The sequence below is a fragment of the Variovorax sp. CCNWLW225 genome (genome assembly GCF_037204045.1).
GTDB lineage: Bacteria > Pseudomonadota > Gammaproteobacteria > Burkholderiales > Burkholderiaceae_C > Variovorax.
In genome coordinates this window covers 893,390-948,625 of sequence record NZ_JBBCBV010000001.1, presented here as the reverse complement: position 1 = coordinate 948,625, position 55,236 = coordinate 893,390, and the positions used below count along the sequence as shown (strand labels likewise).

The window sequence follows — 55,236 nt, the reverse complement described above, 5'->3', positions numbered from 1 at the left end:
TGACCGAAGCCAAGTCGGAGCCCGAACCCGGTTCGCTGTAGCCCTGGCTCCACCAGACTTCGCCGCTTGCGATGCCCGGGAGAAAACGCTTCTGCTGCTCGGCGTTGCCGAAAGCCATGATCACAGGTGCGACCATCACCGGGCCGAACGGCACGATGCGCGGCGCGCCGGCCAGGGCGGTTTCTTCCTCGAACAGGTGGCGCTGGATGGCGGTCCAGCCCGGGCCGCCGAATTCCTTCGGCCAGCCGTAGCCCAGCCAGCCCTTCTTGCCGAGGATCTTGGCCCAGCCTTGCAGATCGTCGCGCGTCAGCTCGAGCGCGTTGTGCACCTTGTGCGAAATCTCCTTGGGGAGGTTCTCTTTGACCCATGCGCGAATTTCTTCGCGGAACTTCTGTTCTTCGGGCGTGAAGCTCAAATCCATGCGTGCCTCGCTGTGTTGATCGGTCCGCCGCCATCGCGCCGATGGCGGTGTGTCTCCGGAACTTCGAGTTTTAGCACGGTCGTGCTGTGAATCGGTGTCCGCGCGGCGACAAGTTCAGGGCCGCCGGAGCAGAGCACAGATAATCCCGCGTCCCATGAAGAACATCGTGATCCTTATTTCCGGCGGCGGCTCCAACATGGCGGCCATCGTGCGCGCCGCCGAGCGCGACCGCTGGGCCGAGCGCTTTGGCGCCCGCATTGCCGCGGTGGTCAGCAACAAGCCCGAAGCGGGCGGGCTTGCGATTGCCGCCACGCACGGCATCGCAACTGCCGTGGTTCCGCACAAGGAATTTCCGACGCGCGAAGCTTTCGACGAGGCATTGGCCAAGGTGGTCGATGCGCACGCGCCGGCGCTCGTGGTCTTGGCGGGCTTCATGCGCATCCTGACACCCGGCTTTGTCGGCCGCTACGCCGGGCGCCTGATAAACATCCATCCGTCGCTGCTGCCGGCGTTTCCGGGCCTGCACACTCACCAGCGGGCCATCGACGCGGGCTGCAAGGTGGCCGGCGTTACCGTGCACCAGGTAACGACCGAACTCGATCACGGGCCTATCCTGGCGCAAGCAGTAGTGCCCGTGCTGCCGGACGACACGGCCGCCACCCTGGCCGGCCGCGTGCTGGCGCAGGAACATCAGTTGTATCCACGCGCCATTGCTGGATGGCTTGCAGATACATCAGGTCACATTCGTTAAAGTTGTTTATATTCGCGGGTTTTCGGGAGAAGACAAATTGAAAACCCAATCACTACTGTTCATCGTTGCCGGCGCCGTCTTGATGACGGCTTGTGCCACGCAAGGCTCGACCCCCGCGGCAACTCCCGCTGCAGCTGCTCCGGCACCCGAGCCGGTGTTCCAGTGCAATGCGGATGGCGCGCGCTTCGCCGTCGGCCAGCCGCTGTCGCCCCAGCTCGAAGCCGCAGCCCGCGTTCGCGCCGGTGCAGGCACGGTGCGGGCCCTGAAGCCCGGTGAGGTGGTCACGATGGAACTCAACGGCGGACGCCTCAACCTCGACGTGGACGCCCGCGGCCGCGTGACGGACGTTCGCTGCGGCTGACCGCCTTCGATGACTTTGATGCGATCGAATACGTAGTGCTCTAGACAGGGGTAAAGCGCAGTTGGCGAACACCGTCGATCTCCACGGTTTCGCTGAACATCGCGGCGGGCCGAACCCACAACCCTCTGGCGCCGTAAAGGGCCCGGTACAGCGTCATCGGCTCCAGCGTTTCGCTGTGGCGCACGGTGCCCAGCACTTCGTATTCGCCGCCCTTGTAGTGGCGATAACGGCCGGGCGGCGTCTCTATCAGGGGTGGCAGGTCGTTGTCGTTCACGGTCTTGCTTCTTTCAAACTGTAGGGTCGGTTGAGGGAAAGTCGGATGGATCGCGCTGATTTTGTTCACCTTGTCCGCCTGAGCGAGCATGCCAGCGCGGACGACAGTGCGCGCTACCGGCGCAGCGTCGCGGCATTTGCCGCACTCGGTTACCTGTGGGTGCTGGCCTGCCTGGCGCTCTCCGTCGGCATCATCGCCTGGGTCGCGCTGTCGGCCGGACAGGGGCGCTTCAGTTTCGGGCGCGGCTGGCTGGCTCTGTTTGCGTTGGGCCTGCTTTGGGCCACACTGCGCGCGCTCTGGGTGCGGTTCGACGAACCCGAGGGGCGGGAGCTTTCGCGCTCAGATGCGCCTGCGCTGTTCGAAGCGCTCGACCGCATACGCAAGAAGATCAAGGGCCCGCCGGTCCACCGCGTCTACCTGGACGACGAATTCAACGCCAGCATCCGGCAAGTGCCGCGTTTCGGGCTGTTTGGCGGCGCGGTCAATTCCCTGAGCATTGGGCTGCCGCTGCTGATGATGCTGGACCGGCGGCGGCTGCTGTCGGTGCTTGCCCACGAGTACGGGCACCTGCGCGGCAACCACGGCAAGCTGAGCGCCTGGATCTACCGCACCCGGCTTTCGTGGCTCAAGCTCGACGCCAGCCTGCAGCGCGACGAAGGCGTGATGGCACTGGTGTCGCAGAGCTTCTTCCGCTGGTACTTTCCGCGCTTCGCGGCCCGCACGTTTGCGCTCGCGCGGCAAGACGAGTACGAAGCCGACCGCATTTCGGGCCGGCTCCTGGGCACGACCGTTGCCGCGGCCGCGCTGACGGAAATTGCCATCAAGGCGAACTGGTATGCCGATGAGTTCTGGGCTTCGCACTGGGCCCGTGCCGAAAGGGAGCCGCAGCCGCCGGGGCCTTTCAAGGCGCTGAAGGAGCTTGCCGCAACGCCGCCCAGCGACGAATTTGCGCGCCGGGCATTGCGCGACGCCATGCGGCGCGTCAGCGATCTCGAAGACACCCATCCGGTCTTGCGCGACCGGCTCGAAGCGCTCGGCCAGAAGGCCGTGGTGCCGCCCTGGTCGGTCGAGCCCGCGCTGGGCATGCTGGCAGACAGTACCAAGTGGATTGCGCATTTCGACAACCAGTGGCGCCGCAACCATGCCAGCGACTGGAAGCAGCACCATGCGCACCGGTCTCGCATCCGGGAACGCGTCGAGCTTCTCGCGGCGCGGGGCGAGCGCAATACGCCTGACGAACTCGTCGAATGGGCCGATTCCGAGCGGCGGCTCGATCCGGCGGCGCCCGTGCGCGTTCGATACGAACGTGCGCTCCAGGCCTCGCCCGAGCATGCCGGCGCCTTGCGCGGACTATCCCAGATGCTCCCCGTGCGCGATCGCGCAGCGCGTCTTGCCGTGCTCGAGCGCTTGCACGGATCCAGTGCCGCCAGCCGATGGTGGGCTGCAAAAAGCGCCGTGGCCGCACTCGAGAACCCCGATGCCGGCGCTCACGACGAAGAAGCACTCAAGCTGTGGCGCGGCCGCCTCAAGGAGGCGGAAGAAGCCGAGGCTCGGGCCTGGGAGGAGATCACCGAAACGCCCTTCTTCAGCCAGATCGCACGGCATGACCTGAGCGACTATGAACTGGGCGAGTTACAGGCCGACCTGGCGCGGTGCCTTCCCATTTCGCGCGCCTGGCTGGTGCGCAAGACGCTGCGCGAGTTTCCGTGGCGCCGGGCCTACATCGTGTTCGTCGACCTGCCGGGCATGGACGACGAAGACCGCTGGCGGCTTTGCCGCCACCTCGAGCACACCTTGAGCCTGCCGGGGGCGGCGCTAGTTCTGTGGGCCGGCCATTCACCTACGCTGGCCGACATTGAGCGACAGGCTTTCGGGCCGATCTGGACGCGCCGGGCGTAGAGAGCCCTCCGGCTGAGACAATCGGGGTATGCACCCCAAAGCCCTGTTGGAGGCCACCGCCGATCTGGTCGGCCTTGTCCTGAAATTCGATCATCCGGCCGACCAGGTCGTTTCGCGATTTTTTCGCGACCACCGCGAGTTCGGCCCCCGCGAGCGCGCCACGCTTGCCGAGACGGTCTACACCGTGTTGCGCAAGAAGCTCCTGTTCGACCACCTGTCGCCCTCGGGCAGCGGCTCCAAGGAGCGCCGCATGGCGATCCTCGGCTTTCATGGCCCGCGCGACTTTCTGAAGAGCGCGCTCAACGACACCGAAAAGCGCTGGCTCGACAACTGCGATGCCGTCAAGCCCGAAGACCTGCTGGAACGCCATCGCCACAATCTCCCCGAGTGGCTGGTCGCGCCGCTCAAGGCGCAATTGGGCGACGGTTTCTGGCCGCTGGTCGAGAGCCTGCAGCAGCCCGCGCCGCTCGATCTCCGGGTCAATGCCCTTACCGACAAGCGCGCCGAAGTCAAGGCGGAGCTTGCCAAGGCTGCTATCAAATCTGAAGTAACGCCGTTCTCGCCGTGGGGTCTGCGCATCGACGGCAAGCCGGCGCTGACCAAGCTGGACGCGTTCGCCCGAGGTGCCGTCGAGGTGCAGGACGAAGGCTCCCAGCTGCTGGCGCTGCTGCTGGACGCGAAGCGCGGCGAAATGGTGGTCGACTTCTGTGCCGGCGCCGGCGGCAAGACGCTGGCGATCGGCGCGACCATGCGCAACACCGGCCGGCTCTATGCCTTCGACACGTCGGCGCACCGGCTCGATGCGCTCAAGCCGCGGCTGGCGCGCAGCAAGCTCTCGAATGTTCACCCGGCGGCCATTGCGCACGAGCGCGACGACCGCATCAAGCGCCTGGCCGGCAAGATCGACCGGGTGCTGGTCGACGCTCCGTGCTCGGGCCTGGGAACGCTGCGCCGCAATCCCGACCTGAAATGGCGCCAGTCGGCCAAGTCGGTCGAGGAACTGACGGTCAAGCAGGCGGCCATCCTGCAGAGCGCGGCACGCCTCCTGAAATCGGGCGGGCGTCTCATTTATGCCACCTGCAGCGTGCTGCCGGAGGAAAACGAGGCCATTGCCGAGGCTTTCAGCGCCGCCAACCCCGATTTCGTGCCCCAGGACGCCGCGGAGCTGCTGCAGGGCCTGAAAGTAGAGGGTTTCGAGGCCCTTTGCGCCGGCGGCGAGGACGGACGGCGCTACCTGCGGCTATGGCCCCACCGCCACGCCACGGACGGTTTCTTTGCGGCGGTGTGGAACCGCAAATAGGCTCGGCACTCCAAAGTAGGGTAAATCTGCGCTATTAAGGAAGGGTAAAAGGCCTCATTTTGGCCTTGCCACCTTAAAATCGTGGGTTAACTGAAGGCTGCACCTTCGTGTGGCCATGGAGTACTTAATTCAATGTTGATTCCTGACTCTGCCGTTTTGAGCGCGGCCCTCCAGTGGCTCGGACACGGCTTGTGGGACCTGACATGGTGGCAGATCGTGTTGTACACGCTCGTCACCACGCATATCACGATCGCCGCGGTCACCATCTTCCTGCACCGTACGCAGACGCACCGGGCAATGGACCTGGGGCCGATCCCCTCGCATTTCTTCCGTTTCTGGCTCTGGCTGGGCACCGGCATGGTCACCAAGGAATGGGTTGCCATTCACCGCAAGCACCACGCCAAGTGCGAATCCGAGGAAGACCCGCATAGCCCGCAGGTCAAGGGCATCGACGAAGTTCTCTGGCGCGGCGCCGAGCTGTATCGCGCCGAGTCGAAGAACAAGGAAACGATGGACCGCTACGGTCACGGCACGCCCGACGACTGGATCGAACGCAACCTGTACACCCGCTACAGCTGGCAAGGCGTGGGCCTCATGCTGGTCATCAACCTGGCACTCTTCGGCGCGCTGGGCCTGACCGTCTGGGCTGTGCAGATGCTGTGGATCCCGATCACGGCCGCCGGCATCATCAACGGCATTGGCCACTACTGGGGCTACCGCAACTTCGAGGCGCCCGACGCCAGCCGCAATGTCTCGCCCTGGGGCCTGATCATTGGCGGTGAAGAGCTGCACAACAACCACCACACGTATCCCACGTCGGCCAAGTTCTCGGTCAAGAAGTACGAATTCGACATCGGCTGGGTCTACATCCAGATGATGCAGGCGATCGGCTGGGCCAAGGTCAAGAAGGTGCCGCCGAAGATGCAGATGGGCGACATCCAGCCCGTGGCCAACGAAAAGACGCTCGAAGCCGTCATTGCCAACCGCTACGAAGTCATGGCTGGCTACGCCCGCGAAATGCGCCGCGTGACCAAGGCCGAGCTGATTGCGCTCAAGACCAAGGGCGGCGACATCTCGGTGCTCAAGGCGGCCAAGAACTGGCTGCATCGCGACGACGACAAGGTGCCGGCCTCGGCCCGCACGCACCTGGTGCAGGCGCGCGCTGCCCACCCGGTGATCGACAAGATGGTCACGATGCGCGAAGAGCTGCGCCAGCTCTGGCTCAACACCTCGCAATCTCGCGAGCAACTGGCCGCCGACCTGGCTGCCTGGTGCCATCGTGCCGAAGCCAGCGGTATTGCCGGCCTGCGCGAGTTCTCGACGCGTCTGCGCGCAGCACGGGCCTGATCGATCAGAAGAGGCGGGGAACCGCGCTCCTCATAAAAAAGCCGGCTTCGAGCCGGCTTTTTTTGCGCCCGTTTTCTGCGCCCAAGGGAGCGAGAGAGAAAGAAGCGGGCAACAAAAAACCCCGCTGGGCAAGCCCGGCGGGGTTTCTTGTTGGTGGAACCAGCGCTGAATTACTTCAGCTTGATTTCCTTGTATTCGACGTGCTTGCGCGCCTTGGGGTCGAACTTCATGATCGACATCTTTTCAGGCATCGTCTTCTTGTTCTTGCTGGTCGTGTAGAAGTGGCCGGTACCCGCGGTGGATTCCAGCTTGATCTTTTCGCGTCCGCCTTTGCTCGTTGCCATGATTCAGCTCCTTAAGCTTGGCCGCGTGCACGCAGGTCTGCGAGCACGGCGTCGATGCCGTTCTTGTCGATCAGGCGCAGCGCGGCGCTCGAAACACGCAGGCGAACCCAGCGGTTTTCAGTTTCGACCCAGAAACGGCGGTATTGCAGGTTCGGCAGGAACCGGCGCTTGGTTTTGTTGTTGGCGTGGGAAACATTGTTTCCGACCATCGGGCCTTTGCCCGTTACGTCGCATACGCGTGCCATGAGGACACTCTTTCTTGAACAGCTGGCACCGGCGCAACCGTGGAGATTGCAGGTGTTTTGCAGCTTGACCTCGCCAGAAACGGGTGGCGGTACCCCGGCTCGCCGGAACGCTGATGGCCACCACAAGGGCGGCCTCATTTCGGCAAAGCCTCGGATTATAGCCCTTTTGGCGCAGCCCGGGTTTAGAGTGTGCCGTCCTGCTCCAGGAAGCGCTGGGCGTCCAGCGCGGCCATGCAGCCGGTGCCGGCGCTGGTGATGGCCTGGCGGTACACGTTGTCCTGCACGTCGCCTGCGGCAAAAACGCCGGGAATGCTGGTCATCGTGGCAAAACCCTGCAGGCCCGAGCGGGTCAGGATGTAGTTGTCCTTCATTTCCAGCTGTCCCTGGAAAATGTCGGTGTTGGGGTGGTGCCCGATGGCGATGAAGCAGCCCTTGAGGTCGATCTGTTCGGTTTCGCCGGTCTGCGTGTTCTTGATCCGGATGCCTGTCACACCGGTGTCGTCGCCCAGCACCTGGTCGAGTTCGTTGTGCAGCTTCAGCACGATCTTGCCCTCGGCCACCTTCTCCTTGACCTTGTCGATCAGGATGGGCTCTGCGCGGAATTTGTCGCGGCGATGAACCAGCGTGACCTTGTTTGCGATGTTGGCGAGATACAGCGCTTCTTCGACGGCCGTATTGCCGCCCCCGATTACGCACACTTCCTGCTCGCGGTAGAAAAATCCGTCGCAGGTTGCGCAGGCCGAAACGCCGCGGCCCATGAATTTCTGTTCCGAATCGAGACCCAGGTACTTGGCGGAAGCGCCTGTGGCAATGATCAAAGAATCACAGGTGTAAGTGCCGCTGTCGCCCGTCAATGTAAAAGGACGCTTGCTTAGATCAACTTTGTTAATGTGATCGAAAACAATTTGTGTCTTGAAACGCTCCGCGTGTTCAAGAAAACGCTGCATCAGCTCGGGGCCTTGCACGCCGTGCACGTCGGCCGGCCAATTGTCGACTTCGGTGGTCGTCATCAATTGTCCGCCTTGGGCAATGCCGGTAATCAGCAAAGGCTGGAGGTTCGCGCGGGCTGCATAAACAGCGGCGGTATAGCCGGCGGGGCCGGAGCCCAGAATCAAAACCTTGGCGTGTTGGGGTGCGGACATGAGTAGAAAACCTAGGATTTGCGCTGCTTCAGCGTGTACATTTTCAGGGTGGTAGCGATATATGTGGAGTATCACCGCTCGGTTCAACACCGGGTGCACGGTGTTTTCAATGCGCGCGATTGTAGTAATCCATCGGCTTGCCGGCGGACGGGCTCCCCACGCGCCGTATCAGGGATTGATAAATGTCGATGCTGTCCAATCTTGAATTGCTGCGGCGCGTTCCGCTGTTTGCCTCGCTCACGTCTTCTCAGTCGTCGAGCATTGCGGATGCGATCGTCAAGAAGCGTCTCAAGCGAGCGGAAATCATTGTGGAGCAGGGCAAGAAGTCCGATGCGCTCTACATCATTCTGACTGGCCGCGCGCGCGTCACCAGCGCCGACAGCCGCGGTCGCGAGGTGATTCTTGCCACGCTGCACCCCGGCGACTACATCGGCGAAATGAGCCTGATCGACGACGAGCCGCATTCGGCCACGGTGCGCACCGAAATCCAGTGCGACGTGCTCATGCTCGGCCGTGACGCGTTTGCGCGCTGCCTGCCCGAAAACTCCTCCATGGCCTACAACATCATGCGCGGGCTGGTGCAGCGCCTGCGCCATGCCGACCGCAAGATCGAGTCGCTCGCGCTCATGGATGTGTATGGCCGCGTGGCACGCTCGCTGCTCGAATTCGCCATCGACGACGGCGCGGGCAATCTCAAGGTGCGCGACAAGATCTCCCGCCAGGACCTTGCGAAAATGGTCGGCGCCTCGCGTGAGATGGTGAGCCGCGTGATGAAGGATCTGGAAGAGCGCGGATTCGTGCAGACGCAGGACGACGGCTCCATGCTCGTCAAGGAACGGCTCCTGTCGCTGACTTGAGCCGTTACCGGCGCTCCTGGGGGCCAAGTCCTTTTGTTGTAGTGTTCAGGCCTCCAGCCGCCGCTTCCGAGCGCTGGGTGCTGTGTTTTTCATGACCTATTCGCTCAATACGCTTCAATCTTCTTCGGCCGCCGAGGGGCAACCCGTGCGCGTTCGCGCCATGCGCTTCGCCCACGAGATCACGCTGATCGCGGGATTTGCCGCGTTGCTGTTCTGGCTGCTTGCCATGCTGAGCTTCACGCCTTCGGACGCGGCCTGGTCGACCTCCGGCACCGGAGGAGAAATCAAGAATTGGGCGGGCCGCATCGGCGCATGGCTGGCGGACGGCAGCTATTTCCTGGCTGGCTACTCGGTCTGGTGGTGCCTGGCCGCGGGGCTCCGGGCCTGGCTGTCTTCCCTGGCCAACTGGCTTCGCGGAGGCGAGGCCGCGCCTGCCGAGCAGCCGGTGCGCGGCCGGTTCAATCGCAGCCGGCTGGCGTTCTGGTTCGGCCTGGTGTTGCTGCTCTGCGCGAGCACCACGCTCGAGTGGTCGCGCCTGTACCGGCTCGAATCGTATTTGCCGGGCTCTGGCGGCGGCGCGCTCGGCTACTTGGTCGGGCCCGCCAGCGTGCGCTGGCTCGGCTTTACGGGTTCGGCGCTGGTGGCCATTGCGGCCGGCGTGATCGGCTCGGCGCTGGTGTTCCGCTTCTCATGGAGCCTGATTGCCGAGCGCATCGGCGCGCGCGCCTACTCGCTGTTCGAATCGCGCCGCGAAAAACGCGAACTGGCGGCCGACATTGCCATGGGCAAGCAGGCCGCCCGGGAACGCGCGGAAGCCGAGGAGCCCGTGTTCTCGCGTGAATCGGGCGGCGTTGTCGAGCCGATGGGCGCCGATGAAGACGAAGAACTGCGCATCGAGCCGCGCCCCAAGCGGCGGGTGCCCTCTCCGCCGGTGCAGATCGAACCTGCGATGACCGAAGTGCCCAGGAGCGACCGCGTCGTCAAGGAGCGCCAGAAGCCGCTCTTCAAGGAACTGCCCGACAGCAAGCTGCCGCAGGTCGACCTGCTCGACGCCGCCCAGGCGCGCCAGGAAACGGTTTCTCCCGACACGCTCGAGATGACCTCGCGCATGATCGAGAAGAAGCTCAAGGACTTCGGCGTCGAGGTGCGTGTGGTGCTGGCCTCGCCGGGCCCCGTGATCACGCGCTACGAAATCGAGCCTGCGACCGGTGTGAAGGGCTCGCAGATCGTCGGCCTTGCCAAGGACCTTGCGCGCTCGCTCTCGCTGGTGTCGATTCGCGTGGTCGAAACCATTCCGGGCAAGAACTACATGGCGCTCGAGTTGCCGAACGCCAAGCGCCAGTCGATCAAGCTCAGCGAAATCCTGGGCTCGCAGGTCTACAACGAGGGCAAGTCGTTCCTGACCATGGGCCTGGGCAAGGACATCATCGGCAACCCCGTGGTGGCCGATCTTGCAAAGATGCCGCACGTGCTGGTGGCCGGTACCACCGGTTCGGGCAAGTCGGTGGGTATCAACGCCATGATCCTGTCGCTGCTCTACAAGGCCGAGGCGCGCGACGTTCGCCTGCTCATGATCGACCCGAAGATGCTCGAAATGTCGGTCTACGAAGGCATTCCGCACCTGCTGGCGCCCGTGGTCACCGACATGCGCCAGGCCGCGCACGGCCTGAACTGGTGCGTGGCCGAGATGGAGCGCCGCTACAAGCTCATGAGCAAGCTGGGGGTGCGCAACCTGGCCGGCTACAACGCCAAGATCGACGAAGCCAAGGCGCGCGAGGAGTTCATCTACAACCCGTTCAGCCTCACGCCCGACGATCCCGAGCCGCTCAAGCGCGAGCCGCACATCGTCGTCGTGATCGACGAGCTGGCCGACCTGATGATGGTGGTCGGCAAGAAGATCGAAGAGCTCATTGCCCGGCTCGCGCAAAAGGCGCGCGCCGCCGGCATCCACCTCATTCTTGCCACGCAGCGGCCCAGCGTCGACGTGATCACCGGCCTCATCAAGGCGAACATTCCGACCCGCATCGCGTTCCAGGTGTCGAGCAAGATCGACAGCCGCACCATCCTCGACCAGATGGGCGCCGAAGCGCTGCTCGGCATGGGCGACATGCTCTACATGCCCAGCGGCACCGGCCTGCCGATTCGCGTGCATGGCGCTTTCGTGAGCGACGAAGAAGTGCACCGCGTGGTGGCCTACCTCAAGAGCCAAGGCGAGCCCGACTACATCGAAGGCGTGCTCGAAGGCGGCACGGTCGACGGCGACGGCGACATGCTGGGCGAGGGCGGCGACGCCGAGAAAGACCCGATGTACGACCAGGCCGTGGAGGTGGTGCTCAAGAACCGCAAGGCCAGCATTTCGCTGGTGCAGCGTCACCTGAAGATCGGCTACAACCGCGCGGCACGGCTGGTCGAAGACATGGAAAAGGCGGGCCTGGTCAGCGCCATGAGCGGCAGTGGGCAACGCGAAATCCTGGTGCCCGCACGCGCGGAATAACCGGCAAACACCTGCGAGCCCAGGCGTCCCGCGCCGACAGGCACGTTGCAAAAGCTGCAATAACGTTGCAAAACTTCATCAAGCCCCGCACATGCCGCAACGCGCGGCGGGGTAAGGTCGCTTCAACGCCACTGCTTTTCCGAGGAATCCAAATTGAAATTTCGTCATTGGCTGTTGATCGGCCTTCTCTCATCCGCGAACGCCTGGGCCGGTGGCCTGGAGAGCCTCGAAGCCTTCGTGAAGACGGTCAAGTCGGGCCGCGCCGAGTTCACCCAGACCGTTACCGCGCCGCCGCGCGAAGGGCAGCCGGGCCGTACCAAGACATCGAACGGCACTTTCGAATTCCAGCGCCCCGGTAAATTCAAGTTCGACTATCAGAAGCCGTTCGCGCAGGTCATCGTGGCCGACGGCAAGACGCTCTGGCTGTACGACGCCGACCTGAACCAAGTGACGCAGCGTGCCCAGTCGCAGGCACTGGGCTCCACACCCGCCGCGCTGATTGCCGCGGCCCCGGACGTGCGCGCGCTGCAGGCCGATTTCACGCTCGAGGCCGCGCCCGAGCGCGATGGCCTGCAGTGGGTCAAGGCCACGCCCAAGAACAAGGACGGCCAGCTGCAGAATGTGCTGGTCGGCTTCCAGGGCGACTCGCTGGCGGCGCTTGAAATTCTCGACAGCTTTGGACAGCGCTCGGTGCTCAAGTTCAGCAAGGTCGAAGTGAACCCGGCGCTCAACGCCAATGTGTTCGAATTCAAGGCGCCGGCCGGTGCCGACGTCATCAAGCAATAGAAGATCAGACAGGCAGGTTTGGCCACCAGTTCGCATCAACCCCTTGCCGAGCGCCTGCGTCCGAAGACGCTGGGCGAGGTGATCGGCCAGCAGCATCTGCTGGGGCCGGGCATGCCGCTGCGCATTGCCTTCGAGTCGGGCCAGCCGCATTCCTGCATTCTCTGGGGGCCACCAGGCACCGGCAAGACGACCATTGCGCGCCTGATGGCAGATGCCTTCGATGCGCAGTTCCTGAGCATCAGCGCCGTGCTCGGCGGCGTGAAAGACATCCGCGAGGCGGTCGAGCGCGCCACCGCGGCGCGCGACGGCCTCGAACAGCAGCGGACCATCGTCTTCGTCGACGAGGTGCACCGGTTCAACAAGAGCCAGCAGGACGCGTTCCTGCCGCATGTGGAGTCGGGGCTTTTCACCTTCATTGGCGCCACCACCGAAAACCCGTCGTTCGAGGTCAACTCGGCCTTGCTTTCGCGGGCAGCGGTATATGTGCTGCAACCGCTCACCGAGGCCGATCTCAAGCAGATTGTGGCCAAGGCGCAGGCCATCCAGGCCGTTCCCGCCATCGAAGGCGCAGCCATCGACCGGCTCGTCGCCTATGCCGACGGCGACGCGCGGCGCCTGCTCAACACGCTCGAGACGCTGGCCGTTGCGGCCAAGGCCGAGAAGCTCGACAACATCACCGACGAATGGCTGCTGCGCGTGCTCGGCGAGCGCATGCGGCGCTACGACAAGGGCGGTGAGCAGTTCTACGACACCATCAGCGCGCTGCACAAGTCGGTGCGCGGCAGCGACCCCGACGCCTCGCTCTACTGGTTCGTGCGCATGCTCGACGGCGGTGCCGACCCGCGCTACATGGCCCGGCGGCTGGTGCGCATGGCCAGCGAAGACATCGGGCTGGCCGATCCGCGCGCGCTGCGGCTGGCGCTCGACGCGGCCGAGGTCTACGAGCGGCTCGGCACGCCGGAGGGCGAGCTTGCGCTGGCAGAGTGCGTGATCTACCTGGCCATGGCGCCCAAGTCGAACGCCGTCTACACCGCCTACAACGCCGTGCGCGCGCTCATCAAGAAGGACAGCACGCGTCCGGTGCCCATGCACCTGCGCAACGCGCCCACCAAGCTCATGAAGGAGCTCGACTACGGCAAGGGCTACCGCTACGCGCACGACGAGGAGGGCGGTTTTGCCGCCGGCGAGCGCTACCTGCCCGACGGCCTCGAGGGCCAGGTTTTCTACCAGCCCGTGGAGCGCGGCCTCGAGATCCGCATAGCAGAAAAATTGCGCGAGCTTCGCCGCCTCAACGGCCAGCACGATGAGTAACGTGCCGCATGCACGCTTGCGCGCGTGCGATGCATGGCTTCACTTACATATAGCATGACTTGAGCGGGTAAACCCCGGTGAGCGCGCACCAAATCGGCGCTGGCGCGTGCTTACAATCCCGCGCACAAATCAGCCGGCGACACATGTTGGCTGGTTTTTTGCTTATCAAGCCAAGGTGCCAAACCGGTGCCACGGTGGGTGAATGGCACCCTGCAACGGTGCAATAAATAGGAACGCGTTATGGAAATATTGCTGCAGCAGATCATCAACGGTCTGGTCCTCGGCAGCATGTATGCCTTGATAGCCTTGGGCTACACAATGGTGTACGGCATCATCAATCTGATCAACTTTGCGCACGGCGAAGTGCTGATGGTGGGGGCGCTTACAAGCTGGACCATCATCGGGCTCATGCAGGAATCGATGCCCGGCACGCCCGGCTGGTTGATCCTCATCATCTCGCTGGTCATTGCCTGCGTGGTGGCCGCCACGCTCAACTTCGTGATCGAGAAGGTTGCCTACCGGCCCCTTCGCAACAGCCCCAAGCTCGCGCCGCTCATCACTGCCATCGGCATGTCGATCCTGCTGCAGACGCTGGCAATGATCATCTGGAAGCCCACCAACAAGGCGTATCCCAACCTGCTGTCGACCACGCCCATCGAGGTGGGCGGCGCGGTGATTTCGCCCACGCAGGTCATGATCCTGAGCGTCACGGCGTTCTCGCTCGTGGTGCTGATGTGGCTGGTCAACTACACCAAGCTCGGCCGCGCCATGCGCGCCACCGCCGAGAACCCGCGCGTTGCGGCGCTCATGGGCATCCGGCCCGACATGGTCATTTCGGCCACATTCATCATCGGCGCCGTGCTCGCGGCCATTGCGGGCGTCATGTACGCCTCGAACTACGGCATTGCGCAGCACGCCATGGGCTTCCTGCCCGGCCTCAAGGCCTTTACCGCGGCAGTGTTCGGCGGCATCGGCAACCTGGCCGGCGCGGTGGTCGGCGGCATCCTGCTCGGGTTGATCGAAGCCATCGGCTCCGGCTACATCGGTGCCATCACCGGCGGCGTGCTCGGCAGCAACTACAGCGACATCTTCGCTTTCATCGTGTTGATCGTCATGCTCACGCTGCGGCCTTCGGGCCTGCTCGGCGAGCGCGTGGCGGATCGGGCCTGAGGAGCAGCACACCATGAAGAACAGCAAGAACCTCGCTCTCTACATCCTCGGCGTCGTCGCGGTGCTCGCACTGCCGATCTTCCTGCAAAGCCAGGGCAATGCCTGGGTGCGCATCGCCGACATCGCGTTGCTCTACGTGATGCTGGCGCTCGGCTTGAACATCGTCGTCGGCTACGCCGGCCTGCTCGACCTGGGCTATGTCGCCTTCTTTGCGGTGGGCGCGTACCTCTTCGCGCTCATGGGCTCGTCGCACCTTTCGGACACCTTCCCGTGGTTCAAGGCCATGTTCCCGAACGGGCTGCACACCTCGCTGCTCATCGTGATACCGCTGGCATTGGTGGTGGCGGGGGTGCTGGGCGTGATGCTCGGGGCGCCCACGCTCAAGCTGCGCGGTGACTACCTGGCCATCGTGACGCTCGGCTTCGGCGAAATCATCCGGGTGTTCCTGAACAACCTCGACCAGCCGATCAACATCACCAACGGACCCAAGGGCATCACCGCCATCGACTCCATCAAGTTCTGGGGCCTCGACCTCGGCAAGGCATGGAAGTTCGACGGCTTCACGATCTCGTCGGTCACGCTCTACTACTACCTGTTCCTTGCGCTGGTGATCGCCACGATCATCATTTCGCACCGGCTGCAGATCTCCCGCATCGGCCGCGCCTGGATGGCCATCCGCGAAGACGAGATCGCCGCCAAGGCGATGGGCATCAACACCCGCAACATGAAGCTGCTGGCCTTCGGCATGGGCGCGAGCTTCGGCGGCGTGTCGGGAGCCATGTTCGCGGCCTTCCAGGGCTTCGTGTCGCCCGAATCGTTCAGCCTCATGGAGTCGGTGATGATCGTCGCCATGGTGGTGCTGGGCGGCATCGGCCACCTGCCGGGCGTGATTCTCGGCGCCGTGCTGCTGGCCGCCTTGCCCGAAGTGCTGCGCTACGTGGCCGGCCCGCTGCAGGCCATGACCGACGGCCGCCTCGATGCGTCCATCCTGCGCCAGCTCTTCATTGCCCTGGCCATGATCGTCATCATGCTGATGCGTCCGCGCGGCCTCTGGCCTTCGCCCGAGCATGGCAAGACCTTGCAGCGCAAGGGCGTGGCCCCGGACGCCCCCGTGGCCCCAGGCTCGCTCCAGACCCATGCGCCCGGCATCGAGACACCCGCCGACGAGCTGCCGGGTGCGGCTTCGCGTCCCATGTCGATCAATCCGTGAGCCGAAGGAAACAATCAACATGACGACAGACACCATCCTCGACGTTCGCGGAATTTCCAAGCGCTTCGGCGGCCTGCAGGCACTTTCCGACGTCGGCATCACCATCAAGCGCGGCCAGGTCTATGGGCTCATCGGCCCCAACGGCGCCGGCAAGACCACGTTCTTCAATGTGATCACCGGGCTCTACACGCCCGACAGCGGCAGCTTCGAACTGGCCGGCAAGCCCTACCAGCCCACGGCCGTGCATGAAGTGGCCAAGGCGGGCATTGCGCGCACCTTCCAGAACATTCGCCTGTTCTCCGAAATGACGGCGCTCGAGAACGTCATGGTCGGCCGCCACATCCGCACCCATTCGGGCGTGTTCGGCGCCATGCTGCGCACGCGTTCGTTCAAGGCTGAGGAAAAGGCCATTGCCGACCGCGCACAGGAGCTGCTCGACTACGTGGGCATCGGCAAGTTTGCCGACTACAAGGCGCGCACGCTCTCGTACGGCGACCAGCGCCGGCTCGAAATTGCGCGCGCACTGGCCACCGACCCGCAGCTCATCGCGCTCGACGAGCCCGCCGCCGGCATGAACTCGACCGAGAAGGTGCTGCTGCGCGAACTGATCGACCGCATCCGCAAGGACGACCGCACCATCCTGATCATCGAACACGACGTCAAGCTCATCATGGGCCTGTGCGACCGCGTCACCGTGCTCGACTACGGCAAGCAGATTGCCGAAGGCACGCCCTACGACGTGCAGAAGAACGAGAAGGTGATCGAGGCTTACCTCGGCACCGGAGGACACTGAAATGACGACGATGACGAGCGCAGAAGAAACAACCACCGCCACCCCGCCGAAGACCGCTGCCAATGCTCCCGGCAAGACGCTGCTCAAGGTCAGCGGCCTGAAGGTCGGCTACGGCGGCATCCAGGCCGTGAAGGGCGTCGACTTCGAGGTTCATGAAGGCGAACTGGTGTCGCTCATCGGCTCCAACGGGGCCGGCAAGACCACCACCATGAAGGCGATCACCGGCACGCTGCCAGCGGGCGCCGGCAGCATCGAATTCCTGGGCCGCAACATCAAGGGCCGCGGGGCGTGGGATCTGGTCAGCGAGGGCCTCGTGATGGTGCCCGAAGGCCGCGGCGTGTTCACGCGCATGACGATCACCGAAAACCTGCAGATCGGGGCCTACATCCGCAAGGACAAGGCCGAGATCGCCAGCGACATGGAGCGCGTGTTCGTGACCTTCCCGCGCCTGCGCGAGCGCAAGGACCAGCTCGCGGGCACCATGTCGGGCGGCGAACAGCAGATGCTGGCCATGGGCCGCGCGCTCATGGCGCGCCCCAAGGTGCTGCTGCTCGACGAGCCCACCATGGGCCTGTCGCCCATCATGTGCGACAAGATCTTCGAGGTGGTGCAGACCGTGGCCGCGCAGGGCGTGACCATTCTGCTGGTGGAGCAGAACGCCAACCGCGCACTGCAGCTGGCCGACCGCGGCTACGTGATGGAGTCGGGGCTCATCACCATGACCGGCGACGCGAAAGAACTGCTGCGCGACCCGCGCGTGCGGGCCGCTTACCTGGGCGAATAGCCCGCAAGGGCCGCGAGGGTCAATCGACCCTTGCGCCGGTGGCCTTCACCACGGCTTCGTACTTGGAGAGCTCGCTCTTCATGAACGCGCCGAACTGCTCCGGCGAGCTGGCCACCGGTTCGGCCAGCAGGGTGGCAAAACGGGTCTTCGTTTCCGGTGCATTCAGCGCCGCCACAAAGGCCTGATTGAGCTTTGCAAGCACGTCGTGCGGCGTGCCGGCGGGCGCCACCAGCCCCCACCAGGTGTCGATCGAAAAGCCCTTGAGCGTGTCGGCCACGGGCGGCACGTCTGGCATGGCGCTGCTGCGCTGCAAGGTGGTGACGGCAATGGCCTTGAGCTTGCCCGAGCGGATGTTCGGTGCCGCCGTGGCAAGGTTGTCGAAGTTGAAGTCGACCTGGCCCGACAGCAGGGCCAGCTGCGCCGGATTGCCGCCGTTGTACGGAATGTGCAGCGCAAAGATGCCAGCCTGCTTCTTGAACAGCTCGCCCGCCAGGTGCCCGGCGCTGCCGTTGCCGCCGCTGCCGTAGTTGAGCTTGGCCGGGTTGGCCTTGGCGTAGCGGATCAGGTCGGCCACGGTGTTGATCTTCAGGCGCTGCGCTGTTTCAGCGTTCATCACCAGCACATTGGGTACGCGCACCATCTGCGTGATGGGCGCGAAGTCGCTGGCCGCGTTGAACGGAATCTTGCTGTAGAGCCACGGATTGACCGCATGCGTGGCCGTGGCCGCAATCCCGATCGTGAGCCCGTCAGGCGCGGCCTTGGCCACCGCGTCGGCGCCGATGTTGCCGCCCGCGCCCGGCTTGTTGTCGATGATGACCGTGCCCAGGCTGTCCTTCACGCGCTCGGCCAGGATTCGGGCGGTCACGTCGATGGGGCCGCCGGCGGCGTACGGCACCACAAGGCGAATGGGACGCTGCTGCTGCGCCGCGGCATGGCCGGTGGCAAGCAGTGCGGCGGCGCTTGCGAGCAGGGTGATGAGGAAGTGTCTCGTTTTCATTTTTCTGTGTTGTCGAAGGGAGGCAGGCTGATCAGGGCAGCGCCTTGTCGGCCTCGGTGGTGAACGCGTCGGCAAAGAACTCTTCTTCGGGCAGGCCGGCCAGCGCCACGTAGTCGCGCTTGGCCGAATCGACCACGATCGGCGCGCCGCAGGCGTACACCTGGTGACCCGAGAGGTCGGCAAAGTCTTCCAGCACCGCGCGGTGCACGAAGCCCGTGCGGCCGGTCCAGTTGTCTTCGGGCGTGGCGTTGGACACGACCGGCACGTAGCGCAGGTTCGGCATTTCCGCGAGTTGCTCGCGCAGCCAGGCGTCCATGTACAGGTCTTCGGGGCGGCGGCCGCCCCAATAGAGTGTGGCTGGCCGGTCGATGCCCTTGAACTTCATGTGTTCGAGCAGCGCCTTGATGGGCGCGAAGCCCGTGCCGGAGGCCAGCAGGATCATCGGCTTGCTGGAGTCTTCGCGCAGGAAAAAACTACCGTAAGGGCCTTCGATGCGAAGGATCTCCTTTTCCTTCATCACGCCGAACACGTGGTCGGTGAACTTGCCGCCCGGCAAATGCCGTAGGTGCAGTTCGATGCCCGTGCCGGGTTCGCCCAGCGTGTGCGGCGCATTGGCCATCGAATAGCTGCGGCGCGCGCCGTCGCGCAAGATGAACTCCACGTACTGGCCGGCATGGAATTGCAGCGGCTCCCCGGCCGGCAGCTGCAGGCGCAGCTTCATCACGTCGTGCGACAGGCGCGTGAGCGCCAGCACCCGCACGGGCATCTTGCGGATCGGAAAAGCACCGGCTTCCGTGACCTGGCGCGACTCGAGCACCACGTCGCTCTTGGCATGGGCGCAGCAGGTCAGCACGAAGCCCGCCAGCTGCTCCTCGGCGCTCAGGGCCTTGCTCTGGTGCGGGCCCAGCTCCACCTCGCCCGAGAGCTTCTTGCACTTGCAAGAGCCGCAGGCGCCGTCCTTGCAGCCATAGGGGAGGCCAATGCCTTGCCGGATGCCGGCCGCGAGAATGGTTTCGTCGCCATGCACCACAAAATGCCGCCCGCTGGGCTCGACGGTGATGGAAAAGCCCGCGTCATGCGGCGCTGCAACAGTCATCGGTATTCTTCGGCTTGTTTCAGCCTGGAGCAGAAAAGAGAAAAAGGGAAAGGAACCCGGATTTTGCCTTCAATCAATAGCCCTTCCGGCGCGCTGCCGGCGCGCTTCCGCCGCGAGCGCCTGCTTATCGTCGGTTGCGGGGACGTCGGCCAGCGCGTGGCGCGCGATCTGCGCGGCCGCATGCAGCTGGTGGCACTCACTTCGTCGGCCGAGCGGGTGCAGGCGCTGCGGGCGGCCGGCATCCGCCCGCTCGTGGGCAATCTCGACGACCCGGCCACGCTTCGCCGGCTGGCTGGCGTGGCCAGCCGTGTGCTGCACCTGGCCCCACCCGCCCGCGACGGCGGAGCGGCCTGGTGGCGCGACCAGCGCACCACCGCGCTGGCGCGTGCACTGCGACTGCGGTCCACGCCGCTTGCATTCGTCTATGGCTCCACCAGCGGGGTTTACGGCGACTGCGGCGGTGCGCGCGTGAGCGAAACACGCACCGTGCGGCCCGACACGCCCCGTGCCCACCGCCGCGTGGACGCCGAGCGCGCCGTGCGCTGGCTCGGCCGCAGCGCGGGCGTGCGCGCAAGCATCCTGCGCATTCCAGGCATCTACGCGCCCGACCGGGAGGGCGGCACACCGCGCCAGCGTTTGCAGCGCGGCACGCCCGTGCTGCGGCGGGAGGACGACGTGTTCACCAGCCACATTCATGCCGACGATCTTGCGCGCGCCTGCGTGGCGGCGCTGTTCCGCGGCCGGCCGCAGCGCATCGTGCATGCCGCCGACGACACCGAGCTGCGCATGGGCGACTACATCGACCTGGCCGCCGACATGTACGGCATGCCCCGCCCGCCGCGCGTGGCACGCGACGAAGCCGAGCGCCAGCTGCCACTGCAATTGCTGAGTTTCATGGGGGAATCGCGCCGGCTGGACAACACCCGGCTCAAGCGCGAACTGCGCGTGCGGCTTGCGCACCCGACGGTGCATACGGGGCTGCGCGAGGCGGCCTGAATGCCGGTCAAAAATGTGGTGCCCGGGGCCGGAATCGAACCGGCACACCTTTCGGTGGGGGATTTTGAGTCCCCTGCGTCTACCAATTTCACCACCCGGGCAGGGTTCTGAACGAAGCCCAAAATTATGGCACAGTGGGAATATGAATTGCCCCCACGCTCATCACTTCGTGTATTCGCTGCCCCCCGAGGGGGCGCTCAACGTCCTTTGGACGGCCATGCGGACGTTGCCATGAATTATCCGACGATCGAAGACGCCATCGGCAATACCCCCTTGGTGGCACTGCAACGCATCGATGCCGCCGAAAACGCCAAGCGCGGCAACGTGATCCTCGGCAAGCTGGAAGGCAACAATCCCGCGGGTTCGGTCAAAGACCGGCCCGCTCTCTCGATGATCAAGCGCGCCGAGGAGCGCGGCGAAATCAAGCCTGGCGACACGCTGATCGAAGCCACTTCGGGCAACACCGGCATTGCGCTGGCCATGGCGGCGGCCATCAAGGGCTACCGCATGGTGCTGATCATGCCGGAGGACTTGTCCGTGGAACGCGCGCAGACCATGAAGGCCTTCGGCGCCGAGCTGGTGCTCACGCCCAAGAGCGGCGGCATGGAATACGCGCGAGACCTCGCCGAGCAGATGGTGGCGCAGGGCAAGGGCCGGGTACTCGACCAGTTTGCCAACGCCGACAACCCGCGCATCCACTATGAGACCACCGGCCCCGAAATCTGGGCCGACACCAAGGGCAAGATCACGCATTTCGTGAGCGCCATGGGCACCACCGGCACCATCACCGGCGTCTCGCGCTTCCTCAAGGAAAAGAACCCCGCGGTCCGCATCATCGGTGCGCAGCCGGCCGAGGGCTCGCGCATTCCGGGCATTCGCAAATGGCCGACCGAATACCTGCCCAAGATCTACGACGCGAGCCGGGTCGATGAAGAGATCAGCGTGAGTCAGGACAACGCCGAAGAAATGTGCCGGCGCCTGGCGCGCGAAGAGGGCATCTTCGGCGGCATTTCCGCCGCCGGCGCGCTGTGGGTGGCGCTCGAGGTCGCCAAGACGGTCGAAAACGCCACCATCGTGTTCGTCGTGTGCGACCGCGGCGACCGTTATCTTTCGACCGGCGTGTTCCCCGCTTGACAGAAGTCCATGCCCCATCCCAAGTTTTGCCAGGCCTGCGCCACGCCGCTCGAATGGATCGCGTTGATGGAAGACGGCGGCGCCAAGGAGCGCCTGCGTTGCCCCAACTGCGGCCACACCCACTGGAACAACCCCACGCCCGTGCTCGCGGCCATCGTCGAATACCGCGGCCAGGTGCTGCTGGCGCGAAACGCCGCCTGGCCGGTGAAGATGTACGCGCTGATCACCGGCTTCATGGAGGCCGGCGAAACGCCTGAGGAAGGCATTGCGCGCGAGGTGAAGGAAGAAACCAACCTCGACGTGAGCGCGACCAAGCTCGTGGGCGCGTACGACTTCCAGCGCATGAACCAGATCATCATCGCGTATCACGTGGTGGCCGACGGTGAGGTGAAGCTCTCGCCCGAGCTGCTGGACTATCGTCTCTATGACTTGCCCGATCTCAAGTGCTGGCCCGCCGGCACCGGCTACGCGCTGGCCGACTGGCTGCGCACGCGAGGACACGAGCCGGTGTTCTTTACAGCGGCGGAAAACGAAGAGCGGCGGCGCGGCCTGAACTTGCCGCCCGAGGAGCCGAAGCATGCAAATTGATCGCGAACTCGACACGCGGGGCCTGAACTGCCCGCTGCCCATCCTCAAGGCAAAGAAATCGCTCAATGACATGGCCAGCGGCCAGTTGCTGAAGGTGGTGTCGACCGACCCGGGCTCGCTGCGCGACTTTCAGGCTTTTTCGCGCCAGACAGGCAACGAACTGGTCGAGCAGCAGACCGTCGGCAGCGATTTCATCCACGTGCTGAAAAGGCGCTGAGCAGCAGCAAAAACTGACCGGCAAAAGAAAAGGCCCCGCGGGGCCTTTTCTTTTTTCTTTCTTTCAGAGCTCCAGGCTCTTCAGGTATTCGCGGAACTGTGCGCCCACTTCGGGGTGCGCCAGCGCAAGCTCCACCGAGGCCTGCAGAAAGCCTTCCTTGCTGCCGCAGTCGTAGCGGATGCCCTTGTAGGCATAGGCGTAGACCGATTCCTTCTTCATCAACGACGCAATGCCGTCGGTGAGCTGGATCTCTCCGCCCGCGCCCTTGGGCTGGTTGCGGATCTCGTCGAACACACCCGGCGTGAGGATGTAGCGGCCCGCCACGCCGAGGCGCGAAGGTGCCTTGTCCGGCGATGGCTTCTCGATCATGCGGTCGACCTTCACGAGATCGTCGCCGATGGATTCGCCGGCCACGATGCCGTAGCGCTTCACCTGCTCGAGCGGCACTTCCTGCACTGCCAGCACCGAGGCGCCCAGCTTGCCGAAGGCAGCCGTCATCTGCGCGAGCACCGGTGCACCGCCTACTGGGCCGACCATCAAGTCGTCGGCCAGCAGCACGGCAAAGGGTTCGTTGCCGACCAGGTGTTCGGCGCACAGCACCGCATGGCCGAGGCCCAGCATGCGCGGTTGGCGCACGTAGGAGCAGGTCATGTCGTCGGGCATGACGGAGCGTGCAATTTCGAGCAATGCGTGCTTGCCGCTGGCCTCGAGTTGGCTCTCGAGTTCGTAGGCGGTGTCGTAGTGGTCTTCGATGGCACGTTTGTTTCGGCCAGTTACGAAAATCATGTCGCGAATGCCCGCCGCGTAGGCTTCCTCAACCGCATATTGGATGAGTGGCTTGTCGACAACCGGCAGCATTTCCTTTGGCTGCGCCTTGGTGGCGGGCAGAAAGCGGGTGCCGAAACCTGCAACAGGAAATACGGCCTTGCGGATGCGTGTCGAGGGAGTGGGCATGGACAGATTGAGCGTCGGTTCGTTCGGTTGAAGAAAAAGGTTTTACAGTCAACGGCGGCACAAAAAGCCGCCGTTGCCATGCTAAACCCAGGCCCGATCCATGTGTGTCAGCCGAGGCGCCTAAGCTGTTCGCCCAACCGCTCCAGCATGGCCGTGAAGTCAGCCAGACGTTTGCGTTCCTGCTCGATCACGGCGGGCGGCGCCTTAGCTACAAAGGCTTCATTTCCCAGTTTGCTGTTCACCTTGAGGATCTCGCCCTCGATGCGAGCAATTTCCTTGCCGATGCGCGCACGTTCGGCGGCTTTGTCGATTTCCATATGCAGGCACAGGCGCGCCGTGCCGACCACGGCCACCGGCGCCGCTTCGGCCGCCGCCGACCACGAAGCCTCGTCGTCGAAGACCTTCACTTCCTTGAGCTTGGCCAGCGCCTGCAGCACCGGCGCCGCATCGCGCAGGAACGCCGCGCCTTCGGCATCGTCGGCCACCGCATAGAGCGGCAGGCGCACCGCGGGCGACACGTTCATTTCGCCGCGCAGCGTGCGGCAGGCATCGACCAGCGCCTTCAGCCGCGCCACATGCGCCTCGGCCGCCTCGTCGATCTTTTCGGGCTGGCTCTTCGGATAGGCCGCCACCATGATCGATTCGCCTTCGCGCCCGGCCACAGGCGCGACCTTCTGCCACAGCTCTTCCGTGATGAATGGAATCACCGGATGCGCAAGCCGCAGCAGCGCTTCGAGCGTGCGGATCAGCGTGCGGCGCGTGGCGCGCTTTTGCGAATCGTCGCCGGTCTGGATCTGTACCTTGGCAATCTCCAGGTACCAGTCGCAGAACTCGTCCCACGCAAACTGGTAGATGGCGTTGGCCACGTTGTCGAGCCGGTACTCCTCGAAGCCCTTGGCCACTTCGGCTTCGACGCGCTGCAGCTGCGAGGCGATCCAGAAGTCGGCGCGGCTGAACTTCAGGTAGCCGTGGGCCGGGCCGCCGACCGCGCACTCTTCCTTGGTGTGCTCGCGCAGGCCGCAATCCTGGCCCTCGCAATTCATCAGCACGAAGCGCGTGGCATTCCAGAGCTTGTTGCAGAAGTTGCGGTAGCCCTCGCAGCGCTTGCTGTCGAAGTTGATGCTGCGGCCCAGCGATGCGAGCGACGCGAAGGTAAAGCGCAGCGCATCGGCGCCGAAGGCCGGAATGCCGTCCGGAAATTCTTTCTGCGTGTTCTTGCGCACCGCGGGCGCGGTCTCGGGCTTGCGCAGGCCCTGCGTGCGCTTGTCGAGCAGCTCGGGCAGCGCAATGCCGTCGATCAGGTCGACCGGGTCGAGCACGTTGCCTTCGGACTTGCTCATCTTCTTGCCCTGCGCATCGCGCACAAGGCCGTGGATGTACACGTCCCTGAACGGCACCTTGCCGGTGAAGTGCTTGGTCATCATGATCATCCGGGCGACCCAGAAGAAGATGATGTCGTAGCCCGTCACCAGCACGCTCGACGGCAGGTACAGCTCCAGGTCCTTGGTCTTCTCGGGCCAGCCGAGCGAAGAGAAGGGCACCAGCGCCGACGAATACCAGGTGTCGAGCACGTCCTCGTCGCGGCGCAGCTTCTTGCCCGGTGCCTTGGCCTGCGCCTCCGCCTCGTCGTGCGCCACGTACACATTGCCTTCGTCGTCGTACCAGGCCGGAATCTGGTGGCCCCACCAGAGCTGGCGCGAAATGGTCCAGTCCTGGATGTTCTCCATCCAGTGGTTGTAGGTGTTGACCCAGTTCTCGGGCACGAAGCGCACCTCGCCGGTCTTCACCACGTCGATGGCCTTCTGCGCGATGGATTGGCCGTCGGCACCTGGGCGCGTCATGGCCACGTACCACTGGTCGGTGAGCATCGGCTCGACAATGGCGCCCGAGCGTGCGCAGCGCGGCACCATCAGCTTGTGCTTCTTCACCTCGACCATGAGGCCGAGCGCCTCCAGGTCGGCCACGATGGCCTTGCGCGCCACGAAGCGGTCCATGCCGCGGTACTTCTCGGGCGCGTTGTCGTTGATGGTCGCGTCGAGCGTCAGGATGCCGATCAGCTCCAGCTTGTGCCGCTGGCCGACGGCGTAGTCGTTGTAGTCGTGCGCGGGGGTCACCTTGACCACGCCCGTGCCGAATTCCTTGTCCACGTAGTCGTCGGCAATGATGGGAATCAACCGGTCCACCAGCGGCAGCTTCACGCGCCGGCCGATCAGGTGCTTGTAGCGCTCGTCTTCGGGGTGGACCATCACGGCCGTGTCGCCGAGCATGGTCTCGGGCCGCGTGGTGGCCACGGTGAGCGTGCCGCTTCCGTCCTCGAGCGGATAGGCAATGTGCCAGAGAGAGCCGTCTTCCTCTTCGCTTTCGACTTCGAGGTCGCTCACCGAGGTCTTGAGCACCGGGTCCCAGTTGCCCAGGCGCTTGCCGCGGTAAATCAGGCCTTCTTCATACAGCGAGACGAAGGTTTGCGTGACCACCTTCGACAGGTCTTCGTCCATCGTGAAGTATTCGCGGCTCCAGTCGACCGTGTCGCCCATGCGGCGCATCTGGCCGGTGATGGTGTTGCCGCTCTTTTCCTTCCACTCCCAGACCTTGGCAACGAAGTTCTTGCGCGCCTCGGCGGGCGTGGGGCCCATGTCGTGGCGGCTGATCTTCTGTTCCTGCAACTGCCGCTCCACCACGATCTGCGTTGCAATGCCCGCATGGTCGGTGCCCGGCACCCACAGCGTGTTGTCGCCCTTCATGCGGTGGTAGCGCGTGAGGCTGTCCATGATGGTCTGGTTGAACGCATGCCCCATGTGCAGCGTGCCCGTCACGTTGGGCGGCGGCAGCTGGATGGCGAAGGAATCGGCGCCTTCCTTGGGCTGCTGGGTGCCGCGGAAGCCGGCCTTGGCATAGCCGCGCTTTTCCCACTCCGGGCCCCAGTGCGCCTCGATGGCGGCGGGTTCGAACGATTTGGACAGGCTGTCCAGTCCAGGTTGGGCGGTGGGAGTGGTGGATTCGCTCATGGGGAGAATGCAAAACGGCACCCGCGGGTGCCGTCGGTCACAGGGTGGGAATGGCGGTGATTTTACCGGGGCGGTACCCCGTCATCGGCGCGCCCGATAATTCCGCGAATGCTGTTTCTGCTCTCCCCTGCGAAGTCGCTCGACTACGACACGCCCGTTCCCGATGAAATCCCCGCTACCAAACCCCATTTCGAGGCCCCCCGCGGCCCTTCGGCCGAACTGATCAAGCTGCTGCGCGAAAAGTCGCCGCAGCAGATCTCGGAGCTCATGCACCTGTCGGACAAGCTCTCCACCCTCAACGTGGCCCGCTATCACGCCTGGGCCGGCAAAAGCACGCCGAAGAACGCCCGCCAGGCTGCCTTCGCGTTCGATGGCGACGTGTACGGCGGTCTCGACGCCCGGTCGCTCACGCCCGCTCAGCTGGAGTGGGCGCAGGAGCATGTCTGCATCCTGAGCGGCCTCTACGGCCTGCTGCGCCCGCTCGATCTGCTGCAGCCCTATCGGCTCGAGATGGGCACGCCGCTTGCCAACAAGCACGGCAAGGACCTGTATGCCTTCTGGGGCTCGCGCATTGCAGAGCACTTGAATGAGCGCTTGGCCGCGGACCGCACGCCCGTGGTGGTCAACGTCGCCTCGCAGGAATACTTCCGGTCGGTCGACCTGAAGGTGCTCAAGGCGCGCGTGGTCGAATGCGTGTTCGAGGAATGGAAGGGCGACAGGTACAAGATCGTGAGCTTCTACGCCAAGCGCGCCCGCGGGCTGCTTGCGCGCTGGGCGGTGCTGCACAAGGCCGCCACGCCCAAGGCGCTGGAAAAATTCGATCTCGAAGGTTATGGTTTCGACGCGGGCGTGTCGACGGCCGAAAAGCTGGTGTTCAGAAGGAAGACTTGATATGTCACAGGCGATCAGTCCCGAGCTGAGGGAATGGCTGGTGTCGCAGCTCGCGGCGGGACATTCGGTGCCCGCGCTGCGCGCCTCGATGCGCGCGGCCGGCTGGCAAGACGCCGCCACCGACCTCGCACTGGCGCAGCTCGAGGCCGGGTTCCCGCATGTGGAGGTTTCCAAGCCGCGCCGCACCGACATGCCCGGCCCCAATCTCGAAGGCGCGCCGCTCTATATCGACGCTGGCGACCGCCGCGTTCAGGTGCTGCACACCATGCAGCATCCGCGTGTGGTCGTCTTCGGCAACCTCTTGTCGCCTGAGGAGTGCGAAGGCCTGATTGCCGCCGCGCGCGTGCGCCTTGCGCGCTCGCTCACGGTCGAAACCCGCACCGGCGGCGAGGTGCTGAACGTCGACCGCACCAGCGACGGCATGTTCTTCGAGCGCGGCGAAAACGAAATCGTCGCGCGCCTCGAGCAGCGCATTGCCGCGCTGCTTCGCTGGCCGGTGGAGTTTGGCGAGGGCCTGCAGATCCTGCGCTACGCAGCCGGTGCGCAGTACCGCCCGCACTACGACTACTTCGATCCCGGCGAGCCCGGCACGCCCACCATCCTCAAGCGCGGCGGCCAGCGCGTGGCCACGTTGGTCATGTACCTGCAGGAGCCCGAGCAGGGCGGCGCCACCACCTTCCCGGACGTCGGCCTGGAAGTGGCGCCCGTGCGTGGCACCGGCGTGTTCTTCAGCTACGACGAACCCGACCCCGCCACCCGCACGCTGCACGGCGGCGCACCGGTGCTCGCGGGCGAGAAATGGGTGGCCACCAAGTGGCTGCGCGAACGCGAATTCAAATAGAACGAACCCATGAAGCTCCAAGCCAACGGATTGCAGATCGAGGTCGAAGACACCGGCGGCGAAGGGCGCCCGGTCGCCTTGCTCATCATGGGCCTGGGCATGCAGCTCGTCGGTTGGCCGCAGCCTTTTGTGCAGGCGCTGGTCGATGCGGGCTTTCGCGTGGTGCGGCATGACAACCGCGACATCGGCCTGAGCCAGGGTTTCGACCATGCAGGCACCGGCAACATCGTGTGGGAGAGCATTCGCCAGCGCCTGGGCCTGCAGGTGCGCTCGGCCTACACCCTGCAAGACATGGCGCGCGATTCGCTCGGCGTGCTCGACGCACTGGGCATCAAGCATGCGCACGTCATCGGCGCCTCGATGGGCGGCATGATCGCGCAGCACCTGGCCGCCGACGCGCCTGACCGCGTGACCAGCCTTGTGAGCATCATGAGCTCAAGCGGCGCGCGCGGCCTGCCCGGGCCCCGTAGCGATGTGGCCGCCATGCTGCTGCGCCGTCCGCTGGGCGGCGGCGAGGCCGAGCTGGTGGCGCACAGCATCAAGCTGCTCAGGCTCATCCAGAGCCCCGCCTACCCGCAAAGCACCGAAGAGCTGTCCGAGCGCCTTACCTTCAGCATGCGCCGCGCCTACCGCCCGGCCGGAATGTTCCGCCAGATGCTCGCGATTGGCGCCGATTCGCGCCGGCCCGAAGTGCTGCCGCGCATCAAATGCCCGACGCTGGTGCTGCACGGCGAAGCCGATGCGCTGGTGCCCATGGTCTGCGGGCAAGACACCGCCAAGCGCATTCCGGGCTCGAAATTCGTCAGCATTCCCGGCATGGGCCACGACCTGCCGCCCGAGGTGTGCGCCATCCTCGTCAATCACATTGCCCCGTTCCTGCACGCGGCCGAAGAACACCACAAGCCATGAGCCTGGACAACATTCCCCCCAACCCAAACCCAAACACGCCCGAGCAGTCGCAACTGGGCCGCGCCTCGGACTACGCCGACAAGTACGACGCCTCGCTGCTCTTTCCGATTGCGCGCGCCACCCAGCGCGAGGCCATGGGCATTGCCGCCGGCGCGCTGCCTTTCTTCGGTGCCGATCTCTGGACTGCGTTCGAAGTGAGCTGGCTCAACCTGCGCGGCAAGCCGCAGCTGGCCATCGCGCACTTCACCATTCCCTGCGAAACGCCCAACATCATCGAGAGCAAGTCGTTCAAGCTGTACCTCAACAGCTTCAACAGCACCGCTTTTGCAAGCATCGACGCCGTGCGCGACCTCATGCGCGCCGACCTGACCGAGGCGCTCTGGCGCGGCAGCGGCCAATCCGCCGGCATTGGCGTGAAGCTGCTCGCGCCCGACATGTTTGACCGCGAGCCGGTGCATGAACTCGACGGGCTCGACCTCGACCGGCTCGACATCGAGTGCACCCACTACCAGCCCGCGCCCGAGCTGCTGTCGAGCGACACCACCCAGCCGCCGGTGAATGAAACGCTCACCAGCCGCCTGCTCAAGAGCAACTGCCTCGTCACCGGCCAGCCCGACTGGGGCAGCGTGCAGATCCGCTACAGCGGCCCCGCCATCGACCAGGCCGGCCTGCTGGCGTACATCGTGAGCTTTCGCAACCACAACGAGTTTCACGAGCCGTGCGCCGAGCGCATCTTCACGGACATCTGGAACCGCTGCAAACCGACCAAGCTCGCCGTGTATGCGCGCTACACGCGGCGCGGCGGGCTCGACATCAATCCGTTCCGCACCAGCTGGCCGCAGGCGCTGCCGCCGAACATCCGCACCGCGCGACAATAACGAAGAGGGCGCCACCGAAGCCCCTCTTCGGAAATCCGGAACTCGCCAGCCGCCCCCTGTGGCATTCTGGAACTGCCCGTGAACTGCGGGCGGATTTCCGGAGCAGACACACATGGTTGAAGGAAAAGTGGTCGTTGTCACCGGCGCGGGCGGCGGTATCGGACGCGACATTGCGCTTGCAATGGCGAAGAGCGGCGCCAAGGTGGTGGTCAACGACATCGGCGCCGCGCTCGACGGGGCACTCGACGCCGGAGGCGGCGGCGCGGCAAGCAGCGCAGGCCCTGCGCACCAGGTGGTCGACGAAATCCGTGCCGCTGGTGGCAAGGCCGTGCCCAACACCGACAGCGTGGCCGAAGCGGCCAGTGCGGCGCGCATCGTCGAATGCGCGGTCGAGAGCTTCGGCCGCGTCGACGCCGTGGTCAACAACGCCGGCATCCTGCGCGACCGCTTCTTCCACAAGATGTCGGTCGACGAATGGGACGCCGTGATAAAGGTGCACCTCTACGGCGCCTACTACGTGAGCCGCGCGGCGGCCACGCACTTCAAGGAGCAGAACTCCGGCGCCATGGTGCACATGACCTCGACCTCGGGCCTCATCGGCAACTACGGCCAAGCCAACTACGCGGCGGCCAAGCTCGGGATCGCGGCACTGTCGAAGTCGATTGCACTCGACATGCTCAAGTTCAACGTGCGCTCCAACTGCATTGCGCCCTTCGCATGGAGCCGCATGATCGGCGCCATTCCCACAGACACCGACGAGCAGCGCGCCCGTGTCGACAAGATCAAGCAGATGACGCCCGCCAAGGTGGCACCGCTTGCGGTGTACCTTGCGAGCGATGCGGCCGGCGCGGTCAACGGCCAGATATTTGCGGTGCGCAACAACGAAATTTCGCTCATCAGCCAGCCGCGGCCGGTGCGCTCCATTCACCGCTCCGAAGGCTGGACGCCCGAGAGCATTGCCGAGCACGCCATGCCCGCCATGCGCGCGAGCTTCTATCCGCTGGACCGCTCGGCGGACGTGTTCAGCTGGGACCCGGTCTGAGGTCAAACCCCGAGAAGGGCGCATACAGCGCCATTCGCCCGACAATGCACGCTTCTTTCCTTCTTGGCGCGCTTGTCCGGTGAACCTGCATTTCGACCTGTTCGACCTGAAACTGTTCGTCTACGTGGCGGACGCGCGCAGCCTCACCCGCGGCGCCGAGAAAGCCTGCATCTCGCTCGCGGCGGCCTCCACCCGCATCAAGCAGATGGAAGAGGCCGTGGGCGGCAAGCTGCTGCACCGCAGCGCGCAGGGCGTGAGCCTGACGGCCGCGGGACAAGCGGTGCTCTATCACGCCAAGCGCGTGATGCAGCAGATGGAGCACCTGCGCTGCGACATGCAGGACTTCGGCAAAGGCATCAAGGGCCACGTGCGCGTGTTCGCCAACACCACGTCGATCACCGAATACCTGCCGCAGAAGCTCGCGGGTTTTCTCACGCAGCATCCGGCGGTGCAGGTCGATCTGCGTGAATACCTGAGCGAAGAGATCGTTCGCGCGGTGGCCGACGGCGAGGCAGACATCGGCATTCTGGCGGGCGATGTGCACACCGGCGAATTCGATGCGCGCCCCTTCGGCAGCAACCAGCTCGTGCTGGTGGTGCCCAAGACGCATCACCTGGCAGGAGCGCTCTCGGTGGCCTTTGCCGATACGCTCGACGAGCAGCACGTGGGCCTGCACCACGGCAGCGCCATCCACCGCTTTCTGCAGCGCCGCGCCGAACTGGCCGGCCGCGGCTTCAACCCGCGCATCCAGGTCAGCAGCTTCGAAGCCATCTGCCTGATGATCGAAGCGGGCGTGGGCGTCGGCGTGCTGCCGGCTTCATCGGCGCAGCGGCTGTCGATGGCGATGCAGATCTCTACCGTCGCGCTCAGCGATGCATGGGCGGAGCGTGAACTCAAGCTGATTGCACGCGACCGCGAGCAACTGCCCGCTTCGGCGCGCGAGCTGTTCGATCACCTCGTCATGTCCTGAACAAAAAGGCGTGCAGCCATGTCCGCCGACCTGAAGTCGCTGCGCCTGTTCGTGGCCGTGGCCGATCACGGCAGCATCAGCGAAGGGGCCAAGCGCTGCCATATTGCGCTGGCAGCCGCGAGCAAGCGCATCTCCGATCTCGAGGCCCGCGCGCGGCTGCCCCTGCTGGTGCGCCATGCGCGCGGTGTCACGCTCACCTCAGCCGGCCACGGTCTGCTGCTGCATGCGCGCGCCGTGCTGTCGGCCATGGACCGGTTGGGCGCGGAGCTCGACGACTTTCAGAATGGCGTGGCGGGCGTGGTGAGCATCACGGCCAACGCGTCCACCATTGCGCAGTTCCTGCCTGCGCAGATCGGCTCGTTCCTGCGGCTTCATCCCGTGCTCAAGATCGACCTGCAGGAGCGCGCCAGCACCGAGGTTGTGAAGGCGGTGCAGGCCGGCCTGGCCGACATCGGGGTCATCGAAGGCCACACGCCCGCCGAAACGCTCGAATGCCTGCCCTACCGCAGCGATGAGCTCGCCGTGGTGGTGGCGCGCGACCATCCGCTGGCCAGGCGCAAGCGTATCGGCGTCGATGAGGTGCTGAGGCACGACCATATCGTGGTGCGCGAAGGCACGGCGCTGCACCGCGTGCTGCTGAACGCGGCGCTGGAGGCGCAGATGCCGCTCAAGGTGCGCATGCAGGTGGGCAGCTTCGACATGGTCTGCCGCATGGTGGAGCAGGGCGTGGGCATCGGCGTGCTGCCCTATGCGGCCATCCTCCCGCAGCTGCAGATATTGAAGCTGCGCTGCCTGAAGCTCGATGCTCCGTGGGCGGTGCGGCGCCATCTTCTGTGCGTGCGGCGGCAGCAAGACCTGACCGCGGCAGCGCGCTCGGTGCTGGAGCATCTGGGCCGGCCCGACTGAGCCCGGGCCTTCGCGCGGCGCGAAGGCTCGTGTCCGCCAAAAACGAATTGTTCCCCGCAGCCTGCGCGCCAAGAATGGTGGTGCAACCGCAAGCAAAGGAGACATTCTTGAAGATCACCCGCGTCAGCGCCACGCCGCTGAACATTCCTGTCACCATCGACGTGCTGGGGCTGAACAAGCAGACCTCGCTCTCCCTGTGCCTGACCGAGATCGAGACCGACACCGGCCTTGTCGGCCACGGCATGACCGCCATCACCGAAGAAGAGATCATTGCCGCCGCCGTGCGCGAGGTGGCCGGCCCGGCGCTCGTCGGCGAAGACCCGATGGCCACCGAGCGGCTGTGGGAGAAGCTCTACTGGCTGCTCTCCCCCCGCGGCCAGACCGGCTATGCAAGCCACACCATCGCCGCGCTCGACATCGCGCTGTGGGACCTGAAGGGCAAGGCACTCGGCCAGCCGCTTTGGCGCCTGCTGGGCGGTGCCCGTTCGAAAGTGCCGGTCTATGCGACCTTCGGCTTCGGCTTCTTCGAGCGCGACCAGCTCGCCGCCGCCGCCAAGCTCTGGGTTTCACAAGGCTTCCAGCGATTGAAGATGACTGTTGGCGGCCATGCGCTCGCGCGGCGCGACGAGCCGCGGCCCATCGACGAGGTCATTGCGGAAGACGTGCGCCGCGTGGCCGCCGTGCGCGAGGCGGTTGGCCCCGAGGTCAAGCTGTATGTCGATGCCAACTGCGGCCTCGACCTGTTCCACGCGACCGAGCTCGCGCGCCGCATCGAGCCCTACGGCATCAGCTTCTTCGAGGAGCCGCTCACGCAGAACGACGTGCGCCAGATGGCCCAGCTGCGCTCGCGCACCAGCATTCCGCTGGCCTGCGGGCAGAACGAGGGCCTGGCCTTCCGCTTTCGCGACCTGCTGGTGAACCAGGCGGCCGACGTGCTGCAGCCCAACGTGACCATCTCGGGCGGCTATTCGCAGTGCCTGAAGATCGCGGGCATGGCGCAGGCCTTCAACGTGCCGATCGACAACGGCGGCGCCTGGCCCTTTCACAACATGCACCTGCATGCGGGTGTTTCGAACGGCGGCATGGCCGAATACCACTACGTGGCGGTGCAGATGCTCAAGCAGATCTTCGACGGCCTGCCGGTACCGCAAGACGGCTGGCTGCATCTGCCAGAGACCCCGGGCCTGGGCTTCGCGCCCAATGCGGAGCGGGTGCGCGAACTCGCGAAGCTGCCCACTTCTCACGGCAAGGGCAAAGCCTAGAAACGAACGCCCCTCGGGGTGCGCTTGAATGAGCCGCGCAGACGGCCACCGACCGATGACTATTGGAGACACGATGAAAGCCAGAGATATTGTTCGCCCTGCACGCCGCGAGGCGCTGCGTGCTGCCATGGCACTGGGCCTGGCGGGCCTGTTTGCCGCGCCCGCCGCGTGGGCCCAAAGCTACCCTGACAAGCCGATTCGCCTCGTGGTCGGCTACTCGGCCGGCGGCGGTGTCGATGCGGTCGCACGCCTGCTCGGAACGCGGCTTTCAGCGGTCCTGGGTCAGCAAGTGATGATCGACAACCGCACCGGCGCCACCGGGCTGATTGCAGCCGAGTTCGTCGCCAAGGCGCCGCCCGACGGCTACACACTCATGATGGGCGACAGCGCCTTGCTCATCGCCAAGCTGCTGCAGCCGAAGATCGGGCTCGATCCGCTCACCAGCTTCAAGCCGGTGGCGGGCGCTTTCGTCTCGCCGCTGATGATCGTCACGGGCAACGACTTTCCGGCCAAGACGCCGGCCGAGCTGGTGAAGGAGCTCAAGGCCAACCCCGGGCGCTATTCGTTCGCCACCTCGGGCGTCGGCACGGTGCAGCACCTGGGCTTCGAGATGCTGAAGCAATCGAGCGGGAGCAACGTGGTGCACGTGCCTTACCGCGGCGCCGCGCAGATCGTGCCCGACGTGGTCGGCGGGCAGGTGCCCATTGGCGTGGTCAGCGCCACGGCCGGCATGGCGCAAGCCAAGGCCGGCAAGCTGCGCGCCATTGCGCTCATGAACACCGCGCGGCTCGAAGGCGCCGAGAGCGTGCCGCCGCTGGCCGATGCGCTGCCGGGCTTCGACGTGGCACCGCGGATCTTTGTGCTTGCGCCCTCCGGCACGCCCGACGAGATCGTCGACAAGCTCTCGGTCGCCGTAAAGACGGTACTCGGCACGCCCGAGGCGGGCGCCGCCGCCGCTGCGCAAGGCACGCTGCGCGCCTACGCCACACCGGCGCAGCTCGGCAAGGACATGGCCGAAGAAACCAGGCGCTGGCAGCGCATCATTGCCGAGCAGAACATCGTGGCGGAGGGCAAGTAGATGGCACCGCTGCCGCACCTTGGCCTGATCGTGCCGCCAGCGGCCGGCGCCGTGCCGGTCGATGGCCCGCTGCTGTACGGCGAGCGCATCCGCTTCAGCGCGCTCGGCCTGGGCCTCGGCGAAATCTCGACGCGCGGATACACCGAGGTGATCGATTCGGTGGTGGAGAAGGCGGTGGCGCTCAAGGCAGAGGGCGTTTCCGCGGTCTCGCTCATGGGCACCTCGTTGAGTTTTTTTCGCGGGGCAGATTTCAATGCGCAACTGCAGGCCGAGATGGCACGGGCGACCGGCTTGCCCTGCACCACCATGAGCAACGCCATCGTCGGCGCGCTGCGCCAGCTGGGCGTGCGGCGCGTGGCGGTAGCCACCGCCTACATCGACGAGGTCAACGCACATCTGCGGCGCTACCTCGAGCAGAGCGGCTTCGAGCTGCTGGCGCTCCAGGGCCTGGCCATTTCGGACGTGCAGGCGGTGGGCCAGGTGCCCACGCAGGTGCTGGTCGACCTGTGCCTGCGGGTGTTCGATGCTGAGCCCGGGGCGGACGGCATTCTCATCTCATGCGGCGGGCTGGTCACGCTCGATGCGGTGCGCGAAGTGGAAGCGCGGTTGCAGGTGCCGGTGGTGTCGAGTTCGCCCGCCGGCTTCTGGGACCTGGTGCGCACCGCGGGCCTCGATGCGCGCTCGGCCGGGCAGGGCCGGCTCTTCGCCGAGGCCTGAGGGCCAGACAAAGATACGGAGGGGGCCCTCAGCCGAGCCAGCGGCCGATGCGCGGCGCGGTTTCGAGCTGCCAGATGCGCTCGCACAGCGCCTTGGCTTCTTCGGCCGTGGCACCCTCGCCGTAGTGCGCAAGGCGCTGCATCTTGTCTTCGATCTCGGCGCGGCTCAGCGTGTTGCCCGGGTCGCCCTTGGGCTCGTCCACTCGGCCCTGCAGCGTGTGGCCGTCGCGGGTCTGCACGCTCAGCTTGCCGATCCAGCGCGCGGGGTAGGCGGTATCGACTTCGGCATCGAGTTCCATTGCCACCTTCTCGCGGAACGCGGTCACCTCGGGCGCGAGAAAGTCGCGGTCGAATTCGCCCAGCCCGGCGCGGCCGTGCACCGCAATCAGGCCAAGCACCGTGCCCATAGAGAACTTGCCCTGGTGCACCGTGGCCGGCACCGTGACGCGGCCCAGCACGTCGATGGCGCCCTGGTGCACGTGCGCGGTCACGCGGGCCACGTCGTCGGGCTTGAGGCCGTGTTGCGTCATCACCTGCAGCAGCGCATCGGCCGCGGGATGGGTGTGGCGGCACGAGGCGTGGTACTTGAACGAGGTTTCTGCCAGTGCCCAGCGCGTGCCGAGGCGGTCGGTAAGCCGTGCCGGATCGGCGTCGCTCGACATGCCCACGCCAAGGCCCTGCGCCCCTTCGAGCACCTTGGCGGCGCCCGTGAAGCCGTCCTGCGCAAGATAGGCCGACATGAGCCCGCTGGCTGCCGCATGCGCGCAGTGCAACTGCTTGGAGTCGGCCGCATCGCGCAGAAACTCCCACACCCCCGCCGATTGCGTACCGGCCGAGCCGAAGGCGTGCAGCATCTGCTGCGGCGTGAGCTTCAGCAGGCTGCCCACCGCGGCGGCCGCCGCCAGCGTGCCCGCCGTGGCCGTGGTGTGAAAGGTCGTGTAGTGCGAGCGGCCCAGGAATTCGCCCACGCGGATGCCGACCTCGTAGCCCGCGACCACGGCCGCCAGCAACTGCGCGCCGGTCGCGCCGATGCTCTGCGCCACGGCCAGCGCCGGTGCGATGACCACCGCGGCGGGGTGGAACACCGAGCCGTTGTGCACGTCGTCCTGTTCCACGTAGTGCGAGGCCGCGGCGTTGACCAGCGCCGCAAACACCGGCGAGCTGGTGCGGCGCGAGGTGAGTATTTCGCTCGGCCCTTCGGCGGGGCCCATCATCTGCGCGAAGCGTTCGATGGAGCGCACCGGCCGCGCGGTGCGGGCCGCGAGCACTGAACCGAGCCAGTCGAGCATCAGGTCTTCGGTGCGGCGCAGCACGGGCGCGGGAATGTCCGCGAACTGCAGTTCGGCGGCAAAGGTGGCGAGCACTTTGCTCGGGTGGTTCGAGTCGGTCATTGGATCAGTTCCTTCAGAACGAGCGGGGCAAGCCGAGCATGTGCTCCGCCACGTAGCTCAGGATGAGGTTGGTCGAGATTGGCGCGACCTGGTAGAGCCGCGTCTCGCGGAACTTGCGCTCGATGTCGTATTCGCACGCAAACCCGAAGCCGCCATGGAACTGCAGGCAGGCGTTGGCGGCCTCCCAGCTTGCCTTGGCCGCCAGGTACTTCGCCATGTTGGCCTGCGCGCCGCAGGGCTCGCGCGCATCGAACAGGCGGCAGGCTTCATAGCGCATGAGGTTGGCGGCTTCGATTTCGATGAAGGCCTCGGCAATCGGGAACTGCACGCCCTGGTTCTGGCCGATGGGCCGCCCGAACACCACGCGCTCTTTCGTGTATGCCGTGACCTTGTCGATGAACCAATAGCCGTCGCCGATGCATTCCGCCGCAATCAGCGTGCGCTCGGCATTGAGGCCGTCGAGGATGTACTTGAAGCCCTGGCCCTCTTCGCCGATCAGGTTCTCGGCCGGGATCTCGAGGTTTTCGAAGAAGAGTTCGTTGGTCTCGTGGTTCACCATGTTCAGGATGGGCCGCACCGTCATGCCGTTGCCGACGGCTTCCCGCAGGTCGACGATGAAGATCGACATGCCTTCGGACTTCTTCTTCACGTCCGCCAGCGGCGTGGTGCGCGCCAGCAGGATCATCAGGTCCGAGTGCTGGATGCGCGAGATCCACACCTTCTGGCCGTTGATCACGTACCGGTCGCCCTTCTTCACGGCCGTGGTCTTGATCTTGGTGGTGTCGGTGCCCGTGCTGGGCTCGGTCACGCCCATCGACTGCAGCCGCAGCTCGCCGGTGGCAATGCGCGGCAGGTAGTTGCGCTTTTGCGCCTCGCTGCCGTGCCGCAGCAGCGTGCCCATGTTGTACATCTGGCCGTGGCAGGCGCCCGAATTGCCGCCGCAGCGGTTGATTTCTTCCATGATCACCGAGGCTTCGGTGAGCCCCAGGCCCGAGCCGCCGTACTCCTGCGGAATGAGCGCGGCCATCCAGCCGGCCTTGGTGAGCGCATCGACGAATTCGGCGGGGTAGCCGCGCGCTTCGTCGACCTTGCGGAAATACTCGTTGGGAAACTGCGCGCACAGGTCGCGCACGGCGTCGCGGATGTCGGAAAAACGGGTGTCGTTGCTGCTGTTCATCCACCGAATCTATGCCTCTCCCGCGCGAGGCGGTTCTGTGATTGCGAAACCCTCCCTTCGGCAAATGCAAATGCCGCGCGAGGGGGTGTTCTGTCACGCTGCGGTGATGGACACCGAATCACTCTCCGCAATACGCGAAGCCGCGCTCGACTACTTCGTTCGCAGCCGTTCCATCGAGCGCCGGCGCGAGCGCATGGAACACCTCGATGCCGACGAGGCGCAAGGCTGGAGCGCGCTCGCCGAGCTGGGTTGGACCGGCATGCTCGCGCCTGAATCGGCCGGCGGCCTGGCCCTGGGCCTCACCGGTGCCGCGCAAATATTGCGGGCGGCCGGCGAGCACGTCGCGCCCGAACCGCTGCTGGCGGTGGCGGGTCTCAGCGCGCTGCTGCTGGCGCGGCTCGAATCGCAGAACGCGCAAACGCTGCTTGCCGAGCTGGCGGCCGGCCGCACCCTGCCCGCACTGGCCTGGCAGGAGAGCGCGGGCGACTTGAGCGCCGTGCCGCTCGCCTGCGGCTGCGAGCCGCGCGCGGGCCATGCGGGCGGCGTGCTGCTGCAGGGCGAGAAACTCATGGTGCTGCCCGGCGCGGCGGCCAGCGGCTGGCTGGTGTCGGCGCGGGGCAGCGACGACGCGGTGCTGCTGTGGGTGCCGCGCGGCACGGCCGGCGTGAGCGAAACCCTGATGCCGCTGGTGGACGGAAGCCAGGCCGCGAGCCTGCGCTTCGAGCAGGTGGAGCTGCCACCCGAAGCAGTGCTGGCGGAAGGCCCCGCCGCGCAAGATGCGCTGCGCCATGCGCTGGCTGCCGGCCAGATCCTGCAGGCCGCCGAACTGCTGGGCGTGGGGCAGGCCATGCTCACGCAGACGCTGGCGTACCTGCGCACCCGCTCGCAGTTCGGCAAGCCCATCGGCAGCTTTCAGGCGCTGCAGCACCGCTGCGTGGACATGTTCATTCACCTCGAAGTGGCGCAAGCCACCCTGGCGGAAGTGCTGTCGCTCGCCAGCCAGGGGCTCGCGGCCGACCGGCTCGAAGCCGAGGCCAGCCGCGTGAACGCCCGCTGTACCGCCGCGGCGCTGCAGGTCTCGCGTGCGGCGGTGCAGTTGCATGGCGCGATCGGCTACACGCAGGAGTGCGACCTGAGCCTGTATTACAAGCGCACGCTGTGCCTTTCGGCGTGGCTCGGCAATGCCGCTGCGCACCAGCGCCGCCATGCCACGTTGGCCGAAGGCGGGGAAACACGAACGGGCGCAGCCGAATGGGAGGGCGAGTTTCCGCGCACTGCCGATTGGAGCGAGATGCCCGAGGCGGATTTCCGCCGCATGGTGCGCGGCTTTCTGCAGCAGCGCTACCCGCAGCAGCTGCGCTACCTTTCGCATCGGGCCCGCTGGAGCGAGATACGCGATTGGTATCTCACCCTCTCCGAACAAGGCTGGATCGCGCCGGCCTGGCCGCAGGCGCATGGCGGCATGGGCCTGCCCGCCGACAAGCTCATTGCGTGGATCGAGGAGCTCGAGCAGTACGGCGTGGCCCGCACGCCCGACCAGGGCATCGTGATGATCGGGCCGCTGTTGATCCAGCACGGCACGCCCGAGCAGCAAGGCCGCTTTCTGCCGCGCATATTGAGCGGCGAGCATGTGTGGTGCCAGGGCTATTCGGAGCCCAACGCCGGCTCCGACCTGGCCGGGCTGCGCACCGAGGCCGTGGAGGGGCGCGATGCAGAGGGCGACCACTTCATCGTCAACGGCCAGAAGATCTGGACCACGCTGGCGCAGGACGCCAACCACATCTTCATGCTCGTGCGCACCGACAAGGCGGCGCGCAAGCAGGAGGGCATCAGCTTTTTGCTGTGCGACCTGCGCACGCCGGGCATCACGGTGCGGCCGATTCACACGCTTTCAGGCGAGCCCGAGTTCTGCGAGGTGTTTTTCGACAATGTGCGCGTGCCGGCCGAAAACCTGGTTGGCAAGCTGCACGGCGGCTGGACCATTGCCAAGGCGCTGCTGGGCTTTGAGCGCATCTTTCTCGGCAGCCCCAAGCAGTCGCAGTACGCGCTCGGCCAACTAGCGCGGCTTGCACAGGCGCGGCGCCTCTTTGCAGACCCGGTGTTCGCGCAGCGCTTCGCGGCACTTCGGCTCGACGTGCTCGACCTGTCGGCCGCCTACACCGGCTTTGCCGACATCGTGCGAGCGGGCAAGCCGCTGCCCGCATCGGTGTCGCTGCTGAAGATCTGGGCCAGCGAAACCTACCACCGCATCGGCGCATTGCTGATCGAGGCCGGCGAAGAACAGGGCGCGGTGGCCGGCGACCAGGTGCTCGACGGACAGACCTTCAACGTGCTGTCGCCGTTGATCGGCTCGACGGCCGCAATGATCTACGGCGGCACCAACGAGATCCAGCGAAACATCCTCGCGCGGCAGGTGCTCGATCTGCCTGTTTGAGCCGGTTGCGTTCGCCCAAGAAATAAACAACAGGAGACAAGCCAATGGAAACCACGGACATCACACGGCGGCAAGCCGCCACCGCGCTGGCAGGCAGCGCACTGCTGGCCGCACTGCCTTCGCGTGCCTTCGCGCAGCAGCAACCGCAGCTGCCGCCACTCATCAAGCTGGTGGTCGGCTATTCCGCGGGCGGCCCGGTGGACGGCGCGGCGCGCCTGCTCGCGCCCGCATTGGGCCAGGAGCTCGGCACGCAGGTCATCGTGGAAAACCGGCCGGGTGCCAGCGGTTCGGTGGGCGGCGATGCGGTCGCCAAGGCTGTGCCGGATGCCGCGATGCTGTTCTTCGGGGCGAGTCCGACGATCACCATCAACCCGAACATCCAGCGCAAGATGCCCTTTGACCCGATGAAGGACCTGACGCCCATTGCGCCGCTGGTGGACTACACCAATGTGCTCGTGGTCAACAAGGACCTGCCGGTGCACAGCGTGGCCGAACTGCTGGCCTACGCGAAGGCGCGGCCGGGCAAGGTGTTCTACGGCTCGGCCGGCATCGGCGCCTCGAACCACCTGAGCGGGGCGCTGCTCGAGAAGATGACCGGCGTGCAGCTGACGCATGTGCCGTACAAAGGGAGCGCGCCCGCGCTGGCCGATGTGATGGGCGGCACCGTGACGATGATGTTCGACATCATCGCCACCTCGCGGCCGTTCATCCAGTCGGGCAAGCTGCGCGCGCTGGCGGTCACATCGCGTCAGCGCAACCGCATGCTGCCCGAGGTGCCGACCATGATCGAATCCGGCGTGGCCGGGTATGACGTGGGCGGCTGGTTCGGCCTCTATGGCCCCGCGCGCATGGACCCGGCGCTGGTCGCCCGCCTGAATGCAGCCGCGCACAAGGCCATGGCGCGCGAGGACATCGCCAATCGCTTGCGCGAGCAGGGCTACGAAGTGTGGACCGGCGCCGCGGAACTGCTGGCCTCCAAGGGCCAGGCCGACCGAAAGCTCTGGGCCACCGCGTCCAAGGGCATCGAAGCGGAATAGCCGATGGTGCCCACGCGAATTCACGAACTGCTCGAAGCGCGCGCATCGCGCTCGCCCGAAGCGGTTTTTCTTTTCGAGCCCTCGGGCACCGTGTCGTATGCGGCGTTGCAGGCCATGGCCGAGGCTGCCGCCCAAGACTTGCTGGCAGCGGGCGTGCGGCCGACCGACCGCGTGCTGCTGGTGGCCGAGAACTGCGCCGCGCACATCGCGCTGATCATGGCGTGCAGCCGTGTCGGAGCCTGGTCGTGCGGCGTCAATGCGCGCATGTCGCCGGGCGAAATTGCGGCCATTGCCGAGCGCGCGGATGCACGGCTGTGCTACTTCACCACCGGCGCTTCGGAGGCCGCGCGCCAGCACGCGATTCGCGCCGGCGCCACATCGTCGGCATTGCCCGGCGTGTTGCGCTCGGCCGCGCGCGCCGAAGCCCGCCCGGAGGCCGACCCTGCGCTGGCGGATGCGGCCGCCATCATCTTCACATCAGGCACCTCGGGTACACCCAAGGGCGTGATGGTGTCGCACCGCGGGCTGCTGCATTTCGGCCGCGTGTCGGCCCGCGTGCGCTCACTGAGCCAGCGCGATCGGGTCTACGCCTTCTTGCCGATGACGCACATCTTCGGCATTGGCACGGTGCTGATGGCCGCGCTCACGGGCGGCGCTGCGCTGGTGCTGCGCGCCAGCTTTTCGCCCGCCGACATGCTGCAGGCGCTCGCGCATGAGCAGGTGTCGAACCTGCTCGGCCCCCCCACCATGTATGCGCGCCTGCTGGCGCACATCGAGGCGGAGCGAGCGGCGATTCGCTTTCCGGCGTTGCGCTACGTCTATACGGGTTCCGCGCCGCTCGACCTGGGGCTCAAGCAGCGCATCGAGGCGCTGTTCGGCCAGCCGCTGCACTATGGCTACGGCCTCTCGGAATACGCGGGCTCGGTGTTCCTGACGCGCGTCGAGGCTCCGCGCGCGGACACGGCCGCGGGCTACGTGGTGGAAGGCGGCGAGGCACGCATCGTCGACTCGGGCGGCAACGATGTCGCGCCGGGAGAAACAGGCGAAATCTGGCTGCGCGGCCCTGGCCTCATGCTTGGCTACTTTCGCGATGCGGCGGCCACGGCGCAGGTCATGCGTCCAGGCGGCTGGTACGCGAGCGGCGACCTCGGCCGCTTCGATGCGGACGGCGCGCTGTTCGTGGTCGGCCGGCTCAAGGAAATGATCATCCGCTCGGGTTTCAACGTGTACCCCGCCGAGATCGAAACGGTGATCGGCCGTTTCGACGGCGTGCACCTTTGCGCGGTGGTGGGCATGCCCGAATCGGACGGCAACGAGCAGATCGTCGCCTTCGTCGAAATGAAGCCAGGCGCGGTTCTCGATGAACCCGCATTGCGCGGGTACCTGGCGGAGCATCTGTCGCCCTACAAGCGGCCGGCGCGCATCGAGGCAATCGCCCCAATGCCGACCACAGCCAACGGCAAGGTGCTCAAGCGCGAACTGCAGGCGCGCTGCAGATAGCGGCCTTGTGCGCTGCATGCATCAGCCGAAGATGCAGGCATGGCCTTTCTGCGTATCCATGTACTCGCGCATGCGGGCGATGCGTCCGTCTCGGAGTTCGAAGATGAAGCAGTAGTCGTTGTCGTACTTTCTGCCGTTCGCAAGCATGGCCTGCATGCGCAGTTCGACGATCACGGTGTCGCCTTCGCAGTATCTGCTGCGGAAATCGACGGTGACATCGGAGACGAAAAGCTTCGGGAACATCTCGGCCAGAAAGTGCACGATGGCCTTCTGTCCGATCATGTGGTCGGGAATGTCCAGCGCCAGCGCGGTGGCGTTGCGCTGCGGCGCGAGCCACTCGGCGTCTTCCGTGAACCAGGCGGCGATGCGTGCTGCATCGTGGCTTGCGAAGGCCTTCCATGCGTCGGAAATGGTGCGCTTGTTCTGCTCGGGGGTCATGCGGTATTCAGTGCGGGAGGTGATCGAGCGCTGAAGATAGGCGCGAGGCCATCGCCGCGCGCGCCGCTTCCGGACATCTCCAACACCGACGGCGCCCTGCGGTACTGCGCTGCTGCTCGGACTTTTCCTGCATCGAGCCGCGCCGCCGTCCTCCAGTGCCGTGCAGAAAAAGGGCGCATCGTGTATGCATCGATCAAGGAGCATCCAACCACCATGGCAGACGATCTCAGCAAGCGCGGCCCGCAAGACCGGAGCCGCATCAACGTGAACGAGCCGCACGAGGTGCGCTACTGGACCCAGACCCTGGGCGTGACCGAGGCGCAGCTGCGCTCAGCCGTCGCAGCCGCGGGCGTGGAGGTGAAGGACGTGCGGGTCTACCTCGGCAAACCGTAGCCTTGCGTCCACCCCGAAAACTCGGTTTCTCCGAGGCCCAAAGCGTAGGCACGCTCCTACACCCGCCGAAGAAGGCGGGGCCGATACTTGTTGACTTTCCTTCGCTCAGGAAGCGCAAAGTGAACGTGCCCATTGCCGTCCCCCGACCTGCAGGCCGCTGCCGTCTGCCGGCCTGTCCACAAAACGAGGCGAAGCCTTCGGGCGCCGCCGTGCAATGAAGGCCTCGCCAGGAGCCCGCAGCTGGATCGCCGCCGGCGTCCGCCATGAATTGCTCACTCGCGCCTTGCCGGCATTGCGGCACGACATGGCGGCGCCGGTCTCGGTCATTCGCATGGCATTGCTCATGCTCAAGCGCCAGGTCGGCGCGACGCCCATCGACCCCGCAGCCTGCGAAGAGCGCGTGGCGCTCATCGACAACCAGGTGTCCGAGCTCGTGGAGGGGATCCGCTCGCTGCGCGACTGGGAACTGGCCACGGCGGACGACGGCATCACGCGCAGCGCGCTGGTGGCGCAATGCGTGGGCCTGATGCGCGCAGCCTTCGACATGCACGGCGTGACGCTGGACGTCGACCCCGCGCTCGATCCTCTTGAAGGCGAACCCCGCAGGCCGCAGGGAGCCGCATTGCGCTATCTGCTTCTCGGCGGGCTCGGCTATCTGCACGACAGCGTGCCGGAGGCCGGCGCCATACGCATCGATGCCGACGGGGCTGACGCGCTTCGCCTGAGCGCCTTGCCGCGCGAATCCGGCGGCGTGAGCCCGGTGCTCGGTGCGCATCGTGCGCCGCGTGCATTGGCCATCGACGCCATTGCGCTGCAAAGCCTGGCCGAAGACCTGGGCTACACAGCGGCGCTGGAACGCGACAGCGTTCGCTTCTCGCTCGCCGCGGGCTGAGCAGGCCTTCGCCGCGGCGCGGGGCGCCGGGTGGGCCGGGGCGCCGCCGTCGGGCTGCCTTTGCCGTTCGCCTTCCGTGCTTTCGAGGCCTCGCGCAGTTCGCGCGCCAGCCGTTGCCGGTGCGCCCGCAGAAAGGCGAGCAGCCGCTCCTCCGCGGCGTGGAGACCGCGCGTGCGCCGGGCCGCGGTGCGGGCCGACATCTTCCGCAGCACCTCCGCGGATTCGTCTTCGGCATCGCCCGCAAGCGCACTGCCCAGCGCCAGCACCGCGGGGTGCACATAGGCCTTCTTGCACACCGCGGGCGTGTTGCCCAACTGCTTGGCCACTGCGGCCAGGATCTCCTTGGCGCTGTAGCGGCTGCCGTCGGCGGCGGTGCGGCCCGGTTCGCAGGCCAGCCGCGTGAGCTCCAGCGCCTGCACGGTGCCGTGCCAGGTCCGAAAGTCCTTGGCGGTAAAGCGCTCGCCCGGCGAGGCTTCGGCCAGGTAGTCGTTCACGTCGGTGGACGATACGCTGCGCAGCTCGCCGTCTTCGTCCTGGTACTGAAAGAGCGCCTGGCCGGGCAGCTGCTGGCACTGGCGCACCACCTTCGCCACGCGCGGATCGTCCAGCAGGGTTTCGTGCATGACGCCGCTCTTGCCCCGAAAGCGCAGCCGCAGCGCCGCGCCCTGCACGGCGGCATGCCGGTTGCGCAGCGTGGTGAGGCCGTAGGAGCCGTTGCTGCTCGCGTACTCTTCATTGCCCACGCGCAGCAGCGTGGTGTCGAGCAGGCGCACCAGCGCAGCCAGCACCAGCTGGCGCCCCGGCGCGGCAGCCTTGCCGCCCTCTTGCAGGTCGCGCACCACGCGTGCGCGGATGCGCGGCAGCGCAAGCCCGAAGGCTTCGAGCCGCTCGAACTTGGTTTCGTCCTTGAAGAGCCGCCAGTCGGGGTGGTAGCGGTACTGCTTGCGGCCCCGCGCATCTATGCCGGTGGCCTGCAGATGGCCGTTGGGCAGGGGGCAGATCCACACCTGCGTATAGGCCGGCGGAATCGCCAGCATGCGGATGCGCGAGAGCTCGTCCGGGTCGCGCACCCATTGCCCCTTTGCATCGCGGTAGCGAAAGTGGTCCCCGTGCTTCAGGCGCCGGATGCCCGGCATGTCGGGGTTCACATAGACCAGGCCGTTGGCGATCGGCGTCGGCTTGGAAGGCGGCGAGGGCTGAGGAGGCGATGTGGAGCGTGCCGGCATGTGGTTCGGGTTGTAGCGATTCCCGTCGCTTGTGCCTGTGCCGGCAACCGTCGCCTGTAGGACGCCGCACGCGCCGCTGGTGCGATGGAGGCTCTTTGTTCCTGTGCGTCAGGGGCGCAACGGCTGCAGGTGCCACGTCACATTGAAATCGAAGGGCGTCCAGCGGCTCACCGTGACCCCCGCCTGCCGCAGGCCCCGGCCGGTCCAGGTATTGCAGGTCTCGAAGAGGTGGTAGCCGCCTTCGGCTTCGTAGAAGGCATCGTCGTTGCCGTAGTGGGCGCCGGCAATCGGCGTTGCGCGGCCTGCCGGCAGGGCGGCACGCACGTAGTCCGCGAGCTGTGCGTACTGCGCTTCTGAAAGCGGCAGGTGGAAGGCGTTGTGCCGCAGCTGCGCGCGGCGCAGGTAGGTGACGTGAAGCAGGGCACGGTTGCCGCCGAGCATGGCGCCGAATGCGCGGGACACGGTCAGGTCGCCCCAGGTCGGCGTGTTCAGGTAGAACTCGCGGTCTCCCCAGCCGATGGCGATGAACTCGGCGTCTGGCGGCACGGCTTTGAAATGCGCGACCGGGAAGAGCTGCCGCCAGTCGATGGTTGCCGAGCGGATCGGAAATACCAGGTCGGTGTGTACGCCGTTGCTCAAGACCCAGGCCTGCACTCCGGGCGTGTTTGCGGTGGTGGTGTCTTGAGGCGTTGCGTTGGCTGGCCAGAACATCAACGCGCAGGCCGTGCCCACATAAAGCCCGGCCAGTAGCGGCAGCGCCAGCAGTGCAATGGCAATGCGCCTAGGCCAGCGGTTCGGCATCGAGCTAGAAGAGCGACGCAGTAGTCGCCGCCGCTTCCGCCGGTGCACGCTGCACCCCTGCGCCGGAAGGCGCCATCGCCTCGGGGCTGCCCGCCTTTGCAAGTGCACCCACGCGCACGCCCAACAGGCGCAGCGGCCGCTCGAGCGGCACGCGCTTCAGGCACAGCCCGCCAATCTGGCGGATGGTTTTGCCGTCGGCGATGTAGCGGTCGATGGTCTGGTCGCGCGTGGCAATCTTGAAGTCGTCATAGCGCAGCTTGATGCCGATGGTCTTGCCCACGTAGCCCTTGCGCTGCAGGTCTTCGGCCAGCTTCTCGCACAGGTGGGTGAAGATGGCGCCGAGCTCGGCGCGGTCGCGTACCGCATGCAGGTCGCGGTCGAACGTGGTTTCGCGGCTCATCGACACGGGCTCGCTTTCGGTTACCACCGGCCGGTTGTCGCGCCCCCAGGCCACCTCGTGCATCCACGCGCCGGTGGACTTGCCGAAATTCTGGATGAGCCAATCCCTGTCGCGGGCCGCAAGCTGGCCGACCGTCTCGATGCCGAAGCGCTTGAGCTTTTCATCGGCCTTGGGCCCGATGCCGTTCACCTTGCGGCAAGGCAGCGGCCAGATGAGGGTCTGCAAGTCGTCCTCGTAGACCACCGAGATGCCGTTGGGCTTGTTGAACTCGCTCGCCATCTTGGCAATGAGCTTGTTGGGCGCCACGCCAATGGAGCAGGTGAGGCCGGTGGCGTCGAGAATCGCTTTCTGGATCAGCCGCGCGAGCGAGCGCCCGCCGTCGCGTTGCCCGCCCGGTACGTCGGTGAAGTCGATGTACACCTCGTCCACGCCGCGGTCTTCCATCAGCGGCGCGACCTCCCTGATGACCTGCTTGAAAGTGCGCGAGTACTTGCGGATCTCGTCGAAGTCCACCGGCAGGATGATCGCCTGCGGGCACAGCTTGGCCGCCTTCATGAGCCCCATGGCCGAACCCACGCCGAACTGCCGCGCGGGGTAGGTGGCGGTGGTGATCACGCCGCGGCCCACGTAGTCCTTCAGGCGCGGGAAGGCGTCGACCGGAATGTCGGCCAGCGTGCCGCCTTCGGGCAGGCGCCGAATCGCCTCGTCCACGCTGCGCCGCCCGCCGCCAATCACCACCGGCAATCCCTTGAGCTGCGGATAGCGAAGCAGCTCGACGGACGCGAAGAAGGCGTCCATGTCGAGGTGGGCGATGCGGCGTATCGGCGGCTTTGGCAAAGGCTGGGAACTCACGGGCCGATTGTCTCGCGGCCGGGCCGTGTCTGCCTGCGGCGGGTGCATGCCAGAATGCGGCGGACCGCGGTTTCGGCCGCCCGATGGCATCGAAAAGCATGGCAAGGAAAGGGATCTGGCATGAGTGACGAAGTCGAAGGCATGACCATTGCACTGACACCGGTGCAGATGGCCGGCGTTCTGGGCGGGCAGGACGTGCCCGAATCCGCGAGCCTGAGCAACCGGCTCTGGGGTACCGTCGGGCTGGTGGGCGGCGTCGTGGAACTGGTGGGCGCCGGCGTACTTTGCCTTGCGCCCGAGCCCACCATGGTGACCAAGGCCGGCTGCGTGGTGCTGGGCGTGCACGGCTTCGACACCCTCGCCACCTCGGGCCGCCAGGTCTGGACGGGCACTCCGCAGCGCACTGCCACCGCAGTCACCGCCAGCTCGGCGGCGGAGGCCCTGGGCGCCTCTCGTGAAACGGCTGACGGTATCGGGCTTGCGGTCGATGTGGCGGTTCCCTTGGTCGTGGCCGCGGGGCTCGGAGCCGCCCGCATCATTGCCGTGACGCGCGGCGGCCGCATTCGCCTGGCCGAGCATGAAGCCGCCGCCGGATCGAGGCTTGGCGGGCACACCATGGCGCGGCACGTCGGCCAGACCGACGCGCAACTGCTGGCCAGGGTGCGAACCGCCACCCGGCCGGGCCCGAAGGCGGTGTCTACCTTTGCCGACCTGGCCACGGCGGAACGCGCGATCACCGAAACCCTGCGCGCCAATGCAGCCGCCGTGCAAGCCTGGTCACGCAGTGCGGCCGCGGGCAGCAAGTCGCCGGAGCTGGAGCACGTGCTGGGCTACGTGGTGGGGCGGGGCGTGCAGTTCGGCAGCACGGCCGTCAACGACCTCTCCGGCGTGCGCATCATCCTGAAGATGGAAAGCTACAACGGCAAGCCGTTCTACATCCTGACGGCGTATCCGATCTGAGCTCCGAGGCCCTGCGCTAAGGAAACGAAGGCGCCTCGCCCGTGGTCCACACGTCGGCCCCGAATTCCTTTGCAAGCTGGGCCACGATCTTCACGGTGCGCTCGCGCAGCGGTGCGATGCGGGCCTGCAGGCCCGCCCTGGGCAGCGTCACGGCCATGCCGGGGTCATCGTCGGCCTCGGGATCGCTTTGGCGGATGTAGAGCGTGCCGTTGCGGGCCCAGACCTCCACGGCCCAGCCCTGGTCTTGGTCGTCGTAGATCATGCCTTGGTCGTTGCCGGCTATTGCGGCAAGAAAATGGTCCATCGTGGCAAAGGTGTCATACCAGGGGAACGACAGCTCAACGCCGGCTTCTTCATTGTCCAGCTGCAGATCCATCCAGAAGTAGTGCCGCACCTGGCTGAGCGTGAGCGCGTGGCGCCGGGCGGCCGCAACCACCTGTGCGTAGTACGCGGCAAGCTCCGCCTCGTGCCCGATCACCTCGCGGGTGCGCGCCAGCAAACGCTCGGCGCGCGGAAACCCGGGCAAGGCGAGCGGTTCGGCCGGGCCCCCCGACACGGGACGGAACTCGTCCTGCAAATGGAAAGCGATCTCGGGCTCCAGCGAGTCGATCGGCTTGGCATGGGCGAACCAGGATTCCAATTGCGCGCTCCTCTGAATGGTCGGTCGTACGATGTTAGCTCGCCATGCATCGATGCGAACGACGCCTTGATCGAGACCGTCCGGCGCTCAGCGCGCCTCCACCGTCGTGAGCAGCGGCGATTCGAACATCGCCACCGGAGAGATCACCGGCTCGTCCATCGGCACGTTGTCGCCATAGCGCTCGCGCATCTTGGCGCGCACCGCGGGGTCGCCCAGGTTGAAGCTGCGGATCTTCTGCAGCTCGCCGATGCGCACGCCCAGCGCGCGCTGGTAGAGCTTCCACACGAGTTCGGAACAGTAGATGCGCTGGTCCGACCATTCGAAGGTGAGGTCGTAGGGGCGGCCTTCGTAGTCGGCGGAGCCCGCGTGCAGCCGGGCCACGGCGGCAGGCGTCAGCAGTGCATCGGCATTGCGCAGCCGCTTGGCCACGTAGTGCCCGCCGTCGCCGCGCGCCGTCCACTGGGCGAGCGGCGTGTAGCGCACGGTCGACACCGCCTCGAACACATAGGGCTTGCCGCCGCGCACCAGCACGATGCCCATGTGGCTGTAACGCGAGCCGGTGGCGCGCTGCACGGCCAGGCTCTGGGCGGAGCGCGAGGTGTGAAAGACGATGTCGCCGTCTTTCAGCGCGGCATCGGCCGGCGCGGCAGCCAGGCAGAGCAGGGCGGACAACAGCAGGGCTGCCGCGGGGAGTCGGGTCTTCTTCTTGTTCATGTGCGGGGCATTGTGACAAGGCTTGCCTGTTGCGCCCGCACGCGCCATCATCCGCGGCATGCAAACCGTCGCTTCCATCCTGTGGCGCAGGCTCGATGCACCGGGCCATGACGCCTGCCGCCTCGAACGCAACGCCACCGCATGGCAGCTCGACGGCGCCGCCGTGTTCCGTCTTGAAGACCGCCGCATTGCGCAACTGCACTACCGTGTGCGCTGCGACCTGCACTGGCACGCGCAATGGGGCACCGTGCGCGGGTGGCTCGGCGCAGACGCGGTCGATCTGTCGATTGCCCGCGACGCGCGCGGGCACTGGAAACTCAACGACGAAGCGGTGCCGGACCTTTCGCATTGCGTGGACCTGGACCTTGGCTTTACGCCAGCCACCAACCTGCTGCAATTGCGCCGGCTCAATCTTGCACAGGGCGAAGGGGCCGATGCGCCGGCGGCCTGGGTCGACCTGGAGGGCGGCGTGCTGAGCGAGCTGGTGCAGCGCTACGAACGCACCGCGAGCGATGAATACACCTACGATGCGAAGCGCTTCGACTACGCGGCAACGCTGAGCGTCACCTCCGATTGCTTCGTGCGCGACTACCCCGGTCTCTGGATCGCCGAAGAGTAGCGCCGCGCGCGGGGCGGCGGGTCAGTGGTCGTGGTGCAGGTAGGCCGCCTGCCGCGGCAGGCGCAGGCTCACCAGGAACGCGATCACCATCATCGCGCTCACGTACCAGAAGAACGCCGATTCGTGTCCCAGCGACTTGAGGCCCAGCGCCACGTATTCGGCCGAGCCGCCGAAGATGGCGTTGGCGACCGCATAGGCCAGCCCCACGCCCAGCGCGCGCACTTCGGGCGGAAACATCTCCGCCTTCACGATGCCGCTGATCGAGGTGTAGAAGCTCACGATCGCCAGCGCGACGATGATCAGCACGAAGGCCACCACCGGGTTGGTGGTGTGCTGCAGCGCCGTGAGAATCGGTACCGTGGCCAATGCGCCGAGCCCGCCGAACAGCAGCATGTTGTTGCGCCGCCCGATGCGGTCCGACAGCGCGCCGAACACCGGCTGCATGCACATGTAGACGAAGAGCGCGCCGGTCATCACGTAGCTCGCCGTCTTGATCGGCAGATGCACCGTGTTCACCAGGTACTTCTGCATGTAGGTGGTAAAGGTATAGAAGATGAGCGAGCCGCCGGCCGTGTACCCCAGCACCGTGAGGAAAGCCGGCGTGTGGTGCTTGAACAGCCCGGCCATGCTGCCGGCCTCCTTGTTGGCCTTGGCCTCGGCGCTCTGGGTTTCGTGCAGCGTGCGGCGCAGCAGCAGCGCCACCACGGCGGCCACAGCGCCCACCACGAACGGAATGCGCCAGCCCCAGGCCTTGAGCTCGGCCTCGGTGAGCAGCTGTTCGAGCACCACGATCACCAGCACCGCGAGCAGCTGCCCGCCGATCAGCGTGACGTACTGGAACGACGAGAAGAAGCCGCGCTGCCCGCGCAGCGCCACCTCGCTCATGTAGGTGGCGGTGGTGCCGTATTCGCCGCCCACCGAAAGGCCCTGGAACAGCCGGCACACCAGCAGCAGGAAGGGCGCCCAAGCGCCGATCTGCGCATAGGTCGGCAGGAAAGCGATGACCAGCGAGCCGCCGCACATCATCGTGACGGAGATCAGCATCGAGGTCTTGCGCCCGATCTTGTCGGCAATGCGGCCGAAGAGCCAGCCGCCGATGGGCCGCATCAGGAAGCCGGCCGCGAACACGCCCGCGGTGTTCAGCAGCTGCACCGTCGGGTCCGACTTGGGAAAGAAGGCCGACGCGAAGTACAGCGCCGAAAAGGCGTACACGTAGAAGTCGAACCACTCGACCAGGTTGCCCGACGAGGCCGCCATGATCGAGAAGACGCGGTGGCGCTTTTCTTCGGCCGTGTAGTGGTGGGGAGGGGATGCGGAGGCCGAAGGGCCTTCCGTGACAGGCGTGACTGCGCTCATGATGGTTTTTGCCGCCCGTGCGGGGCGATGTTGTTGGAAGCAACAATTTTCCGCACGCACGCATTTGCGCGCTGTCAGCCAGCGCCGCAAGCCTGCCGCCCGAGGGGGCTTAGAAGGTGCCCGGCAGCAGGATGCCCGAATCCACGTTCTCGATATTGGTGTGGCCGCAAAAGGCCATGGTGATGTCGAGTTCCTTGTGAATGATCTGCAGCGCGCGCGTCACGCCGGCTTGCCCGTAGGCGCCCAGGCCGTAGAGAAAGCTGCGGCCGATGAGCGTGCCGCGGGCGCCGAGCGCGCGGGCCTTGAGCACGTCCTGTCCGCTGCGGATGCCGCCGTCCATCCACACCTCGATGTTGCTGCCCACTGCATCGACGATGGCGGGCAGCGCCGAGATGGAAGAGGGCGCGCCGTCGAGCTGGCGCCCGCCGTGGTTGGAGACGATGAGCGCATCGGCGCCGCTGTTGGCGGCCAGGCGCGCGTCTTCCTCGTCCATGATGCCTTTCAGAATCAGCTTGCCGCCCCAGCGCTTCTTGATCCACTCCACATCGGCCCAGCTCAGCGCGGGGTCGAACTGCTCGGCCGTCCACGACGACAGCGACGACAGGTCTTTCACGCCCTTGGCATGGCCCGCGATGTTGCCGAAGGTGCGGCGCCTGGTGCCGAGCATGCCCAGGCACCAGTGCGGCTTGGTCGCCAGGTTGATCATGTTGGCGATGGTCGGCTTGGGCGGCGTCGAAAGGCCGTTCTTGATGTCCTTGTGGCGCTGGCCGAGGATCTGCAGGTCGAGCGTGAGCTGCAGCGCCGACACGTTCGCCGCGCGGGCGCGCTCGATCAGCCGCTCGATGAAGTCGCGGTCCTTCATTACGTAGAGCTGAAACCAGAACGGATGCCGGCCGGTGTTTTCCGCAATGTCTTCCAGCGAGCAGATGCTCATGGTCGACAGCGTGAACGGAATGCCGAAAGCCTTGGCGGCGCGCGCACCGAGGATCTCGCCGTCTGCGTGCTGCATGCCGGTGAGGCCGGTGGGCGCAATCGCCACCGGCATGGCCACCTCCTGGCCGATCATGGTGGAGCGCGTGGAGCGGCCCTCCATGTTCACCGCCACGCGCTGGCGCAGCTTGATCTTCTGGAAGTCGCTCTCGTTGGCGCGGTAGGTGCCCTCGGTCCATGCGCCGGAGTCGGCGTAGTCGTAGAACATCTTCGGCACGCGCCGCTTGGCGATCACCCGCAGGTCTTCGATGCAGGTGATCTTGGAAAGGTCGGGCACGGGGAGTCTCCTGGGTGGTCTCTGTTTTTCGATTGCGCGAGCGGGGATTATGGGCAAGCTCCGCCGCGGGCCGAGTGTGGCGTCCAAAACGGACTCGGACCTGAAAAATACCCGGGCCGGACCTGAAAAGAATTCAGTCAGTCGCGCAGCGCCTGCCGCAACCATTCGACGAAAGTTGCGCACTCCCAGCGTTCCATCGCCCCCGGCCGCCAGCACAGGAAGTAGGCGTTGGGCGAGGGCACGCTCTCTGCCGAAAGCCGCACGAGGCGCCCGTTCTCCAGCCACGCGCTGCCGAGCTTCAGGTGCATCAGCACCACGCCGAAGTCTTCGGCCGCCGCATCGAGCGCCAGGCCCAGGTCGTTGAACTGGTGGCCTGTGGCCGGCTCCGGCAAGCCGATGCCGCGGGCCTTGAACCAGGTGCGCCACGACTCGAGCGGCGTGCGCAGCAGCTGCACGCGCGAGACCTCGGCATCGGTTGCAAAGCCGTCGAATGGCCCGTGGCGCTGCAGGTACGCCGGGCTGCAGGCAGGCGCGACGTCGTCGGCCAGCAATTGGCAGAACTCGCGATCGTGAAAAGGCCCGGTGCCGAAGCGCAGTTCCAGGTCGGCCTCTTCGGCCGTCATGTTGCGCACCGGCATGGTCACCTGCAGCATCAGTTCGATGTTCGGATAGGCGTCGCGAAACCGCGCGAGCCGGGGCAGCAGCATCTGGCGGGAGAACGTGGGCGTCACCGCCACCCGCAGCCGCCGCACTTGCGATGCGGGCTCGCGGCCGGGCACCTGCTGCAGCGCCGCAATGGCCTCGCGCACGCGGGCCAGGTAGGCCACGCCGTCGGCGCTCAGACCGAAGTCGTTGCCTGAAAAAAGCTTGAGATCGAGCAGCGTTTCGAGCTGGCGGATGCGGTGGCTCACTGCGCTGGGGGTGACGCTGAGCTCTTCCGCCGCGAGGTTCACGCTGCGCAGGCGCGCCACGGCCTCGAAAGCCTGCAGGCCCTGCGTCGAGGGAAGTCGCGTCGAAGCCATGTGTGTTGTCGTGTTCGGAACGGATGTTATCGAGTCGTGGACGGTGCCGACGCGACAACCAGCGCCTCGAGCAGCCGGCGCAGATCGTCCACGGCTTCGCGCGCCAGGGCGGGGCCGCCCATCTGCGCCTTGACAATGGCGCCGTCCA

55 protein-coding genes and 1 tRNA gene (2 of these 56 only partly in view) are annotated in these 55,236 nt (G+C 66.0%); 34 read left to right on the top strand and 22 right to left on the bottom strand.

From position 1 onward, the window contains the following. A protein-coding gene (locus V9L20_RS04615; RefSeq protein ID WP_337295656.1) for an acyl-CoA dehydrogenase family protein crosses the window boundary here: on the bottom strand, positions 1 to 421 show its 5' portion. 761 nt of this gene lie to the left of the window's left edge; 421 of the gene's 1,182 nt are visible here — the first part of the coding sequence; it begins with the start codon at positions 419 to 421; its stop codon lies beyond the left edge, outside the window. A 154-nt stretch (positions 422 to 575) separates the two neighbouring features. On the opposite strand from V9L20_RS04615, the gene purN reads away from it, so the two are divergent. Beyond that, a complete protein-coding gene (purN, locus tag V9L20_RS04610; RefSeq protein ID WP_258504550.1) occupies positions 576 to 1,172 on the top strand; it encodes a phosphoribosylglycinamide formyltransferase in 597 nt (198 codons plus the stop codon). A gap of 37 nt (positions 1,173 to 1,209) precedes the next feature. Beyond that, on the top strand, positions 1,210 to 1,533 hold the full coding sequence (locus V9L20_RS04605; protein WP_337295655.1) for an I78 family peptidase inhibitor: 324 nt from the start codon (positions 1,210 to 1,212) through the stop codon (positions 1,531 to 1,533). A 40-nt stretch (positions 1,534 to 1,573) separates the two neighbouring features. On the opposite strand, the gene V9L20_RS04600 is transcribed toward V9L20_RS04605, so the two are convergent. After that, complete coding sequence (locus tag V9L20_RS04600) at positions 1,574 to 1,807, bottom strand: DUF1653 domain-containing protein (RefSeq protein WP_337295654.1); 234 nt, start codon at positions 1,805 to 1,807, stop codon at positions 1,574 to 1,576. Positions 1,808 to 1,852: 45 nt separating this feature from the next. Here V9L20_RS04600 and V9L20_RS04595 point away from each other — a divergent pair, with 45 nt between their 5' ends. The 3 genes from V9L20_RS04595 (at position 1,853) to V9L20_RS04585 (ending at position 6,353) form a co-directional block, all read left to right on the top strand. Further along, the gene (locus V9L20_RS04595; RefSeq protein ID WP_337295653.1) at positions 1,853 to 3,706 is read left to right on the top strand and encodes a M48 family metallopeptidase; all 1,854 of its coding nucleotides are present in this window, start codon (positions 1,853 to 1,855) and stop codon (positions 3,704 to 3,706) included. Between the two features lie 28 nt (positions 3,707 to 3,734). Next, positions 3,735 to 5,006 carry an RsmB/NOP family class I SAM-dependent RNA methyltransferase gene (locus V9L20_RS04590; RefSeq protein ID WP_337295652.1) on the top strand — a complete coding sequence of 424 codons (1,272 nt, stop codon included), beginning with the start codon at positions 3,735 to 3,737 and terminating at the stop codon, positions 5,004 to 5,006. A gap of 132 nt (positions 5,007 to 5,138) precedes the next feature. Further along, positions 5,139 to 6,353 (top strand): DesA family fatty acid desaturase, encoded by a 1,215-nt coding sequence (locus V9L20_RS04585; RefSeq protein ID WP_157612700.1) that lies wholly within the window; start codon positions 5,139 to 5,141, stop codon positions 6,351 to 6,353. A 170-nt stretch (positions 6,354 to 6,523) separates the two neighbouring features. Here the strand turns inward: V9L20_RS04585 and rpmG are convergent, their stop codons facing one another. The 3 genes from rpmG to trxB form a co-directional block, all read right to left on the bottom strand. Continuing rightward, positions 6,524 to 6,697 (bottom strand): 50S ribosomal protein L33, encoded by a 174-nt coding sequence (gene rpmG / locus V9L20_RS04580; RefSeq protein WP_007830291.1) that lies wholly within the window; start codon positions 6,695 to 6,697, stop codon positions 6,524 to 6,526. Between the two features lie 11 nt (positions 6,698 to 6,708). Further along, positions 6,709 to 6,942: a 50S ribosomal protein L28 gene (gene rpmB / locus V9L20_RS04575; protein WP_007830293.1), complete on the bottom strand. Its 234-nt coding sequence runs from the start codon at positions 6,940 to 6,942 to the stop codon at positions 6,709 to 6,711. A gap of 182 nt (positions 6,943 to 7,124) precedes the next feature. Beyond that, entirely contained in the window at positions 7,125 to 8,084 is a 960-nt protein-coding gene (gene trxB, locus V9L20_RS04570) for a thioredoxin-disulfide reductase (RefSeq protein WP_258504570.1), read from the bottom strand. A gap of 182 nt (positions 8,085 to 8,266) precedes the next feature. On the opposite strand from trxB, the gene V9L20_RS04565 reads away from it, so the two are divergent. From V9L20_RS04565 to V9L20_RS04530, 8 genes are all read left to right on the top strand, one after another. Continuing rightward, a complete protein-coding gene (locus V9L20_RS04565; RefSeq protein ID WP_126745648.1) occupies positions 8,267 to 8,941 on the top strand; it encodes a Crp/Fnr family transcriptional regulator in 675 nt (224 codons plus the stop codon). A 91-nt stretch (positions 8,942 to 9,032) separates the two neighbouring features. Next, positions 9,033 to 11,435, top strand: a complete 2,403-nt coding sequence (locus tag V9L20_RS04560) for a DNA translocase FtsK (RefSeq protein ID WP_337295651.1) — start codon at positions 9,033 to 9,035, stop codon at positions 11,433 to 11,435. 153 nt (positions 11,436 to 11,588) lie between these two features. Next, a complete protein-coding gene (gene lolA / locus V9L20_RS04555) occupies positions 11,589 to 12,221 on the top strand; it encodes an outer membrane lipoprotein chaperone LolA (protein ID WP_258504574.1) in 633 nt (210 codons plus the stop codon). 18 nt (positions 12,222 to 12,239) lie between these two features. Next, positions 12,240 to 13,532, top strand: a complete 1,293-nt coding sequence (locus V9L20_RS04550; protein ID WP_337295650.1) for a replication-associated recombination protein A — start codon at positions 12,240 to 12,242, stop codon at positions 13,530 to 13,532. A 240-nt stretch (positions 13,533 to 13,772) separates the two neighbouring features. Beyond that, positions 13,773 to 14,702, top strand: coding sequence for a branched-chain amino acid ABC transporter permease (locus tag V9L20_RS04545; RefSeq protein ID WP_126745652.1), 930 nt, complete (start codon positions 13,773 to 13,775; stop codon positions 14,700 to 14,702). A 13-nt stretch (positions 14,703 to 14,715) separates the two neighbouring features. Beyond that, complete coding sequence (locus V9L20_RS04540) at positions 14,716 to 15,912, top strand: ABC transporter permease subunit (RefSeq protein WP_157612705.1); 1,197 nt, start codon at positions 14,716 to 14,718, stop codon at positions 15,910 to 15,912. Between the two features lie 19 nt (positions 15,913 to 15,931). Next, entirely contained in the window at positions 15,932 to 16,705 is a 774-nt protein-coding gene (locus V9L20_RS04535) for an ABC transporter ATP-binding protein (protein ID WP_124957304.1), read from the top strand. Between the two features lie 10 nt (positions 16,706 to 16,715). After that, entirely contained in the window at positions 16,716 to 17,489 is a 774-nt protein-coding gene (locus tag V9L20_RS04530; RefSeq protein WP_207309959.1) for an ABC transporter ATP-binding protein, read from the top strand. Positions 17,490 to 17,508: 19 nt separating this feature from the next. Here the strand turns inward: V9L20_RS04530 and V9L20_RS04525 are convergent, their stop codons facing one another. Together V9L20_RS04525 and V9L20_RS04520 are read right to left on the bottom strand one after the other, a co-directional pair. Next, entirely contained in the window at positions 17,509 to 18,486 is a 978-nt protein-coding gene (locus V9L20_RS04525) for a Bug family tripartite tricarboxylate transporter substrate binding protein (RefSeq protein WP_337295649.1), read from the bottom strand. Between the two features lie 31 nt (positions 18,487 to 18,517). Continuing rightward, on the bottom strand, positions 18,518 to 19,582 hold the full coding sequence (locus V9L20_RS04520) for a CDP-6-deoxy-delta-3,4-glucoseen reductase (protein WP_337295648.1): 1,065 nt from the start codon (positions 19,580 to 19,582) through the stop codon (positions 18,518 to 18,520). Positions 19,583 to 19,645: 63 nt separating this feature from the next. Here V9L20_RS04520 and V9L20_RS04515 point away from each other — a divergent pair, with 63 nt between their 5' ends. Beyond that, the gene (locus V9L20_RS04515) at positions 19,646 to 20,578 is read left to right on the top strand and encodes an SDR family oxidoreductase (RefSeq protein WP_337295647.1); all 933 of its coding nucleotides are present in this window, start codon (positions 19,646 to 19,648) and stop codon (positions 20,576 to 20,578) included. Between the two features lie 16 nt (positions 20,579 to 20,594). Here V9L20_RS04515 and V9L20_RS04510 read toward each other — a convergent pair. After that, positions 20,595 to 20,679: transfer RNA gene (locus V9L20_RS04510), tRNA-Leu, on the bottom strand. A 130-nt stretch (positions 20,680 to 20,809) separates the two neighbouring features. On the opposite strand from V9L20_RS04510, the gene cysM reads away from it, so the two are divergent. Genes cysM through V9L20_RS04495 form a run of 3 tightly spaced genes read left to right on the top strand, consistent with a single transcriptional unit; the run spans position 20,810 to position 22,517 of the window. Further along, positions 20,810 to 21,712: a cysteine synthase CysM gene (gene cysM, locus V9L20_RS04505; protein ID WP_337295646.1), complete on the top strand. Its 903-nt coding sequence runs from the start codon at positions 20,810 to 20,812 to the stop codon at positions 21,710 to 21,712. Positions 21,713 to 21,721: 9 nt separating this feature from the next. Beyond that, entirely contained in the window at positions 21,722 to 22,300 is a 579-nt protein-coding gene (locus V9L20_RS04500) for an NUDIX domain-containing protein (protein ID WP_126745658.1), read from the top strand. Beyond that, positions 22,290 to 22,517: a sulfurtransferase TusA family protein gene (locus V9L20_RS04495; RefSeq protein WP_126745659.1), complete on the top strand. Its 228-nt coding sequence runs from the start codon at positions 22,290 to 22,292 to the stop codon at positions 22,515 to 22,517. The genes V9L20_RS04500 and V9L20_RS04495 overlap by 11 nt, the downstream gene beginning before the upstream one ends. Before the next feature lie 63 nt (positions 22,518 to 22,580). On the opposite strand, the gene galU is transcribed toward V9L20_RS04495, so the two are convergent. After that, a complete protein-coding gene (gene galU, locus V9L20_RS04490) occupies positions 22,581 to 23,471 on the bottom strand; it encodes a UTP--glucose-1-phosphate uridylyltransferase GalU (protein ID WP_337295645.1) in 891 nt (296 codons plus the stop codon). 107 nt (positions 23,472 to 23,578) lie between these two features. Further along, positions 23,579 to 26,476 (bottom strand): valine--tRNA ligase, encoded by a 2,898-nt coding sequence (locus V9L20_RS04485; protein WP_337295644.1) that lies wholly within the window; start codon positions 26,474 to 26,476, stop codon positions 23,579 to 23,581. A 108-nt stretch (positions 26,477 to 26,584) separates the two neighbouring features. On the opposite strand from V9L20_RS04485, the gene yaaA reads away from it, so the two are divergent. From yaaA to V9L20_RS04435, 10 genes are all read left to right on the top strand, one after another. Then, entirely contained in the window at positions 26,585 to 27,367 is a 783-nt protein-coding gene (yaaA, locus tag V9L20_RS04480; protein WP_337295643.1) for a peroxide stress protein YaaA, read from the top strand. Position 27,368: 1 nt separating this feature from the next. Further along, positions 27,369 to 28,208, top strand: coding sequence for a 2OG-Fe(II) oxygenase (locus V9L20_RS04475; RefSeq protein ID WP_337295642.1), 840 nt, complete (start codon positions 27,369 to 27,371; stop codon positions 28,206 to 28,208). Positions 28,209 to 28,217: 9 nt separating this feature from the next. After that, complete coding sequence (locus V9L20_RS04470) at positions 28,218 to 29,117, top strand: alpha/beta fold hydrolase (RefSeq protein ID WP_337295641.1); 900 nt, start codon at positions 28,218 to 28,220, stop codon at positions 29,115 to 29,117. Further along, positions 29,114 to 29,995, top strand: a complete 882-nt coding sequence (gene queF / locus V9L20_RS04465; protein WP_337295640.1) for an NADPH-dependent 7-cyano-7-deazaguanine reductase QueF — start codon at positions 29,114 to 29,116, stop codon at positions 29,993 to 29,995. The genes V9L20_RS04470 and queF overlap by 4 nt, the downstream gene beginning before the upstream one ends. A gap of 112 nt (positions 29,996 to 30,107) precedes the next feature. Continuing rightward, positions 30,108 to 31,037 carry an SDR family NAD(P)-dependent oxidoreductase gene (locus tag V9L20_RS04460; RefSeq protein ID WP_337295639.1) on the top strand — a complete coding sequence of 310 codons (930 nt, stop codon included), beginning with the start codon at positions 30,108 to 30,110 and terminating at the stop codon, positions 31,035 to 31,037. 79 nt (positions 31,038 to 31,116) lie between these two features. Further along, a complete protein-coding gene (locus tag V9L20_RS04455; RefSeq protein WP_337295638.1) occupies positions 31,117 to 32,007 on the top strand; it encodes a LysR substrate-binding domain-containing protein in 891 nt (296 codons plus the stop codon). Between the two features lie 18 nt (positions 32,008 to 32,025). Next, positions 32,026 to 32,913 (top strand): LysR family transcriptional regulator, encoded by an 888-nt coding sequence (locus V9L20_RS04450; protein WP_258504600.1) that lies wholly within the window; start codon positions 32,026 to 32,028, stop codon positions 32,911 to 32,913. A gap of 107 nt (positions 32,914 to 33,020) precedes the next feature. Next, entirely contained in the window at positions 33,021 to 34,175 is a 1,155-nt protein-coding gene (locus V9L20_RS04445; protein ID WP_337295637.1) for a mandelate racemase/muconate lactonizing enzyme family protein, read from the top strand. Positions 34,176 to 34,248: 73 nt separating this feature from the next. Continuing rightward, entirely contained in the window at positions 34,249 to 35,253 is a 1,005-nt protein-coding gene (locus tag V9L20_RS04440; protein WP_337295636.1) for a Bug family tripartite tricarboxylate transporter substrate binding protein, read from the top strand. Continuing rightward, positions 35,254 to 35,970 carry an aspartate/glutamate racemase family protein gene (locus V9L20_RS04435; protein WP_337295635.1) on the top strand — a complete coding sequence of 239 codons (717 nt, stop codon included), beginning with the start codon at positions 35,254 to 35,256 and terminating at the stop codon, positions 35,968 to 35,970. Positions 35,971 to 35,998: 28 nt separating this feature from the next. Here the strand turns inward: V9L20_RS04435 and V9L20_RS04430 are convergent, their stop codons facing one another. Then, positions 35,999 to 37,360, bottom strand: coding sequence for an MmgE/PrpD family protein (locus V9L20_RS04430; RefSeq protein WP_337295634.1), 1,362 nt, complete (start codon positions 37,358 to 37,360; stop codon positions 35,999 to 36,001). Positions 37,361 to 37,373: 13 nt separating this feature from the next. Next, positions 37,374 to 38,537, bottom strand: a complete 1,164-nt coding sequence (locus V9L20_RS04425) for an acyl-CoA dehydrogenase family protein (protein WP_337295633.1) — start codon at positions 38,535 to 38,537, stop codon at positions 37,374 to 37,376. A gap of 106 nt (positions 38,538 to 38,643) precedes the next feature. Here V9L20_RS04425 and V9L20_RS04420 point away from each other — a divergent pair, with 106 nt between their 5' ends. The 3 genes from V9L20_RS04420 to V9L20_RS04410 are packed head-to-tail and all read left to right on the top strand — an operon-like array spanning position 38,644 to position 43,508. After that, a complete protein-coding gene (locus V9L20_RS04420) occupies positions 38,644 to 40,971 on the top strand; it encodes an acyl-CoA dehydrogenase (RefSeq protein WP_337295632.1) in 2,328 nt (775 codons plus the stop codon). 44 nt (positions 40,972 to 41,015) lie between these two features. Then, entirely contained in the window at positions 41,016 to 42,008 is a 993-nt protein-coding gene (locus tag V9L20_RS04415; protein ID WP_337295631.1) for a Bug family tripartite tricarboxylate transporter substrate binding protein, read from the top strand. A gap of 3 nt (positions 42,009 to 42,011) precedes the next feature. Beyond that, positions 42,012 to 43,508: a class I adenylate-forming enzyme family protein gene (locus V9L20_RS04410; RefSeq protein WP_337295630.1), complete on the top strand. Its 1,497-nt coding sequence runs from the start codon at positions 42,012 to 42,014 to the stop codon at positions 43,506 to 43,508. Between the two features lie 21 nt (positions 43,509 to 43,529). On the opposite strand, the gene V9L20_RS04405 is transcribed toward V9L20_RS04410, so the two are convergent. Next, positions 43,530 to 43,946 (bottom strand): nuclear transport factor 2 family protein, encoded by a 417-nt coding sequence (locus tag V9L20_RS04405; RefSeq protein WP_337295629.1) that lies wholly within the window; start codon positions 43,944 to 43,946, stop codon positions 43,530 to 43,532. A gap of 213 nt (positions 43,947 to 44,159) precedes the next feature. Between V9L20_RS04405 and V9L20_RS04400 the strand changes: the two genes are divergently transcribed. After that, entirely contained in the window at positions 44,160 to 44,339 is a 180-nt protein-coding gene (locus V9L20_RS04400; protein ID WP_337295628.1) for a DUF3606 domain-containing protein, read from the top strand. A gap of 214 nt (positions 44,340 to 44,553) precedes the next feature. Then, complete coding sequence (locus V9L20_RS04395; RefSeq protein ID WP_337295627.1) at positions 44,554 to 45,231, top strand: hypothetical protein; 678 nt, start codon at positions 44,554 to 44,556, stop codon at positions 45,229 to 45,231. Here the strand turns inward: V9L20_RS04395 and V9L20_RS04390 are convergent. The 3 genes from V9L20_RS04390 to V9L20_RS04380 all read right to left on the bottom strand — a co-directional run bounded on the left by V9L20_RS04390 (position 45,177) and on the right by V9L20_RS04380 (position 48,558). After that, positions 45,177 to 46,457, bottom strand: coding sequence for a DNA topoisomerase IB (locus V9L20_RS04390; RefSeq protein WP_337295626.1), 1,281 nt, complete (start codon positions 46,455 to 46,457; stop codon positions 45,177 to 45,179). The two genes, V9L20_RS04395 and V9L20_RS04390, sit on opposite strands and share 55 nt — an antisense overlap. 108 nt (positions 46,458 to 46,565) lie before the next feature. Continuing rightward, a complete protein-coding gene (locus tag V9L20_RS04385) occupies positions 46,566 to 47,258 on the bottom strand; it encodes a TIGR02117 family protein (protein WP_337295625.1) in 693 nt (230 codons plus the stop codon). Positions 47,259 to 47,262: 4 nt separating this feature from the next. After that, positions 47,263 to 48,558, bottom strand: a complete 1,296-nt coding sequence (locus tag V9L20_RS04380; RefSeq protein ID WP_443098539.1) for a Y-family DNA polymerase — start codon at positions 48,556 to 48,558, stop codon at positions 47,263 to 47,265. Between the two features lie 72 nt (positions 48,559 to 48,630). On the opposite strand from V9L20_RS04380, the gene V9L20_RS04375 reads away from it, so the two are divergent. Continuing rightward, positions 48,631 to 49,470, top strand: coding sequence for an RNase A-like domain-containing protein (locus tag V9L20_RS04375; RefSeq protein WP_258504624.1), 840 nt, complete (start codon positions 48,631 to 48,633; stop codon positions 49,468 to 49,470). A 16-nt stretch (positions 49,471 to 49,486) separates the two neighbouring features. On the opposite strand, the gene V9L20_RS04370 is transcribed toward V9L20_RS04375, so the two are convergent. Further along, positions 49,487 to 50,110 carry a hypothetical protein gene (locus V9L20_RS04370; protein ID WP_337295624.1) on the bottom strand — a complete coding sequence of 208 codons (624 nt, stop codon included), beginning with the start codon at positions 50,108 to 50,110 and terminating at the stop codon, positions 49,487 to 49,489. A gap of 87 nt (positions 50,111 to 50,197) precedes the next feature. Beyond that, a complete protein-coding gene (locus V9L20_RS04365; protein ID WP_337295623.1) occupies positions 50,198 to 50,824 on the bottom strand; it encodes a YiiX family permuted papain-like enzyme in 627 nt (208 codons plus the stop codon). Between the two features lie 58 nt (positions 50,825 to 50,882). Here V9L20_RS04365 and V9L20_RS04360 point away from each other — a divergent pair, with 58 nt between their 5' ends. Continuing rightward, positions 50,883 to 51,443, top strand: a complete 561-nt coding sequence (locus V9L20_RS04360) for a putative glycolipid-binding domain-containing protein (RefSeq protein ID WP_337295622.1) — start codon at positions 50,883 to 50,885, stop codon at positions 51,441 to 51,443. Between the two features lie 21 nt (positions 51,444 to 51,464). On the opposite strand, the gene V9L20_RS04355 is transcribed toward V9L20_RS04360, so the two are convergent. The 4 genes from V9L20_RS04355 to V9L20_RS04340 form a co-directional block, all read right to left on the bottom strand. Then, on the bottom strand, positions 51,465 to 52,799 hold the full coding sequence (locus V9L20_RS04355; RefSeq protein WP_337295621.1) for an MFS family transporter: 1,335 nt from the start codon (positions 52,797 to 52,799) through the stop codon (positions 51,465 to 51,467). A gap of 109 nt (positions 52,800 to 52,908) precedes the next feature. After that, positions 52,909 to 54,066, bottom strand: a complete 1,158-nt coding sequence (locus V9L20_RS04350; RefSeq protein ID WP_337295620.1) for an alpha-hydroxy acid oxidase — start codon at positions 54,064 to 54,066, stop codon at positions 52,909 to 52,911. A gap of 137 nt (positions 54,067 to 54,203) precedes the next feature. Further along, complete coding sequence (locus tag V9L20_RS04345) at positions 54,204 to 55,088, bottom strand: LysR substrate-binding domain-containing protein (protein WP_337295619.1); 885 nt, start codon at positions 55,086 to 55,088, stop codon at positions 54,204 to 54,206. A gap of 26 nt (positions 55,089 to 55,114) precedes the next feature. Beyond that, a protein-coding gene (locus V9L20_RS04340; protein WP_337295618.1) for a TetR/AcrR family transcriptional regulator crosses the window boundary here: on the bottom strand, positions 55,115 to 55,236 show its end. 481 nt of this gene lie beyond the right edge of the window; the window shows 122 of its 603 coding nt (coding positions 482-603); its start codon lies off the right edge, out of view; the stop codon is at positions 55,115 to 55,117.

Coding starts and splice junctions, on each gene's coding strand:
- purN (WP_258504550.1), top strand. CDS start 576: ATGAAGAACATCGTGATCCTTATTTCCGGCGGCGGCTCCAACATGGCG.
- V9L20_RS04595 (WP_337295653.1), top strand. CDS start 1,853: ATGGATCGCGCTGATTTTGTTCACCTTGTCCGCCTGAGCGAGCATGCC.
- V9L20_RS04590 (WP_337295652.1), top strand. CDS start 3,735: ATGCACCCCAAAGCCCTGTTGGAGGCCACCGCCGATCTGGTCGGCCTT.
- V9L20_RS04585 (WP_157612700.1), top strand. CDS start 5,139: ATGTTGATTCCTGACTCTGCCGTTTTGAGCGCGGCCCTCCAGTGGCTC.
- rpmG (WP_007830291.1), bottom strand. CDS start 6,697: ATGGCAACGAGCAAAGGCGGACGCGAAAAGATCAAGCTGGAATCCACC.
- rpmB (WP_007830293.1), bottom strand. CDS start 6,942: ATGGCACGCGTATGCGACGTAACGGGCAAAGGCCCGATGGTCGGAAAC.
- trxB (WP_258504570.1), bottom strand. CDS start 8,084: ATGTCCGCACCCCAACACGCCAAGGTTTTGATTCTGGGCTCCGGCCCC.
- V9L20_RS04565 (WP_126745648.1), top strand. CDS start 8,267: ATGTCGATGCTGTCCAATCTTGAATTGCTGCGGCGCGTTCCGCTGTTT.
- V9L20_RS04560 (WP_337295651.1), top strand. CDS start 9,033: ATGACCTATTCGCTCAATACGCTTCAATCTTCTTCGGCCGCCGAGGGG.
- V9L20_RS04545 (WP_126745652.1), top strand. CDS start 13,773: ATGGAAATATTGCTGCAGCAGATCATCAACGGTCTGGTCCTCGGCAGC.
- V9L20_RS04540 (WP_157612705.1), top strand. CDS start 14,716: ATGAAGAACAGCAAGAACCTCGCTCTCTACATCCTCGGCGTCGTCGCG.
- V9L20_RS04535 (WP_124957304.1), top strand. CDS start 15,932: ATGACGACAGACACCATCCTCGACGTTCGCGGAATTTCCAAGCGCTTC.
- V9L20_RS04530 (WP_207309959.1), top strand. CDS start 16,716: ATGACGAGCGCAGAAGAAACAACCACCGCCACCCCGCCGAAGACCGCT.
- V9L20_RS04525 (WP_337295649.1), bottom strand. CDS start 18,486: ATGAAAACGAGACACTTCCTCATCACCCTGCTCGCAAGCGCCGCCGCA.
- V9L20_RS04520 (WP_337295648.1), bottom strand. CDS start 19,582: ATGACTGTTGCAGCGCCGCATGACGCGGGCTTTTCCATCACCGTCGAG.
- cysM (WP_337295646.1), top strand. CDS start 20,810: ATGAATTATCCGACGATCGAAGACGCCATCGGCAATACCCCCTTGGTG.
- V9L20_RS04500 (WP_126745658.1), top strand. CDS start 21,722: ATGCCCCATCCCAAGTTTTGCCAGGCCTGCGCCACGCCGCTCGAATGG.
- V9L20_RS04495 (WP_126745659.1), top strand. CDS start 22,290: ATGCAAATTGATCGCGAACTCGACACGCGGGGCCTGAACTGCCCGCTG.
- galU (WP_337295645.1), bottom strand. CDS start 23,471: ATGCCCACTCCCTCGACACGCATCCGCAAGGCCGTATTTCCTGTTGCA.
- V9L20_RS04485 (WP_337295644.1), bottom strand. CDS start 26,476: ATGAGCGAATCCACCACTCCCACCGCCCAACCTGGACTGGACAGCCTG.
- yaaA (WP_337295643.1), top strand. CDS start 26,585: ATGCTGTTTCTGCTCTCCCCTGCGAAGTCGCTCGACTACGACACGCCC.
- V9L20_RS04475 (WP_337295642.1), top strand. CDS start 27,369: ATGTCACAGGCGATCAGTCCCGAGCTGAGGGAATGGCTGGTGTCGCAG.
- V9L20_RS04470 (WP_337295641.1), top strand. CDS start 28,218: ATGAAGCTCCAAGCCAACGGATTGCAGATCGAGGTCGAAGACACCGGC.
- queF (WP_337295640.1), top strand. CDS start 29,114: ATGAGCCTGGACAACATTCCCCCCAACCCAAACCCAAACACGCCCGAG.
- V9L20_RS04460 (WP_337295639.1), top strand. CDS start 30,108: ATGGTTGAAGGAAAAGTGGTCGTTGTCACCGGCGCGGGCGGCGGTATC.
- V9L20_RS04450 (WP_258504600.1), top strand. CDS start 32,026: ATGTCCGCCGACCTGAAGTCGCTGCGCCTGTTCGTGGCCGTGGCCGAT.
- V9L20_RS04440 (WP_337295636.1), top strand. CDS start 34,249: ATGAAAGCCAGAGATATTGTTCGCCCTGCACGCCGCGAGGCGCTGCGT.
- V9L20_RS04435 (WP_337295635.1), top strand. CDS start 35,254: ATGGCACCGCTGCCGCACCTTGGCCTGATCGTGCCGCCAGCGGCCGGC.
- V9L20_RS04430 (WP_337295634.1), bottom strand. CDS start 37,360: ATGACCGACTCGAACCACCCGAGCAAAGTGCTCGCCACCTTTGCCGCC.
- V9L20_RS04425 (WP_337295633.1), bottom strand. CDS start 38,537: ATGAACAGCAGCAACGACACCCGTTTTTCCGACATCCGCGACGCCGTG.
- V9L20_RS04420 (WP_337295632.1), top strand. CDS start 38,644: ATGGACACCGAATCACTCTCCGCAATACGCGAAGCCGCGCTCGACTAC.
- V9L20_RS04415 (WP_337295631.1), top strand. CDS start 41,016: ATGGAAACCACGGACATCACACGGCGGCAAGCCGCCACCGCGCTGGCA.
- V9L20_RS04410 (WP_337295630.1), top strand. CDS start 42,012: ATGGTGCCCACGCGAATTCACGAACTGCTCGAAGCGCGCGCATCGCGC.
- V9L20_RS04405 (WP_337295629.1), bottom strand. CDS start 43,946: ATGACCCCCGAGCAGAACAAGCGCACCATTTCCGACGCATGGAAGGCC.
- V9L20_RS04400 (WP_337295628.1), top strand. CDS start 44,160: ATGGCAGACGATCTCAGCAAGCGCGGCCCGCAAGACCGGAGCCGCATC.
- V9L20_RS04395 (WP_337295627.1), top strand. CDS start 44,554: ATGAAGGCCTCGCCAGGAGCCCGCAGCTGGATCGCCGCCGGCGTCCGC.
- V9L20_RS04390 (WP_337295626.1), bottom strand. CDS start 46,457: ATGCCGGCACGCTCCACATCGCCTCCTCAGCCCTCGCCGCCTTCCAAG.
- V9L20_RS04385 (WP_337295625.1), bottom strand. CDS start 47,258: ATGCCGAACCGCTGGCCTAGGCGCATTGCCATTGCACTGCTGGCGCTG.
- V9L20_RS04380 (WP_443098539.1), bottom strand. CDS start 48,558: ATGCACCCGCCGCAGGCAGACACGGCCCGGCCGCGAGACAATCGGCCC.
- V9L20_RS04375 (WP_258504624.1), top strand. CDS start 48,631: ATGAGTGACGAAGTCGAAGGCATGACCATTGCACTGACACCGGTGCAG.
- V9L20_RS04365 (WP_337295623.1), bottom strand. CDS start 50,824: ATGAACAAGAAGAAGACCCGACTCCCCGCGGCAGCCCTGCTGTTGTCC.
- V9L20_RS04360 (WP_337295622.1), top strand. CDS start 50,883: ATGCAAACCGTCGCTTCCATCCTGTGGCGCAGGCTCGATGCACCGGGC.
- V9L20_RS04355 (WP_337295621.1), bottom strand. CDS start 52,799: ATGAGCGCAGTCACGCCTGTCACGGAAGGCCCTTCGGCCTCCGCATCC.
- V9L20_RS04345 (WP_337295619.1), bottom strand. CDS start 55,088: ATGGCTTCGACGCGACTTCCCTCGACGCAGGGCCTGCAGGCTTTCGAG.